The sequence below is a fragment of the Micrococcus sp. GPGPB33 genome (assembly GCF_037853785.1).
In the GTDB taxonomy this organism is placed as follows: Bacteria; Actinomycetota; Actinomycetes; order Actinomycetales; family Micrococcaceae; genus Micrococcus; species Micrococcus luteus.
On record NZ_JAQMWO010000002.1, the window covers coordinates 739,573 to 793,198 of the forward strand.

The 53,626-nt window shown below is 74.8% G+C and carries 60 protein-coding genes (2 of these 60 running past the window's edge); 32 read left to right on the forward strand and 28 right to left on the reverse strand.

Annotation, left to right across the window (positions count from 1 at the left end):
- Window positions 1-229: the beginning of a 2-oxo-tetronate isomerase gene (otnI, locus tag POD19_RS03530; RefSeq protein WP_002855527.1), read on the reverse strand. 569 nt of this gene lie to the left of the window's left edge; only the first 229 of its 798 coding nucleotides appear in the window; it begins with the start codon at window positions 227-229; the stop codon falls past the left edge of the window.
- Window positions 230-271: 42 nt separating this feature from the next.
- Window positions 272-1,549 carry a 3-oxo-tetronate kinase gene (gene otnK / locus POD19_RS03535; RefSeq protein WP_082836641.1) on the reverse strand — a complete coding sequence of 426 codons (1,278 nt, stop codon included), beginning with the start codon at window positions 1,547-1,549 and terminating at the stop codon, window positions 272-274.
- A gap of 124 nt (window positions 1,550-1,673) precedes the next feature.
- On the opposite strand from otnK, the gene POD19_RS03540 reads away from it, so the two are divergent.
- Complete coding sequence (locus tag POD19_RS03540; protein WP_340309321.1) at window positions 1,674-2,549, forward strand: NAD(P)-dependent oxidoreductase; 876 nt, start codon at window positions 1,674-1,676, stop codon at window positions 2,547-2,549.
- Between the two features lie 95 nt (window positions 2,550-2,644).
- Complete coding sequence (locus tag POD19_RS03545; RefSeq protein ID WP_157557099.1) at window positions 2,645-2,800, forward strand: hypothetical protein; 156 nt, start codon at window positions 2,645-2,647, stop codon at window positions 2,798-2,800.
- A gap of 43 nt (window positions 2,801-2,843) precedes the next feature.
- Here the strand turns inward: POD19_RS03545 and POD19_RS03550 are convergent, their stop codons facing one another.
- Both POD19_RS03550 and POD19_RS03555 read right to left on the reverse strand, forming a co-directional pair.
- Entirely contained in the window at window positions 2,844-3,071 is a 228-nt protein-coding gene (locus tag POD19_RS03550) for a sulfurtransferase TusA family protein (protein WP_144859774.1), read from the reverse strand.
- 52 nt (window positions 3,072-3,123) lie between these two features.
- Entirely contained in the window at window positions 3,124-4,251 is a 1,128-nt protein-coding gene (locus tag POD19_RS03555; protein WP_340309322.1) for a YeeE/YedE family protein, read from the reverse strand.
- A gap of 167 nt (window positions 4,252-4,418) precedes the next feature.
- Between POD19_RS03555 and POD19_RS03560 the strand changes: the two genes are divergently transcribed.
- The 5 genes from POD19_RS03560 to POD19_RS03580 all read left to right on the forward strand — a co-directional run bounded on the left by POD19_RS03560 (window position 4,419) and on the right by POD19_RS03580 (window position 9,054).
- On the forward strand, window positions 4,419-5,123 hold the full coding sequence (locus POD19_RS03560; protein ID WP_340309323.1) for a transcriptional regulator: 705 nt from the start codon (window positions 4,419-4,421) through the stop codon (window positions 5,121-5,123).
- A gap of 139 nt (window positions 5,124-5,262) precedes the next feature.
- Window positions 5,263-6,807: an alanine/glycine:cation symporter family protein gene (locus POD19_RS03565; protein WP_340309324.1), complete on the forward strand. Its 1,545-nt coding sequence runs from the start codon at window positions 5,263-5,265 to the stop codon at window positions 6,805-6,807.
- Window positions 6,808-6,905: 98 nt separating this feature from the next.
- A complete protein-coding gene (locus tag POD19_RS03570) occupies window positions 6,906-7,496 on the forward strand; it encodes a DinB family protein (RefSeq protein ID WP_044659356.1) in 591 nt (196 codons plus the stop codon).
- 11 nt (window positions 7,497-7,507) lie between these two features.
- Window positions 7,508-8,035, forward strand: coding sequence for a hypothetical protein (locus tag POD19_RS03575; RefSeq protein ID WP_340309325.1), 528 nt, complete (start codon window positions 7,508-7,510; stop codon window positions 8,033-8,035).
- A 188-nt stretch (window positions 8,036-8,223) separates the two neighbouring features.
- Window positions 8,224-9,054, forward strand: a complete 831-nt coding sequence (locus POD19_RS03580; RefSeq protein WP_020627045.1) for an alpha/beta fold hydrolase — start codon at window positions 8,224-8,226, stop codon at window positions 9,052-9,054.
- A 7-nt stretch (window positions 9,055-9,061) separates the two neighbouring features.
- On the opposite strand, the gene POD19_RS03585 is transcribed toward POD19_RS03580, so the two are convergent.
- A complete protein-coding gene (locus tag POD19_RS03585) occupies window positions 9,062-9,799 on the reverse strand; it encodes a Pr6Pr family membrane protein (protein WP_020627044.1) in 738 nt (245 codons plus the stop codon).
- 104 nt (window positions 9,800-9,903) lie between these two features.
- On the opposite strand from POD19_RS03585, the gene POD19_RS03590 reads away from it, so the two are divergent.
- A complete protein-coding gene (locus POD19_RS03590; RefSeq protein WP_340309326.1) occupies window positions 9,904-10,266 on the forward strand; it encodes an SRPBCC family protein in 363 nt (120 codons plus the stop codon).
- 131 nt (window positions 10,267-10,397) lie between these two features.
- Here POD19_RS03590 and POD19_RS03595 read toward each other — a convergent pair whose 3' ends face one another.
- Window positions 10,398-12,146 (reverse strand): ABC-F family ATP-binding cassette domain-containing protein, encoded by a 1,749-nt coding sequence (locus POD19_RS03595; RefSeq protein ID WP_020627042.1) that lies wholly within the window; start codon window positions 12,144-12,146, stop codon window positions 10,398-10,400.
- 61 nt (window positions 12,147-12,207) lie between these two features.
- On the opposite strand from POD19_RS03595, the gene POD19_RS03600 reads away from it, so the two are divergent.
- The 3 genes from POD19_RS03600 (at window position 12,208) to POD19_RS03610 (ending at window position 16,248) form a co-directional block, all read left to right on the forward strand.
- The gene (locus POD19_RS03600) at window positions 12,208-13,380 is read left to right on the forward strand and encodes a cystathionine gamma-lyase (protein WP_144818869.1); all 1,173 of its coding nucleotides are present in this window, start codon (window positions 12,208-12,210) and stop codon (window positions 13,378-13,380) included.
- An 80-nt stretch (window positions 13,381-13,460) separates the two neighbouring features.
- Window positions 13,461-15,092 carry an amidohydrolase gene (locus POD19_RS03605; protein ID WP_144818871.1) on the forward strand — a complete coding sequence of 544 codons (1,632 nt, stop codon included), beginning with the start codon at window positions 13,461-13,463 and terminating at the stop codon, window positions 15,090-15,092.
- 235 nt (window positions 15,093-15,327) lie between these two features.
- A complete protein-coding gene (locus POD19_RS03610; RefSeq protein WP_144818873.1) occupies window positions 15,328-16,248 on the forward strand; it encodes an SDR family oxidoreductase in 921 nt (306 codons plus the stop codon).
- Window positions 16,249-16,278: 30 nt separating this feature from the next.
- Here the strand turns inward: POD19_RS03610 and POD19_RS03615 are convergent, their stop codons facing one another.
- Genes POD19_RS03615 through POD19_RS03625 form a run of 3 tightly spaced genes read right to left on the reverse strand, consistent with a single transcriptional unit; the run spans window position 16,279 to window position 18,335 of the window.
- A complete protein-coding gene (locus POD19_RS03615) occupies window positions 16,279-16,980 on the reverse strand; it encodes a ZIP family metal transporter (protein WP_166437806.1) in 702 nt (233 codons plus the stop codon).
- 54 nt (window positions 16,981-17,034) lie between these two features.
- The gene (gene trpB / locus POD19_RS03620; RefSeq protein WP_340309327.1) at window positions 17,035-18,021 is read right to left on the reverse strand and encodes a tryptophan synthase subunit beta; all 987 of its coding nucleotides are present in this window, start codon (window positions 18,019-18,021) and stop codon (window positions 17,035-17,037) included.
- 44 nt (window positions 18,022-18,065) lie between these two features.
- Window positions 18,066-18,335: a hypothetical protein gene (locus tag POD19_RS03625; protein WP_340309328.1), complete on the reverse strand. Its 270-nt coding sequence runs from the start codon at window positions 18,333-18,335 to the stop codon at window positions 18,066-18,068.
- A 247-nt stretch (window positions 18,336-18,582) separates the two neighbouring features.
- Here POD19_RS03625 and POD19_RS03630 point away from each other — a divergent pair, with 247 nt between their 5' ends.
- The 3 genes from POD19_RS03630 to POD19_RS03640 all read left to right on the forward strand — a co-directional run bounded on the left by POD19_RS03630 (window position 18,583) and on the right by POD19_RS03640 (window position 20,862).
- Entirely contained in the window at window positions 18,583-19,158 is a 576-nt protein-coding gene (locus tag POD19_RS03630; protein WP_144818877.1) for a hypothetical protein, read from the forward strand.
- A 91-nt stretch (window positions 19,159-19,249) separates the two neighbouring features.
- Entirely contained in the window at window positions 19,250-19,813 is a 564-nt protein-coding gene (locus tag POD19_RS03635; protein WP_049144899.1) for a GNAT family N-acetyltransferase, read from the forward strand.
- Between the two features lie 17 nt (window positions 19,814-19,830).
- Complete coding sequence (locus POD19_RS03640; protein ID WP_340309329.1) at window positions 19,831-20,862, forward strand: DMT family transporter; 1,032 nt, start codon at window positions 19,831-19,833, stop codon at window positions 20,860-20,862.
- A gap of 39 nt (window positions 20,863-20,901) precedes the next feature.
- Here POD19_RS03640 and POD19_RS03645 read toward each other — a convergent pair whose 3' ends face one another.
- Entirely contained in the window at window positions 20,902-22,137 is a 1,236-nt protein-coding gene (locus tag POD19_RS03645) for an MFS transporter (protein ID WP_340309330.1), read from the reverse strand.
- Between the two features lie 24 nt (window positions 22,138-22,161).
- On the opposite strand from POD19_RS03645, the gene POD19_RS03650 reads away from it, so the two are divergent.
- Window positions 22,162-22,671 (forward strand): MarR family winged helix-turn-helix transcriptional regulator, encoded by a 510-nt coding sequence (locus POD19_RS03650; protein WP_095695108.1) that lies wholly within the window; start codon window positions 22,162-22,164, stop codon window positions 22,669-22,671.
- A 15-nt stretch (window positions 22,672-22,686) separates the two neighbouring features.
- Here the strand turns inward: POD19_RS03650 and POD19_RS03655 are convergent, their stop codons facing one another.
- Complete coding sequence (locus POD19_RS03655) at window positions 22,687-23,505, reverse strand: spermidine synthase (protein WP_340309331.1); 819 nt, start codon at window positions 23,503-23,505, stop codon at window positions 22,687-22,689.
- Window positions 23,506-23,540: 35 nt separating this feature from the next.
- Between POD19_RS03655 and POD19_RS03660 the strand changes: the two genes are divergently transcribed.
- A complete protein-coding gene (locus tag POD19_RS03660; RefSeq protein ID WP_340309332.1) occupies window positions 23,541-23,795 on the forward strand; it encodes a glutaredoxin family protein in 255 nt (84 codons plus the stop codon).
- A gap of 73 nt (window positions 23,796-23,868) precedes the next feature.
- On the forward strand, window positions 23,869-24,348 hold the full coding sequence (locus tag POD19_RS03665; RefSeq protein ID WP_340309333.1) for an SRPBCC family protein: 480 nt from the start codon (window positions 23,869-23,871) through the stop codon (window positions 24,346-24,348).
- 161 nt (window positions 24,349-24,509) lie between these two features.
- Here the strand turns inward: POD19_RS03665 and POD19_RS03670 are convergent, their stop codons facing one another.
- Together POD19_RS03670 and POD19_RS03675 are read right to left on the reverse strand one after the other, a co-directional pair.
- A complete protein-coding gene (locus POD19_RS03670) occupies window positions 24,510-25,808 on the reverse strand; it encodes a fatty acid desaturase family protein (RefSeq protein ID WP_144818884.1) in 1,299 nt (432 codons plus the stop codon).
- A gap of 67 nt (window positions 25,809-25,875) precedes the next feature.
- Complete coding sequence (locus tag POD19_RS03675) at window positions 25,876-26,928, reverse strand: ferredoxin reductase (RefSeq protein ID WP_340309334.1); 1,053 nt, start codon at window positions 26,926-26,928, stop codon at window positions 25,876-25,878.
- Between the two features lie 90 nt (window positions 26,929-27,018).
- On the opposite strand from POD19_RS03675, the gene POD19_RS03680 reads away from it, so the two are divergent.
- From POD19_RS03680 to POD19_RS03695, 4 genes are all read left to right on the forward strand, one after another.
- Window positions 27,019-28,248, forward strand: a complete 1,230-nt coding sequence (locus POD19_RS03680) for a PucR family transcriptional regulator (protein WP_020624876.1) — start codon at window positions 27,019-27,021, stop codon at window positions 28,246-28,248.
- A 99-nt stretch (window positions 28,249-28,347) separates the two neighbouring features.
- Window positions 28,348-28,692, forward strand: coding sequence for a hypothetical protein (locus tag POD19_RS03685; protein ID WP_010079880.1), 345 nt, complete (start codon window positions 28,348-28,350; stop codon window positions 28,690-28,692).
- Between the two features lie 267 nt (window positions 28,693-28,959).
- Window positions 28,960-30,075 carry a type I restriction endonuclease gene (locus POD19_RS03690; protein WP_036314529.1) on the forward strand — a complete coding sequence of 372 codons (1,116 nt, stop codon included), beginning with the start codon at window positions 28,960-28,962 and terminating at the stop codon, window positions 30,073-30,075.
- 135 nt (window positions 30,076-30,210) lie between these two features.
- Window positions 30,211-30,423 carry a hypothetical protein gene (locus POD19_RS03695; protein WP_010079881.1) on the forward strand — a complete coding sequence of 71 codons (213 nt, stop codon included), beginning with the start codon at window positions 30,211-30,213 and terminating at the stop codon, window positions 30,421-30,423.
- 35 nt (window positions 30,424-30,458) lie between these two features.
- On the opposite strand, the gene POD19_RS03700 is transcribed toward POD19_RS03695, so the two are convergent.
- Entirely contained in the window at window positions 30,459-31,004 is a 546-nt protein-coding gene (locus tag POD19_RS03700; protein ID WP_020624710.1) for a GNAT family N-acetyltransferase, read from the reverse strand.
- A 72-nt stretch (window positions 31,005-31,076) separates the two neighbouring features.
- Here POD19_RS03700 and POD19_RS03705 point away from each other — a divergent pair, with 72 nt between their 5' ends.
- Window positions 31,077-31,586 carry a GNAT family N-acetyltransferase gene (locus tag POD19_RS03705; RefSeq protein ID WP_044659331.1) on the forward strand — a complete coding sequence of 170 codons (510 nt, stop codon included), beginning with the start codon at window positions 31,077-31,079 and terminating at the stop codon, window positions 31,584-31,586.
- On the opposite strand, the gene POD19_RS03710 is transcribed toward POD19_RS03705, so the two are convergent.
- Window positions 31,576-32,265, reverse strand: a complete 690-nt coding sequence (locus tag POD19_RS03710) for a M23 family metallopeptidase (RefSeq protein ID WP_020624712.1) — start codon at window positions 32,263-32,265, stop codon at window positions 31,576-31,578. The genes POD19_RS03705 and POD19_RS03710 overlap by 11 nt on opposite strands.
- 12 nt (window positions 32,266-32,277) lie before the next feature.
- Window positions 32,278-33,540 (reverse strand): NAD(P)/FAD-dependent oxidoreductase, encoded by a 1,263-nt coding sequence (locus tag POD19_RS03715; protein ID WP_020624713.1) that lies wholly within the window; start codon window positions 33,538-33,540, stop codon window positions 32,278-32,280.
- 74 nt (window positions 33,541-33,614) lie between these two features.
- On the opposite strand from POD19_RS03715, the gene POD19_RS03720 reads away from it, so the two are divergent.
- Complete coding sequence (locus POD19_RS03720) at window positions 33,615-34,382, forward strand: sulfite exporter TauE/SafE family protein (RefSeq protein ID WP_020624714.1); 768 nt, start codon at window positions 33,615-33,617, stop codon at window positions 34,380-34,382.
- A gap of 21 nt (window positions 34,383-34,403) precedes the next feature.
- On the opposite strand, the gene POD19_RS03725 is transcribed toward POD19_RS03720, so the two are convergent.
- The gene (locus POD19_RS03725) at window positions 34,404-35,012 is read right to left on the reverse strand and encodes a TetR/AcrR family transcriptional regulator (protein WP_020624715.1); all 609 of its coding nucleotides are present in this window, start codon (window positions 35,010-35,012) and stop codon (window positions 34,404-34,406) included.
- 72 nt (window positions 35,013-35,084) lie between these two features.
- On the opposite strand from POD19_RS03725, the gene POD19_RS03730 reads away from it, so the two are divergent.
- From POD19_RS03730 to POD19_RS03740, 3 genes are read left to right on the forward strand one after another with little or no spacing between them, the layout of a single operon-like run.
- Entirely contained in the window at window positions 35,085-35,870 is a 786-nt protein-coding gene (locus POD19_RS03730; protein ID WP_043279211.1) for an ATP-binding cassette domain-containing protein, read from the forward strand.
- Window positions 35,870-38,329, forward strand: coding sequence for a YhgE/Pip family protein (locus POD19_RS03735; protein WP_020624717.1), 2,460 nt, complete (start codon window positions 35,870-35,872; stop codon window positions 38,327-38,329). Before POD19_RS03730 ends, POD19_RS03735 begins: the two co-directional genes overlap by 1 nt.
- A 6-nt stretch (window positions 38,330-38,335) precedes the next feature.
- Complete coding sequence (locus POD19_RS03740) at window positions 38,336-38,896, forward strand: GNAT family N-acetyltransferase (RefSeq protein ID WP_020624718.1); 561 nt, start codon at window positions 38,336-38,338, stop codon at window positions 38,894-38,896.
- Window positions 38,897-38,908: 12 nt separating this feature from the next.
- Here the strand turns inward: POD19_RS03740 and POD19_RS03745 are convergent, their stop codons facing one another.
- Window positions 38,909-39,439 carry an SgcJ/EcaC family oxidoreductase gene (locus POD19_RS03745; protein WP_020624719.1) on the reverse strand — a complete coding sequence of 177 codons (531 nt, stop codon included), beginning with the start codon at window positions 39,437-39,439 and terminating at the stop codon, window positions 38,909-38,911.
- A gap of 29 nt (window positions 39,440-39,468) precedes the next feature.
- Window positions 39,469-39,609 carry a hypothetical protein gene (locus POD19_RS03750; RefSeq protein ID WP_017488522.1) on the reverse strand — a complete coding sequence of 47 codons (141 nt, stop codon included), beginning with the start codon at window positions 39,607-39,609 and terminating at the stop codon, window positions 39,469-39,471.
- 311 nt (window positions 39,610-39,920) lie between these two features.
- On the opposite strand from POD19_RS03750, the gene POD19_RS03755 reads away from it, so the two are divergent.
- The 3 genes from POD19_RS03755 to POD19_RS03765 are packed head-to-tail and all read left to right on the forward strand — an operon-like array spanning window position 39,921 to window position 42,084.
- Complete coding sequence (locus POD19_RS03755) at window positions 39,921-41,171, forward strand: polysaccharide deacetylase family protein (protein WP_020624720.1); 1,251 nt, start codon at window positions 39,921-39,923, stop codon at window positions 41,169-41,171.
- Window positions 41,172-41,181: 10 nt separating this feature from the next.
- Window positions 41,182-41,736, forward strand: a complete 555-nt coding sequence (locus tag POD19_RS03760) for a TIGR03086 family metal-binding protein (protein WP_020624721.1) — start codon at window positions 41,182-41,184, stop codon at window positions 41,734-41,736.
- 39 nt (window positions 41,737-41,775) lie between these two features.
- Window positions 41,776-42,084 (forward strand): hypothetical protein, encoded by a 309-nt coding sequence (locus POD19_RS03765; RefSeq protein ID WP_036314546.1) that lies wholly within the window; start codon window positions 41,776-41,778, stop codon window positions 42,082-42,084.
- A 17-nt stretch (window positions 42,085-42,101) separates the two neighbouring features.
- Here POD19_RS03765 and POD19_RS03770 read toward each other — a convergent pair whose 3' ends face one another.
- The 4 genes from POD19_RS03770 to POD19_RS03785 all read right to left on the reverse strand — a co-directional run bounded on the left by POD19_RS03770 (window position 42,102) and on the right by POD19_RS03785 (window position 45,885).
- The gene (locus POD19_RS03770; protein WP_020624722.1) at window positions 42,102-42,899 is read right to left on the reverse strand and encodes a TVP38/TMEM64 family protein; all 798 of its coding nucleotides are present in this window, start codon (window positions 42,897-42,899) and stop codon (window positions 42,102-42,104) included.
- A 162-nt stretch (window positions 42,900-43,061) separates the two neighbouring features.
- Window positions 43,062-43,904, reverse strand: a complete 843-nt coding sequence (locus tag POD19_RS03775; protein ID WP_036314511.1) for a GTP pyrophosphokinase — start codon at window positions 43,902-43,904, stop codon at window positions 43,062-43,064.
- Between the two features lie 65 nt (window positions 43,905-43,969).
- The gene (locus POD19_RS03780; RefSeq protein ID WP_060974353.1) at window positions 43,970-44,425 is read right to left on the reverse strand and encodes an acyl-CoA thioesterase; all 456 of its coding nucleotides are present in this window, start codon (window positions 44,423-44,425) and stop codon (window positions 43,970-43,972) included.
- A complete protein-coding gene (locus POD19_RS03785) occupies window positions 44,422-45,885 on the reverse strand; it encodes an FAD-binding oxidoreductase (protein WP_239074307.1) in 1,464 nt (487 codons plus the stop codon). Before POD19_RS03785 ends, POD19_RS03780 begins: the two co-directional genes overlap by 4 nt.
- Window positions 45,886-45,971: 86 nt before the next feature.
- Between POD19_RS03785 and POD19_RS03790 the strand changes: the two genes are divergently transcribed.
- From POD19_RS03790 to POD19_RS03800, 3 genes are all read left to right on the forward strand, one after another.
- A complete protein-coding gene (locus POD19_RS03790) occupies window positions 45,972-46,634 on the forward strand; it encodes a GNAT family N-acetyltransferase (RefSeq protein ID WP_020622112.1) in 663 nt (220 codons plus the stop codon).
- A 1-nt stretch (window position 46,635) separates the two neighbouring features.
- Window positions 46,636-48,006: a glutaminase A gene (gene glsA / locus POD19_RS03795; RefSeq protein WP_020622111.1), complete on the forward strand. Its 1,371-nt coding sequence runs from the start codon at window positions 46,636-46,638 to the stop codon at window positions 48,004-48,006.
- Between the two features lie 251 nt (window positions 48,007-48,257).
- Complete coding sequence (locus POD19_RS03800; RefSeq protein WP_340309335.1) at window positions 48,258-48,911, forward strand: Pr6Pr family membrane protein; 654 nt, start codon at window positions 48,258-48,260, stop codon at window positions 48,909-48,911.
- A 123-nt stretch (window positions 48,912-49,034) separates the two neighbouring features.
- Here the strand turns inward: POD19_RS03800 and POD19_RS03805 are convergent, their stop codons facing one another.
- The 5 genes from POD19_RS03805 to POD19_RS03825 all read right to left on the reverse strand — a co-directional run.
- Window positions 49,035-49,700, reverse strand: a complete 666-nt coding sequence (locus POD19_RS03805) for an SDR family oxidoreductase (protein ID WP_041104097.1) — start codon at window positions 49,698-49,700, stop codon at window positions 49,035-49,037.
- Window positions 49,701-49,798: 98 nt separating this feature from the next.
- On the reverse strand, window positions 49,799-50,854 hold the full coding sequence (locus POD19_RS03810) for a siderophore-interacting protein (protein ID WP_041104096.1): 1,056 nt from the start codon (window positions 50,852-50,854) through the stop codon (window positions 49,799-49,801).
- A complete protein-coding gene (locus POD19_RS03815; RefSeq protein ID WP_101965884.1) occupies window positions 50,851-51,720 on the reverse strand; it encodes an ABC transporter ATP-binding protein in 870 nt (289 codons plus the stop codon). The genes POD19_RS03810 and POD19_RS03815 overlap by 4 nt, the downstream gene beginning before the upstream one ends.
- The gene (locus POD19_RS03820) at window positions 51,717-52,787 is read right to left on the reverse strand and encodes a FecCD family ABC transporter permease (RefSeq protein WP_078025656.1); all 1,071 of its coding nucleotides are present in this window, start codon (window positions 52,785-52,787) and stop codon (window positions 51,717-51,719) included. The genes POD19_RS03815 and POD19_RS03820 overlap by 4 nt, the downstream gene beginning before the upstream one ends.
- Window positions 52,784-53,626, reverse strand: the 3' portion of a protein-coding gene (locus tag POD19_RS03825) for a FecCD family ABC transporter permease (protein ID WP_078025657.1). 213 nt of this gene lie beyond the right edge of the window; the window shows 843 of its 1,056 coding nt (coding positions 214-1,056); the start codon falls outside the window, past its right edge — the gene reads right to left on this strand; its stop codon occupies window positions 52,784-52,786. The genes POD19_RS03820 and POD19_RS03825 overlap by 4 nt, the downstream gene beginning before the upstream one ends.

Consider the following 53,626-nt stretch of genomic DNA (forward strand, 5'->3'; position numbering starts at 1 on the left):
GCAGGGACGCGAGCCCCCGCTCCCCCGCGTCCCAGTCACCGGCTGGGGCGTTGAACAGCGCCTGGGTCAGCCCGGCCGAGCGCAGGGCCGCCGCGACCTCTGCGGCGGGGTACTCGTACGGGAAGAGGTACTCGACACCGGTGAAGCCCGCCTCCGCGGCGGCGGCGAAGCGCTCCAGGAAGGGACGCTCGGTGAACATCATGCTGAGATTCGCGGCGAACTGCGGCATCGGTGGATCCTCGGTGTCGGGCGGGCGATGGTCGGTGGAGGGTCAGGCCCGGGGGTCGGTGAGGCGCTGAGCGGCGGAGAAGAAGTCCTCGTCCCCGAAGTTCCCGGACTTCAGCGCGAGGTCCACCGCACCGTCCAGGCTCGCCGTCCACGGGACGCCGGGGGCGATCTGGGGACCAACGCGCAGCCCGGTGACGCCGAGCGCCTGCGTCACCGCACCGGAGGTCTCGCCCCCGGCAACGACGAACCGGCTCACCCCGCGTTCGCGCAGCGCGGCCGCCAGGGTGCCGAAGAGGCGCTCGATGGCCGTGGACACGCGCTGCCTTCCGTGGACCTCCTGCAGGCGACGGACCTCGTCGGGTCCGGCCGTCGCGTACACGAGGGGGGCGGGGCCGCCGTCCTGGGCGAGGACGAAGGCGAGGATCTCGTCTCGGAGGGCCGTGGCGTCCTCCAGCGTGCGGACGACGTCGACGGCCAGGGACGGGGCGATCTTGCGATAGCGATCGACCTGTCGATTCGTCATCTCGGACGCCGAGCCGGACAGCACCACGGTGCGCCCCGGGGTGAACCGCCAGGCGTCGGCCGCGGTCGTGGCGGCGCCGGTGATCGCGCGGCCGGTGAGCGAACGGGCCAGTCCGGAGCCGAGGCCGGAGCCGCCCGTGGTCAGGCGTAGGCCGGACACTGCCGCGCCGATGGTGTCGAGGTGGGTGTCGTCCAGGGTGTCCAGCACGGCATACCGGACCCCTTCGGAGCGGAGGCGGTCTAGCTCGCCGCGCAGCACCTCGGACCCACCGCCCACCACCGTCGAGGGGACGGACGCGGCCCGTCCGCTGCTCTGCCGTTCCATGAGCCGGACCAGGTCCGAGTCCCGCATGGGCGTCACGGGATGGTCCTTCATGCCCGACTCCTGGAGGAGCCGGTCGTGCACGAACAGGTGTCCCTGGTAGACGGTGCGGCCGTTGACCGGGAGGGCCGGGGCCACGACGGTGAAGTCCTCGCCGAGGTGCTCCAGGAGAGCGTCCGTCACGGGGCCGATGTTGCCCTCGGCGGTGGAGTCGAAGGTGGAGCAGTACTTGAAGACGATCCGCTCCGCACCGAGGCGTTCGAGGGCGCGGCAGGCCTCGAGGCTCTGGGCGGCGGCGTCCCCGGGCGGGATCGAGCGGGTCTTGAGGCTGATGACCACCGCGTCCGCGTCCACGTGATCGGGGACGTGTGCGGCACCCGAGAACTGCACGGTGCGGAGCCCACCGTCCACAAGGGCCCCGGCGATGTCCGTGGCTCCGGTGAAGTCGTCGGCGATCACTCCTGCTCGCAACGGCATGGTGCACCTTTCTGATCGGGCGGGGTCGCCCGATTTGTTCGACTCTGTGAACATGGGACGGAATTTCACATAAGCTAACATCGAAGGGCCAGATTGTGAACCGCACCACGGAAGGCGCCGCCATATGACTCCTCAGGCACAGAACGTCACCTTCGTCGGCATCGGGGCCATCGGCTTGCCGATGGCCCTCTCGGTGGCGGCGGCGGGGTTCGACGTCACGGGGGTTGACTTCTCCGAACGCCAGCGACTGGCGGCGCTGGAGAAGGGGCTGCCGGCCGCGGCCGACGCCGCATCGGCGGCCGAGGCGGACGCCGTGATCGTGATGGTGGCAACCCCTGACCAGCTGTCCTCCGCAGCCCTGGGCCAGGACGGGCTCGTCGCCCGCATGCGGCCCGGGAGCACGCTGATCGTGATGAGCACCGTGGGCCCGGAGGCGGTGCGCTCGCTCGTCGCGCCGGCCGCCGAACGGGGCATCGGACTGGTGGACGCCCCCGTCACCGGCGGCATCGCGCGTGCGGCACGCGGAGAGCTGCGCATGTTCGTCTCCGGTGACCCGGCGGCCATCGACGCGGGACGCGCCGTCCTGGACGCCATGGGCGCCGTGGTGGACTGCGGGGCGGAGCCGGGGCGCGGCCAGTCGTTCAAGGTGGTCAACCAACTGCTGTGCGCGGTGCACATCGTCGCCGGAGCCGAGGCCCTGGCCCTGGCCGAGCGTCTGGGGCTGGACCCCGCCGAGGTGCTCGACGCCGTGGCGGACGGCGCCGCCGGGTCGTTCATGCTCTCCGACCGGGGGCCCCGGATGCTCGAGGGCCTGGACGCACAGGTCGCCAGCGCGATCGGGATCTTCGTGAAGGACTCCGCCCTGGTGAGCGCCACCGCCGCCGAGGCCGGGATCGCGGTGCCCGTGCTGGAGGCCGCCAAGCAGAAGTACCTGGACGCCGCCGAGGCCGGTCTGACCCTGAAGGACGATTCGCAGGTCATCCAGACTTACCGGTCCTGACCTCGCTCTGAACCGGACCCGTGTGATGGCGGCGGCGGCACGCTCCGCCCCGCCTTCGCCCTCGTGTTGCACCACCGCACGGTGCACCCGACGTCGTGATCGCCGAGCGTGGCGAGGAGGGTGCCGCCCAGGTGCGTGAGCTCGCCGGCGGCCACGGTGCGCACGGGGTGTGCGAGGCCGTCGGCACGCAGGGCTCCATGGACCGGGCCATGGACGAGCGCCGCGAGATCAAGGTGCTGCTGGAGGTCTGAGGCCCCTGCGGCGGGCGGAGGTGCCGAGGGGCTCCTCCGCCCCTCAGCCCTTCTTCACGGTGATCGTCCACTCCGCGGCGCCGCGCTTCACGAAGTCGGTGACCTCGTGGCCGTTCTCCGCGGCCCAGCGGGGCAGGGAGTCGGTGGCCTGGGTGCAGTCGAAGTCGATCACGAGCTCATCCCCCGTGGGGATCTGCTGCATCGCCTGGTTGGCCTCCACGAGCGGGAAGGGGCAGACCTGGCCGTCGGTCTCGAGCAGGTGCTTCGCCATGATGTTCTCTCCTTGATGTCGGTGGTCAGAGGTCGTTCGTGGGCGGGTCGGCTCAGCCGATCGGCGTGAGCTTCACGGGGCGGGCCGCCCCGGCGTCCGCCGCCGCGCCCTCGGCCGAGGTGGGGCCGGAGGCGGAGGCGGGGGACGGCGTCGTGCCCTTGCCGCGGTGGTTGAGGATGAAGAGCTTGGCCGCCAGGCCGGTGCCGAGCACCATGAACACGAGCGCGGTCCAGCCCTGGAAGCTGAAGGTCGCGGTGTTCACCATCGCGTTGCCGATGGTGCAGCCGCCGGCCCACGCCGCGCCCCAGCCCATGCCGAGGCCGCCGATGATCGAGCGGACGGTGGTCTGCGCGTCGGGAACACGGACGCGGAACTCGCCGGAGGCCTTCGCGGCGATGAACGAGCCGATCAGCAGGCCCGTCACCATCAGCACGCCCCAGTCCACGAGCTCGAGCTCGCCCGTGCCGAGGAACGCGCCGATGTTCGCGGACGGGCCGGTGATGCCCAGGCCGGACTCACGGCCGGTCGCCCAGGAGAGCGGCCACGCGAGGATCGCCAGCACGCCGATGATCGCCGCGGTGACGAACGGGTGCCACGCCTTCTCGGTGAGCACGTGCGCGAGCCCGGTCTTGGCAGCGGGCAGGCGGAAGCGGGTCATGGCCGCCTCGCGGCGCAGGTGATGCCGCACGGCCAGGCCGACGCCGGCCACGAGCAGCGCCACGAACACCCACGGGGACAGCCCCGTGAGCTGCTGGAACGAGCCCGTCTGCGTCTCCACGGAGCGGACGGCCTCGGTGGTGCCGGCCAGCGGACCCTTGCGGAACGCGGTCGCGCCCACGATGTAGAAGATCAGCGCGAACCACGAGCCCACGAGGCCCTCGCCCGCGCGGTAGTACGTGCCGGTGGCGCAACCGCCCGCAAGCACGATCGAGAAGCCGAAGATCAGGCCGCCGATGATCGTGCCGAGCCACGGGAACGTCTCCGCCTCCAGGGTGATCACGCCGAGCGCGTCAAGGGCGAACACGCCCACCGACTGGACGGCCACGATCACCATGAACGCGGTGAGCCATCGGGTGGACCGGATGGTGAACAGGTCACGGAAGGCGCCCGTGACGCAGAAGCGTCCGCGCTGGAACACGAAGCCCAGGACGAGGCCGAGGAGGAGTCCGGTGATGATCATGCCTGCCATGAGACAGGGTGCGGCCGGTCCCGCGCGCCGGGCAGGACGTGCGGGGTAACAGTCGCAGGGCTGTGCCGGAGACGACGCGCGGGGGCGCCGTGGGCGACGCTTGACCCTCCCCTTGGGGGAACGCCCACGCTGGGATCACCTGAGAGAAAGGTCGCCCCATGAGCCCCCCGATGACCGTCGGCGAGTTCGCCCTCGCCACCGGACTGAGCGCGAAGGCGCACGCGGCCGAGCTGCGACGCCGCCGCGACCTCGAGGACCGCGCGCTCGCGCTCGCGGCCGCCGGTGTCTACGCGGCCCCGGATCCCGACGACGACGGCGGCCCCGCCCGTCCCGGCCCCGTGGCGGAGCGCACGGTCGGGCCGACGCCGTGGGCCGGCGTCGTGCAGCGGGTGCCCCTGGATGAGGCCGGTGATGAGGCGACCACCGAGCGCGCGAACGACGCCTTCGCGACGCTGTTCCAGGCGCTCGCGGAGGCGGGGTCGGCACCCGCCGGGCCGCTGTGGACGGCGCTGCGTCCCGTGCCGGGCACCGCCGACGTCGTGGATACCGTCCTGGCGGTCCCGCTGAGCGGTCCGGCTCCCGCGGGCCTCAGGGTCGACGGGCACGAGGTGGTAACCGGGACGCTGCCGCGCCGCGTGGAGCGGTACGTGGACGTGCGGGCCGATGCGGGCGACGTCGACCTCCTCGACGACGCCCCCGGCGGCGCGCTGCCCCATCCGGATCTGCTGGGGCTCATGGACGCGTTCGACGTGGAGGACGCCGGCGCCGCGCCGGAGATCCGCCAGATCCTCGCGGACCCGGAGGCCGGACACATCGAGCTGGCGGTGACGGTGCGGGAGGAGGCGGGAGCGGGGCAGGGGTGAGCCGGTGCGGGGGCGGCACGGCGTGTCTGGCCGGCCGACCCTGCCGGTCTCACACAGACCCCCCGGGGGCTCAGGGGTGCCCGAGGTGGCCCGAATGTGATGGAGTGCACGGATCCTGTCCACGACCTGGGAAGTGACCATGGAGCAGTTCGTCACCGCCGCCAACTCGATCATGTGGAGCCTGCCCATGGTCGTCGGGCTCCTCGCCCTGGGCCTGTACTTCACGATCCGCATGGCGGCTCCCCAGGTGCGGCTGCTCAGGGACATGGTGGGCCAGCTGGTCAGGGGAGGATCGTCGTCGGCGGGGATCAGCTCGTTCCAGTCGTTCGCCATGGCCCTGGGCGGACGCATCGGCGTCGGCAACATCGCGGGCGTCGCGGCCGCGATCTACCTGGGCGGCCCGGGCGCGCTGTTCTGGATGTGGGTGACGGCGATCCTCGGCGCCCCCGTGGCGCTCGTGGAGAGCTCGCTGGCGCAGCTCTACAAGCACAAGGTCCGCGGCGAGTACCGCGGCGGGCCCGCGTACTACATCCTTGAGGGGCTCGGCCGGAACTGGCGGTGGCTGGCGGTCGCCTACGCCGCGGCCACCGTGTTCGCCACGGTCTTCACCGGCCCGCAGATCCAGGCCAACGCCGTCACCGCCGCCACGACCGAGGCGTGGGGCTGGGACCCGCTGTGGGTGGGTCTCGGGATGGCCGTGCTGTTCTGCGTGATCGTGTTCGGCGGCATGCACCGCCTGGGCCGCACGGTGGGCCTCGTGGTCCCGTTCATGGCCGGCGCGTACATCCTGGTGGGGCTGCTCGTCGTCGGGCTGATGTGGCAGCAGGTCCCCGCGATATTCGGGCTGATCATCTCCAGCGCGCTGGGCCTGGACTCGGTCTACGGCGGCATCCTCGGCGCCGCCGTCGCGTGGGGCGTGCGCCGTGCCGTGTACTCCACCGAGATCGGCACCGGTTCGGGCGCCCAGGCCTCGGCAGCCGCCCACGTCTCCCACCCCGTGAAGCAGGGCCTGGCCCAGGCGTTCTCCGCCTACGTGGACACCCTGTTCGTCTGCACCATGACCGGCCTGATGATCCTCGCCACGAACAGCTTCAACGTGCTGGGCCCGGACGGGGAGAGTCTGCTCGCGGAGCACGTGCCCGGCGTCGAGGAGGGCCCGGCGTGGGTCCAGATCGCCATCGACGAGGCACTGCCCGCCTTCGGCCCGTCCTTCGTGGCGATTGCCGTCTTCCTCTTCTCCTTCACCACCCTGCTCTCCTTCGCGTTCTACGCGGAGACGAATGTCGCCTACCTCATCCCGAACAAGACGGCGCAGCGCGCGGTCATCGCGATCGCCCGGCTGATGCTGGCCGGCTCCATGGTGTTCGGGTCCGTGCAGAGCTCGGCCCTCGTGTGGGCGTTCGCCGACTTCGGCGTCGGCCTCTACACGTGGGTGAACATCGTGGCACTCATCCTGCTGAGCCCCGTGGCCATCCGGCTGTTCAAGGACTACGACCGCCAGCGCCGTGCCGGCCAGGACCCCGTGCTGGATCCGGCGGCGATCGGCGTCCGGAACGCCCGCCTGTGGGAGCAGATCCACGCCGCCTACGAGCGCACCGGGGACGTGGACGAGGCCATGGACCACGTCGCGGACACCGCCCCGGACACCCGGGCCATCACCGTGGTCCCGCGCCGGGAGGGCTGAGGACCGACGACGGCGGCCCGGGGCGCCGGACGTCCGCGACGACGTCGGGCCACGGGCCAGGGCCGTCCGCGCGGCCTGAATCCCGGCAGGCTCACCCCATGGACCACAAGGAGATCCTCCATCAGGGGCTGCGCCGGCAGCGCGACGCCCTCTTCGCGAAGCTGGACGGCCTGCCCGAGCGGGAGGTCCGCCTGCCCCGCACCCCCACCGGCACCAACCTGCTGGGCCTGCTCAAGCACGCGGCCACGTGCGAGCTCGAGTACTTCGGCGAGGTCTTCGGCCGCCCCGCCGGCATCCCCCTGCCCTGGGACGCGCCGGGGGTGGGCGAGGAGAACGGCGCGGACCTGTTCGCCGCCGAGGACGAGACCCTCGAGGACGTCCTCGACTACGCGCGGCGATGCTTCGCGCACGCGGACGCGACCATCGAGGCCCTCGTCCTCGACGCGCGGGGGCGGGTCCCCTGGTGGCCCGCGCACCTGGCCGAGGTGACTCTGGCGCAGATCCTCTCCCACGTGGCCCTCGACGCGGCCCGCCATGCCGGCCACGCCGACATCCTGCGCGAGGGGATCGACGGGCAGGCCGGCCTGCGCGGCCCCGGGGACAACCTGCCCGGCTGGGACGCCGAGCGGTGGGCCGCGCACGTGCGGCGGCTCGAGGGGATCGCCCGGGGTGCGGGCCCGGTGCGCTAGCGTCCGCGGTGATGACTCCCCGCTCGCTCGCCGGTCTGGCCCTCACCGTCGCCGCCCTGATGTCCGCCTTCGTGCTGATGGCGCCGACGGCGCCGGGGCTGTTCGTCGGCGTGCTCACGGTGGGGACCTTCGGGTTCGGCCCGTTCTACGGGGAGCCCTCGCGGCAGCTCGTGGACCGGCCGTGGAGGCGGGACACGCGCTGGCGCGATCTCGCCCGCCGGGTCCGCACCGACTGGCTCTCCCGGCAGCTGGGCGCCGTCGGCTGGAACGCGGCCATCAGCCGCCGCATCACCGGCCGGGCCGACCTGCGGCGCATCCGCACCGCCGCCGTGGGCTCCCTCGTCAGCCACGCCGCCTCCGCGGGTCTGCACGCGGTGGCGGGCGTGGCGCTGGCGGCCGTCGGGCATCCGGTCTGGGGCGTGGTCGCGGTGGCCCTGGGGCTCGTGGTGCACACCTGGCCAGCCCTGCTGCAGGTCTCCGTGCTCGGGCGCATCGACGGACTCCAGACGCAGATCCGCGGGGACCAGCTGCTCTGGTGACCGGCCGGCACCGGGCGGCCCGGCCGAGCACTTTGTGGGCCGAATCCGACGGATGAGCCCCTGAATCGGGCACGGGAGCGTCGCATTCGGCCCGCAAAGCGGTGGGGAGGGGGCAGCGGGGAGAGGGTGGCGAGGAGAGGGCGGCGGGGAGAGGGCGGCACCGCGCGCTCAGCCCTACGCTCGGACCCATGACCGAGCACACATCCGAGCACACCCCCGAGAACCCCCACGTCGTCCGCCGCGGCTCCGGCGTCCCGCTGATCGCGGTGCACGGCAACAGCGTGGACCACCGGCTGCTGCTGCCGCTCGACGACGCCCTCGCCGAGGCCGGGGAGGTCGAGCGGATCTACGTGGACCTGCCGGGCTTCGGCCGGACCTCGGCCCTCCAGGACGACGGCGGCCTCCCCGAGCTCGCCGCCTGGCTCGTGGACTGGATCCGCGCGGAGGTCGGCGAGCGGCCGTTCGCGGTGCTCGGCAACTCCCTCGGCGGCCTGCTCGCCCGGCACGTGGCGGCCGAGTTCGGCGCGCAGGTGTTGGGGCTGGGGCTGCTCGCGCCCGTCGTCGACCCGGACGAGGACCGGCGCACCCGCACCGACCTGGTGGTGCGCGAGCGCGACGACGCCTTCATGTCTACCCTCGACCCCGACGACGCCGCCCCGTTCCTCGAGATGTCCCCGCGGCTGACGCGGGACACGTGGGAGCGGTTCCGCGAGCACGCGCTGCCGGGCGTCCGCGCCGTGGACGAGGAGGCGCTGAAGCGCCTGTCCGCGCGCTACGTCCTGGACGCCGTGCCGGAGGAGGCCGCGCCGCCGTTCGAGGGGCCCGCCCTGATCCTCACCGGCCGGGAGGACCACCTCGTCGGCTACCGGGACCAGGCCGCGCTCCTGGAGCATTACCCGCGCGCCACCTACGCGGCGCTCGACGCCGCCGGCCACAACGTGCACCTGGACCAGCCGGAGGTCGCCGAGGCGCTCGTCCGCGCGTGGGCGGTGCAGGTGGGCCGCGCGGCGTCGGACTGAGGCGGGGTCAGGGGGAGGGACGGGCCTCCACCCGGGCCTCCGCCTCGGCGCCCGCCCCCACCCCGACGCCGGCCCGCGCCAGCAGGCCGTCGGCCACCCGCAGCAGGGCGGCGACCGCCACGAAGAACACGAGGATCGCCACCACGTAGACGGCGACGCCGTCGTAGCCCAGCCGCGGGACGTCCAGGATCGTGTACGGGTACCAGTCCAGCCACGGCCCGCGCAGCAGCGTGAACGCCAGCCAGGCGAGCGGGATGAGCGTGGACAACCACACCACCCGCCACGTGATCTGCCGCCGCGGCCCGAAGACCGCCCACAGCACCGGGGTGAGGATCGGCGTGACGATGTGCTGCAGGGTGTCGTTGAACCGCTCGACGGCGGTCATCGGGTCGGCGTCCCGCAGCAGCACGTTGAACACCACGCCCGTGATCACGATGCACACCACCCCCGTCACCCGCAGCACCCGGAACAGCGTGCCCGGCCGGTGCAGGCGCAGCGCCAGCAGCAGGGACGTCAGCCCCACCAGGAAGTTCGAGAGGAACGTGAAGTACGTGGGCTGGTTGAGCATGTGCTCCCAGCCGCCCTCGAGCACGCCCGCGTAGCCCGCGTCGGCCGGCAGGTCCGAGGACTTCCACGAGCCGATCCACAGTGAGAGCAGGTTGCCGCCCAGGGACAGGGCCGCGGCGACGGCGAAGGCAGGCCGCGCCGTCGTCGTCCAGCGGCCGGAGGGGGTGGGGAGGGTCATGCGCCCATCCTGCCGGAGCGCGACGCCGCCCCCGGTGCACTGGCCGAGCCGCTCGGGCCGGCGGGCGTGTCCCGGCCGGCGGTCCGGACCCTACGCTCGGCACCATGATCCGGACCCCCTGGACCCGCACCCCCGCCGGCGCGAGGCGCGCGCGCCGCCCCCGACAGTTCCGCCGCGTGACGACGACCGGGCCCGCCGCCGTGGACGTGGCCTGGGCCCGCTACGCCGACCTGCGCCTGTGGCCGCGGTGGGCTCCGCAGATCCGCGCCGTGGAGGCGCCACGGCGCCGGCTGCGGGCCGGGCTTCGCGGCGTGGTCCACGCGCCCCTGGGGCTGCGCGTCCCGTTCGTGGTCGAGGAGGTCGACGACGACGCCCGCACCTGGCGGTGGACGGTGCGGGTGGCCGGGACGGCGGTCTCCATGACGCACGACCTCACCGCCACCCCCGCGGCACCCGGGCGGGGCTGACGGTCCACGGGCCCGCCGTCGTCGCCCTGGCCTACCGACTGCCGGCCCGCGTGGCGCTGCGGCGGCTGTGCCGGGCGCACCTCTGAGGGCGGACCGCCGGGCCGGGCCTGTGGCCAGGGGCCCCGCCCGCCTCACACCGCCGCGGCGTCGGTCCGCAGCTCGACGCGCGGCCAGTCGGCGAGGTCGGCGAGCATCTGCCGGTCGTGGGTCACCACGACGACGGCCTGCTCCGTGACCTGCAGGGCCTCGGTCATCTCGTCCACGAGCGCGGGGGAGAGGTGGTTCGTCGGCTCGTCCAGCAGCAGCACGTGGGGGCGCTCGATGAGCACCATCGCCAGGTGCAGACGGGCCTGCTGCCCCTGGGACAGGCGTCCGACCGGGGTGTCCGCGGCCTCGGCGGTGAGCAGCCCGAGCGAGGGCAGCGTGGGGGCCGGCAGGGGACGGCCCAGGTCGTCGACGCCGGCCTCGTCCGCGCCGACGCGGCGCACGTGCTCCTCGAACACGGCGGCGGCGGTGCGCTCCTCGTCCCACGCGGGGGTCTCCTGCGCCACGAGGCGCACGCGCACGTCGGCGCCCACGGTCACCAAGCCGCTCGTGGGCTCCAGGTCCCCGGCGAGCACGCGCAGCAGCGTGGACTTCCCGGCCCCGTTCGGGCCCGTCACCAGCACGCGGCCGCCCGGCACGAGGGCCGCGCCCATCGGCTGCTCGAGCCGCCCGGCCACGCGCACGGCGTCCGCGGTGAGCAGGACGTCGTCGCCCGCCGTGCCCGGCCCGCCCGCCGTGCCCGCCGCCGCGTCCGCGCCGTCCCGCGGGTCGCCGTCGGGCATGTCCGCGAACGGCCAGTCCAGGCGCAGGGGCGGCTCGGGCACGGTGATCCGGTGCGCCTCCAGCTCGTCGAAGCGCCGGTTGAACATCTGCACGATCCCCGCCGACCGGCTCGAGCGCTGGTGCTTGCCGGTGCCCTTCGGGGGCCGCCACGAGCCCTGCATCTGCTCCCGCGCGTCCTCCACGGCCAGCTCCAGCCGCTCGCGCTCGGCGTTCTGCTCGGCGTACTCCTGCTCCCAGGCGGCCCGGGCGCGGCGGCGCCCCTTCGCCCAGCCGGCGTACCCGCCGGAGTACCGCCGCGGCCGCCCGTCCTGGCTGGGATCCAGGTCCACGATGTCGGTGCACACGGCGCGCAGCAGGGCGCGGTCGTGGCTGACGACGGCGACCCCGCCCGGGTGCTCCACCAGCCGGCGGGTGAGGAAGTCCAGGGCGACGTCGTCCAGGTGGTTGGTCGGCTCGTCCAGCAGCAGCAGGTCCGGCCGGGAGCCGAGGGTGACGGCCAGGCGCACCCGGTGGCGCTGGCCGACCGAGAGCGATGTGAGGGGGTGCTCGCGGTCCGTGCACGCGTGCAGCCCCTCGAGGTCCATGTCCACGCGCCGGCCGGCGTCCCAGGCGTCGTAGAGGTGGGCCCGCTCCAGCGCGGTGGAGTACCGGTGTCCGGCGCCGGCGTCGTCGGGGGCCTCGGCCAGGGCGGCCGCGGCGGCGTCCAGGGCCTCGAGTGCGGCGTGCGGGCCCGTGAGGGCGTCGCGGACCAGGTCGCCCACCGTGCGGGAGCGCCCGTCGGCCCGCGCCCGCAGCGCCTGCGGGACGAACGCGAGCGTGCCCGCCCGCGTCACGCGGCCGACGTCGGGCGTGATCCGGCCCGTGAGCACGTGGAGCAGCGTGGTCTTGCCGCGCCCGTTCTCACCCACGATCCCGAGCCGCGAGCCGGCGTTGATCCGCACCGTGGCGTCCGTGAGCACGCGGTGCCCGCCGAGCGAGACGGTCAGGTGCTCGCCGCGCAGGTGGGCGGCGGGCCCGGCGGGCAGGGCGGGGGAGGGAGGGCCGGAGGTCATGTCCGCCAGTCTAGGGAGGGGGCGCGCTGCCGCGTCCGGGGTCGGGACTACGCTCGGGGCCATGTCCGCCGCCCCGCCGCCGCCCGCCTTCGGCACCGTCCTGCACCACCGCGCCCACGGGATGGCCCCGGGGGAGTCCATCTCCCCGCCGCTGGTCCACGCGAGCGCGTTCCACCTGCCCGGCGCGGACCCGGACGGCGCCCCCACCGCCCCCGGCGCGGACGTGCCTTTCCAGTACGCGCGCTGGGCCACGCCCACCTGGTCCGCGCTCGAGGCCGCCCTGGGCGCGCTGGAGGACGCCGACGTCGCCGTGGTCCCCTCCGGCATGGCCGCGATCGCCGCCGTCCTGCTGCCCCTGCTGCACCCGGGGGACCGCGCCCTCCTGCCCGCGGACGGCTACGGGCCCACCCGCGCCCTCGCCGCCGAGCACCTCACGCCCCGAGGCGTGCACGTGGACCTGGTCGCCACCCAGGGGCTCGCCCATGCGGACCTGAGCGGCTACGACCTGGTGCTCGTGGAGACCCCCTCCAACCCGGGGCTGCGCGTCGCGGACCTGGCGGACGTCGCCGCCCGCGCCCACGCGAACGGCCGCCGGGACGGCGCGGGGGCCCTCGTGGTGGTGGACAACACGCTGCTGACCCCCCTGGGGCAGCGCCCGCTGGAGCTGGGGGCGGACGTGGTCGTGGCCTCGGACACGAAGGCCGTCAACGGGCACACGGACGCCCTCGGCGGGCACGTGGCCAGCCGGGACCCGCAGGTGATGGCGCGGGTGCGCGGCTGGCGGACCCTGGCCGGCGGGATCCTGGGCACCCACGAGGCCTGGCTCATCCACCGCGGTCTCGAGACCCTCGAGGTCCGCTTCGCCCGGATGTGCGCCTCGGCGCAGGCGGTCGCGGAGCTGGCCGCGGGCCACCCGGCGGTGCGCGCCGTGGTCTACCCGGGGCTGGCGGACCACCCGGACGCGGAGGTCGTGGCGCGTCAGATGACGGCGGCGGGCGGCCTCGTCGGGCTGCGGTTCGCGGACGCGGCGGCGGCGGAGCGGTTCATCGGGGCGGCCGCGTACGTGGTGGCGCAGACGAGCTTCGGCGGCACCCACACCGCGGCGGAGCGTCGCGCCCGCTGGGGCGACGACGTCCCGGCCGGCTTCGTGCGCCTGTCCGTGGGCGTCGAGCCGACGGCGGAGCTGCTCGCCGACCTGGCCCGGGCGCTGGACGCGGCGGCCGGACCCGCCTGAGCCCGACCCTGCCCGCCTGAGCCGGGCCCGGCTACGCTCGCGAACCAGTCCCCGCCGCCCCGCCCCAGGAGACCCGCCCCATGCAGCTCGACCTGATCGTGGAGAACGCCCGCCTCATCACCGGTGACCCCGCCCGCCCGTCGGCCTCGCGGCTGGGGGTGTGGCGGGGCGTCGTCGTCGGGGTGGACGAGGAGATGGACGGCCTCGCGACGCGCGAACGTCTCGACGCGCGGGGGCGCACCGTCCTCGCCGGGTTCAACGACGCCCACGCGCACAGCGTCTGGTTCGGCCAGTCCCGGCTGGACGTGGACCTCGAGGGCGCGCGCACCGCGGAGGAGGTCCACCGCCGGGTCCGCGCCCGCGCCGCCGAGCTCGGCCCCGGCGCCTGGGTGACGTGCGCCGGCTTCGACCCCGGCCACCTCACCGGCCCCCAGCCGGACCGGGACAGCCTCGACGCCGCCGCCTCCGGGCGCCCCGTGCTCATCCGCCACAACACGGGCCACGCCGTCACGGTGTCCGGGGCGGTGCTGGTCCTGGCCGGCGTGGGGGAGCAGGTGCTGCAGCAGCCCGAGGGCGGGCGGATCCTCACGGACGCCGCCGGCCGGCCCACCGGTCTGTTGGAGGAGACCGCCATGAGCCTGGTGACCCGGCTGCTGCACCCGGAGTCCCACGAGCACATCGGCGCGTGCCTGGCGCGGGCGTCGCAGGAGTACGCGGCCGAGGGCATCACCTCGGTGACCGATGCGGGGGTGGCCGGCGGGTGGATCGGGCACAGCCCGCTCGAGTTTGGCGCGTATCAGCGCGCCCGGGACGCGGGGCTGCTGCGCACCCGCTTCCAGACGATGGTCACCCTGGACGCGCTGCACTCGGTGGACGGCCATCCCGACGACGGCACGCACCTCACCCTCGACGCCGGCGTGCGCACGGGCGTGGGCGACGAGTGGCTGCAGATCGGGCCGGCGAAGGTGTTCACGGACGGGTCGATGCTCGGGCAGACCGCCGCGATGACCGAGGACTACTGCGGCCACGGTCATGGCCGCGGTTACCTGCAGCAGGACGCGGGGGAGATGCGCCGGGCGTGCCTCGGTGCGGCGGCCGCCGGCTGGGCGCTGGCCCTGCACGCGATCGGCGACGCCGCCCTCGACTTCGCCCTCGACGTGATCGCCGAGGCGCGGGGCCGGTTCGGGCGGCCCGTGATGCCGCACCGCGTGGAGCACGGCGGGGTGGTCCGCGACGATCAGGTGGCCCGTATGGCCGAGCTGGAGGTCGTGATGGCCACCCAGCCGAACTTCATCAGCGCGTTCGGCGGGTCGGTGCGGGAGCGGATCGGGCCGGAGCGGGCCGCGCTGTCGTACCCGGCCGGGCGGCTGCTGCGCGCGGGCCTGGTGCTGCCGGGCAGCTCGGACCGTCCCGTGGCCGGCGGCCGCCCGCTGGAGGTCATCCAGGACTTCGTGCTGCGCCGCACCGAGACCGGCGAGCAGTACGGCCCGGACGCGGAGCGGCTCACGGTGGCCGAGGCCCTCCACGCCTACACGGTCGGCTCCGCGGAGGCGACCGGCTGGGGCGGCCGCAAGGGACGGCTCGTCGCAGGCCAGCTCGCGGACTTCACGGTGCTCAGCGAGGACCCTCGGGCGGTGCCGAGCGAGCAGATCGCGGCGATCGACGTCGTCGCCACCGCCGTGGGAGGGGAGTTCGTGCACGGCGGACTGTGACGCCCGGCCCCGGCACCGGCACCCCGCGACACCCGGCACCCCGCGACGAGCCCTGCGATATGGCCCCTAAACCCGCCGGTTAGGGGCCAAATCGCAGGGGCTCGTCGTCCAGGGGAGCGGGTGGGGCATGTCCGGTGGCCCGGCGGTCAGCCGTGGCTCTGCCGGGGGGCTGCTCCCTACGCTCGGAGGACGGCGCGCAGACCGCGCGCCGCCCCGAGACCATGAGGAGCACCCCGTGGCGCACGACGACGCGAACACCACCACCACCGACCAGCTCACCCTGCAGGACCCCACGAAGCGCTACCCCGTGATCAGCCCGCCGGAGCAGTCGTTGCCCGGCACCGGCCTGGACGCGGAGATGATGCCGAAGGCCGACCTGGGTGAGAAGTCCTACCGCGGCACCGGCCGTCTCGAGGGCCGCAAGGCGCTCATCACCGGCGGCGACTCCGGCATCGGCGCGGCCACGGCGATCGCGTTCGCGCGCGAGGGCGCCGACGTCGTGATTACCTACCTGCCCGAGGAGGAGAAGGACGCCCAGCACGTCCTCGAGGTCCTGCAGGCGGAGGGGCGCACCGCCGTCGGGATCCCCGGTGACCTCCGCGACAAGACGTTCTGCGCCGACCTCGTGGCCCAGGCGGTCGAGAAGCTCGGCGGGCTGGACGTGCTGGTGAACAACGCCGGCAAGCAGGTGGCGCAGGACTCGATCGAGGACATCGACGACGAGCAGCTCGAGGCCACCTTCGACGTCAACATCCTGGCCCAGTTCCGCCTGGTCAAGGCCGCCCTGCCGCACCTGAAGCCGGGCTCCACGATCATCAACACCACGTCCGTGGTGACCTACATGGCCCCGCCGCAGCTCGTGGACTACGCCTCCACCAAGGCCGCCATCAACACCTTCACGAAGGCCCTGGGCCAGCAGCTGGCCCCGAAGGGCATCCGCGTGAACGCCGTGGCGCCCGGGCCGATCTGGACCCCGCTGCAGCCCTCCGGCGGCCAGAAGTCGGAGGACCTGCCGGAGTTCGGCCAGTCCACTCCGCTGGGCCGCGCCGGGCAGCCCACCGAGCTGGCCCCGGCCTACGTGTTCCTGGCCTCGCCGGAGTCCTCCTATGTGGTGGGCGCGACCATCCCGGTGACCGGCGGCATGCCCACCCCGTGACCGGAGTCGGGCGTTCCTGTCCCTGGGCGGTCACACCACCAGGGACAGGAACGCGCCGAGCGCGAAGCCGACCACGGTGAGCAGCCCGGCCTTCTCCCCGCCCTTCTCTCGGGCCTCGGGGATCATCGTGTCGATCAGCATGACCAGCAGGGCGCCGGCCGCGAAGCCCTGGATGCCGCCGGTCAGGGCAGGGGAGGCGACGTCGGCGATCAGCCCGCCGCCCCACGTCGCCAGGGCGCAGACCACCGCCACGAGCGACCACTGGATCAGCAGGTGGCGACGCGTCTTGCCGCCGTCGAGGGAGTCGGCCGTGGCGGCGATGGACTCAGGCAGGTTGGACATGAAGATCGCCACGAGCAGCGCGAGGGAGACGCCTTCGCCCGCGGCCAGCCCGATGCCCAGCACGAGCTGCTCCGGGATGCCGTCCAGCAGCGCGCCCACGGTCAGCGCCGCGCCCGAGGACGAGCCGCCGGACCTCGCGGCGGAGCGCTCCACCGCACGGTCGCCGAGGAAGTAGGCGGCCGCGCCGAGCGTCAGCCCGATGCCGACGGCGGCAGGTCCGGCCGCCTGCACGCCCGCCTCCGCGAGCTCGAAGGACACGGACGCGATCAGGGCGCCGGCGCCGAAGGCGAGCACGAGCCCGATCGTGCCCATGTGCCAGCGGCGCAGGGTCGCCAGGACGGCGCCCACGAGCAGGGAGGACGCGGCGACTGCGCCCCACATCAGGGTCATCACGGCAGCCAGGCTACGCGCTGACCGGGCACGACGCCGTGACGCCGCCTCAGCTCAGCGCACGACCTCGTCCGCCTCGCCCGTGAGACCGAGCTTCTCGGCCACGTAGTCCACGTCCTTGTCCCCGCGGCCGGAGAGGTTGACGAGGATCCGCTCGTCCCGGCCCATCTGCGGGGCGAGGCGGATCGCGTGCGCCACGGCGTGCGCGGACTCGAGCGCGGGGATGACGCCTTCGAGCTTCGTGAGCCGCTGGAACGCGTCGAGCACGGCCGCGTCGTCCTCGGCCACGTACCGGACACGGCCGACGCTCGCGAAGTGGGCGTGCTGCGGGCCGACGCCCGGGTAGTCCAGGCCCGAGGCGATCGAGTGCACCGGGTCCGGGGTGCCGTCGTCGTCGGCGAGGACGAGGGTGGCCATGCCGTGGAGGACGCCGTCGCGGCCCTGGGTCATGGTCATCGCGTGCTCGCCCTTGGTCGCGGAGCGGCCGCCGGGCTCGACGCCCACGAGCGCGACATCGGCGTCGTCGAGGAACGCGGTGAACGCGCCCATCGCGTTGGAGCCGCCGCCCACCGCGGCGACGACGGCGCTCGGCAGCGCCCCGAACCGCTCCTGGAACTGGGCGCGGGCCTCGCGGCCGACCACGGACTGGAAGTCGCGGATCATCGTGGGGAACGGGTGCGGTCCCACCACGGAGCCGATCGCGAACAGGTACTTCTCCGGGTCCGCCGCGTACACCTCGAACGCCGAGTCCACGGCCTCCTTCAGGGAGCGGCCCTCGCGCTCCACCGAGACCACCTTCGTGCCGAGCAGCCGCATGCGCACGACGTTGGGGTGCTGCTTGGCCACGTCGATCGCGCCCATGTGGATCTCGCAGTCGAGGCCGACCATCGCGGCCGCCGTCGCCAGGGCCACGCCGTGCTGGCCGGCGCCGGTCTCCGCGATCAGGCTGCGCTTGCCCATGCGCTTGGCGAGCAGCGCCTCACCGATCGTGTGGTTGATCTTGTGGGCGCCCGTGTGGTTCAGGTCCTCGCGCTTGAGCACGATCCGTGCGCCGCCGAGCTCGTCGGAGAGGCGGTCCAGCGGGGTCAGGGGGAGGGACGCCCGACGGCGTCGCGCAGCAGGCGTCGGTATTCGGCGTAGAACTCGGGATCCTGGCGCGCCTCCGCGTACGCGCGGGCGACCTCGGCCATGGGGCCGGCCAGCTGCGGGGGCAGGTGGGCGCCGCCGTACTGGCCGAACATGCCGTCCGCGGAGACGTCCAGGTCCGGGGTGGTGACGAGGTCGCAGGCCTCGGCGAGGGTGCGGGGCTCGGCGGCGCCTCTCAGGGCGTTGTCCTCGGGGTTGTGGTGGGTCATCGGGGGTCCTCCTGGGATGGGGCCGCCGGAGCCGCTCATGACGGAGCCGCCCGGCAGGCGAGCGGCTCGTCGTGTCAGATGCGCATGACCGGGGCCGCCCTCAGGCGGTCGACCACTGCTGCGCGCGCATCTGCATGGGGCCAGCGTACTGCACGTCGGGGAAGGCGTGAGTCTCACCATGTGATTGCAAATCTCATAATGTGGACGCGGCTCCCCGTCTCAGTGAATCGCGATTCACGCTGGGGCCATGACCATCGCCGCCGTCGACACCCCGTCCCTGACCGCCGAGGCCACCGCTGTGCTCGCCGCCACTCCGGGCATGCGGTACGCCGAGTTCCTCACCGCCGCCCCCGCAGTGCCCGGCATCGTGGCCGTGGTGGCCGATGAGTCAGCCCGTGCCGCCCTGGGCCTCACCCCCGCTGCCGGTGACGTCCTCGCCGTCGACGTGGCCGACGAGAGCCTGCAGTGCCGCGAGGTGCGCGCCGCCTTCCAGTCCGGTCGTACCGGCGTCTCACCGCTGCGCCAGGCGTTCGCCGCCCTGCTGGCGGGCGAGCTCGCCCTGGACGTGGAGCGCACCAGCCCGGGTGCGGCGGGGGCGGGCTTCGCCCTCACCCCGGAGTCCGAGGAGACGCTCACGGCGTGGATGCGGGAGCACCTGACGCTGCGCGCCTGGGTCGCCCAGGACGCCTCCGCCCTCGAGGGGGTCGCCCGAGAGGTGGCCGCCGACCTCGCCCCGGCCCTGCAGCCGGGCGCCCTGGAGGCCCCCGTGGCGCAGCGGGTCGCGGCCATGAGGGCCTCCGCCCGCCGTTCCGCCACGCTCTGAGCCGGCCGGTCGCCCGGGCGACGCCCTCGTCCGTGGCGCTCGGTCTCGTCGTGCCGGGAGATCACCCCGAGGCCGCTGACAGGATGGGTGCATGAAGCACGAGATCGTCCTCACCCGCGGGGACCTCACCCTGCGCCCCCTCACCCCCGACGACGGCCCCGCCCTGCGCGAGCTCGTCGACGCGGCCATGTGGGCGGGGAACAGCGCGCCCCTGCCGGTGGACGGCGCGGCCATGTCGGCGCACCTCGCCGAGCTGAGCGAGCGGGAGGGCACCTTCGCGTTCGCCGTCGAGCAGGGCGGGGAGCTGGTGGGGCGCACGAGCCTCTATGACCTGGTGCCGGGGCTGCGGGTGGAGGTGGGGCACACGGTCTACGCCCGTCGGGTGTGGGGCACCTCCGTGAACCCCGGCTGCAAGCTGCTGCTGTTCGGGCACGCGTTCGAGGAATGGGCGCTGGAGCGGGTGGCCCTGCGCTGCGACCACCGCAACGCCCGTTCACACGCCGCCATCGCCCGCCTGGGGGCGACGTTCGAGGGCACTCTGCGCCGCTTCCGCCCGGCGGCGGACGGCACGATCGCCGACGTCGACTACTTCAGCGTGGTGCGCGAGGAGTGGCCCGCGGTGCGCGGCGGGCTCGAGGCGCGCCTGGCCGCCTAGAGGTGTACAACGGGGGGATGCCACCCGAACCCTCTGCCCCGTCTGGCGAGCGCGGACCCGCCCGCCCCCACCCGGCCGACGTCGCCGCCCGCCCGGACGCCCCTTCCCCGCGGGCGACCGCCCTGCTGTTCGCGCTCGCGGTGGCCGCCGGCTCGGTGATGCCGCTGCAGGGCCGCATCAACTCCCGCCTCGCCCACCTGACGGGCGACCCCGTCCTCGCCGCCCTGTGCTCCTTCGCGGTGGGCCTGGTCGTCATGGTGCTCGTGAGCGTGCTGACGCCGCGGGGCCGCCGGGGCCTGGCCCGCATCCGCCCGGCCCTGGCCGCGGGGTCCGTGCGCCCGTGGTACGCGGTGGCGGGCGTGATCGGCGGGCTCCTCGTGCTCACCCAGTCCGCGACGATCGGTCCCCTCGGCGTGGCCGTGTTCACGGTCGCCGTGGTCACCGGGCAGGTGGTCGGCGGGATGGTCGTGGACCGGCTCGGGCTCAGCCCCGCCGGGGTGCAGCGCCTGACGCCGCGGCGCCTCACGGGGGCGGCGCTCGCCCTGGCCGCGGTCGCCCTCGTGGTGTGGCCCTCGCTCGGCGAGGCCGGCGGCGGGCCCGGCTGGGCGCTGCTGGCCCTGCTGCCCCTGCTGGCCGGCCTGGCCACCGCCGGGCAGCAGGTGTTCAACGCCCGTCAGACCACGGCCTACGGCACCGCCATCCCGGCGACCCTGGTCAACTTCACCGCCGGCGTCCTCTTCCTCGGGGTCGTGTGGGGCGGGATCGCCCTGGCCTCCGGCCACGGCCTGCCCGCGCTGCCGCACGATTGGCGGCTCTACCTCGGCGGCCCGCTGGGGTGCGTGTTCATCGGGGTGGGCGCCATGGTCGTCCCGCGCCTGGGCGTCTTCGCCGCCACCCTCGGTCTGGTCTCGGGCAACCTCCTGGGCTCCCTCGTGGTGGACCTGGTGGCCCCCACCGACGGATCCACGGTCACCACGACGACGGTGCTGGGCACCCTGGGCGCCCTCGCCGCCGTCGCGCTCGCGTCCTGGCCTGCGCGGCGCCGATAGCGCCGCCCGCGGCGGCAAGCCGCCGTCACCGCGCGGGACTCAGGCGCGGGCCACGGTCCCTCGCCGCCCATGCCGGCGTCCGTGCATCACGAAGTAGTACCCGGCGGCGATCACCAGCACGCCCGCTAGGGCCGCGTACATGGCGCCGTAGCCGGCCGAGGCCACGAGCCCGCCGAGGAGCACGGGGCCCAGGCCCAGCCCCACGTCCGCGAACAGCATGAGGGTGGAGATGCCGGCGCCGAGCTGGTGGGAGGGCACCGCGTTCACGGCGATCGCCTGAGCCGCGGGCATGAGCGTGCCGTAGCCGAGGCCGCTCAGCGCCCCGGCCAGCACCACCTGCCAGTCGCGCGTGGCGAAGGCCAGCACCAGGAGCGCGGCTGTGAAGCAGAGGAGCGCGGGGTAGACGACGGCGTCGTCCCCCCGGCGGTCCTGCAGGGTGCCCAGGGTGAGGCGCATGACGAGCATCGCCGCGGCGTACGCCAGGAAGAAGAGGCCGGCGCCGGCCGTGAGCCCGCGCTCCACCGAGTAGGCGTTCAGGTAGGTGAGGATCCCGGCGTAGCTCAGGCCCACCAGCAGCATGAAGCCGCTGATCGGCAGCACCGCCGGGTGCAGCACGGAGCGCAGGCGGAAGCCCACCGCGGGGGCGGGGTGCTCCAGGGGGACCTCGCCGGCGGCGCGTTCGCCGTCGACGCCCGCCGCGGCGGGCGCCTCGCGCACCAGCAGGCCCAGCACGAGGCTGATCACCGTGATCCCCAGAGTCGCCCGGAACAGCCACGCGTAGCCGATGGAGCCGGCGAGGAAGAGCCCCAGGGCGGGGCCGATCGCGGTGGCCAGGGTGGTGCCCAGCGCGAGGTGGCCGGTGGCCTCCGCGCGTCGCCCGTCGGGGATGGCCGCCTGGGCCAGGGCCATGACGGCGGTGCTGGCGAAGGCGTAGCTGGCGCCGTGGAGCATGCGCACCGCCACGAGGGCCGGCAGTGAGGAGGCAACGAGGTAGAGCGTGCAGGACAGTGCGACGGCGACCAGGGCCGCCACCAGGACGCGGCGCTTGCCGAAGCGGTCCACCACGTGGCCGGTGACCACGCGGCTGAGGGTGGCGCCGATGACGAAGGCGCTCGAGGCCAGCCCCGCCCCGGCGTCCGAGGCGGCGAACTGCCGGACCGCGTACACGGCCATGGTGGTGACGAGGGCGTAGAACGCGAGGAACTGGAGGAAGGAGACCACCCAGGCGAGGACGAAGGTGGGGGAGGCGATGCGTTCCTGCTCGGCGATTTGCATGATGCAAAAGGTAGCATCGTTTGCATGATGCAATCATCTGAGGGGGCGTGGGTCGACCCGGTCCGCGGGATCATGTACGAGCACATGCTCCTGCTGCGGGTGGCCACGCAGGGGGTGGCCCCCTATGGCCGGTCGAGCGCGCTGGAGCGCAGCGCCACCGTGCTGCTCGCCCGCCTGGAGGCGGGCGGGGCCATGAGCGTCGCCGAGCTGGCCGAGGCCTTCGACCTCGACGTCTCCACCGTCCACCGGCAGGTGGCCGCCGCCATGAAGGCCGGCCTCGTCGAGCGGGTGGCGGACCCCGACGGCGGCTCCGCCCGGCTGCACCGTCCCACGGAGGAGGGACGCGCCCGCCTTGCCGCGGAGCTGAGCTCCCGGGCGGACAACGTGGCGCAGATCGTCGCCTCCTGGCCCGCCGAGGACGTCGTCGAGTTCAGCAGGCTCCTGCGGCGTTTCAACGAGGGGGCGGAGGAGCGCCGGGGCCACCCGTGGCCCCGGCCGCAGACGGGCCCCGGTGCGGAGGACCCCCGGCCCTGAGCACCGCTCCCGCCCTCAGGCGCGACGGATGCGGGAGGCCAGCGCGGCCGACTCCGCCGGGTCCAGCACGGCCGCCGGATGCGGCCCCGCCGCGGCGAGGCGTTCCGGGCAGCCGGCCTCTCCCAGCGGCGCCCCCGCGGCCAGCACGACGTTGCCCCAGTCCAGGCGCTCCAGCATCCCCTGGTCCGCGAGCGTCCACGGGCCGGGCACCCCGGCCTCGGCGGCCGCCTCCTCGAGGGCGCCCAGCTCGGCGCCCAGGAAACGCAGGCCGGCGTCGTCGCCGATGTTCACCAGCAGCACCCCGCCCGCCGTCAGCAGCTCGAGCAGCTCCTCGTAGAATGCGGCGCCGCGCAGGTGCTCGGCGCCCTCCTCGCCGGTGCCGATGTCCAGCACGACGGCGTCGAACCGCTCCCCGTCCATCGCGAGGTCGACGGCGGCCAGGCGCGCGTCCGCGACCACGGAGACGAGGTCCGTGCCCGCCGGCAGGGGCAGCTCGGCGAGCACGAAGGACACGAGCTCCCGGTCCAGGTCGACCACCGTCTGCTCCGAGCCGGGTCGGGTCGTCTGGAGGTAGCGCGGCAGGGTCAGCGCGCCCGCGCCGAGGTGCAGGACCCGCACCGGCGCGCCCGCCGGAGTGACGCCGTCGAGCACGTGGGCCATGCGGCGCAGGTACTCGTAGCGGATGCGAGCGGGGTCGGCCAGGTCCACGTGGGACTGGACGGCCCCGCCGATCTCCAGGACGAACCCGCCGAACTCGTCGGGGGCGATGCGGGCGTCCACGCCCGACGTGGACAGGTGGACGGTGCGGCCGGAGGGGGAGGGCTGGGCGGGCATGCCCCCAGCATCCCACCCCTCAGTACGCTGGACGGATGAGTCAGAACGTCCTCACCGTCTACGGCGCCGACTGGTGCCGAGACTGCCTGCGCACCAAGCGCCAGCTCGATGAGCTCGGCGTCGCCTACGACTATGTGGACCTCGTCGCCGACCCGGCCCAGGCCGATGCCGCCGAGCGGATCTCCGGCCGGAAGAACATCCCCGTGGTCGTGTTCCCCGACGGCGACCACCAGGTGGAGCCGACCAACGAGCAGACCGCGGCCAAGCTCACCGCGCTGGGCCTGATCTGAGATCGGGGACCGCTCCCGGAGCGAGCCCCGCCGACCCTCTCGGTGGGTGCGCATGGGGGTCTACGCTCTCCCCATGGAGCACATCGACGAGACCGCCCTGCCCGCCCCCGAGGACCGCGTCGTGTCCGCGACCCGTCACGTCGACGCGCCGGCCGGCGTCGTCTTCGAGCTGATCGCGGACCCGGCCCGCCAGCCCGAGTGGGACGGCAACGACAACCTGGCCGAGGCCGCCCCCGGGCAGCGGGTGACCGCCGTCGGGAACGTGTTCGTCATGACCCTGCAGAAGGGCGTGGACCGCGCGAACCACGTGGTCGAGTTCGAGGAGGGCCGCCGCATCGCCTGGAAGCCCTCCGAGGTCGGCGGGGAGCCGTTCGGTCAGCTCTGGCGGTGGGAGGTCGAGGGCGACGACGACGGCGGCTGCCGCGTCACCCACACCTATGACTGGACGCGGCTCGCCGACCCGAAGCGCATCCAGAAGGCGCTGCGGACCGGCGAAGAGCAGCTCCGCGCGTCGATCGACCGGCTCGCGGAGCTGGCCGAGCGCCAGAACTGACCGGCCTGCCTCGGCTCATACGGAATCCGTTGCGGTTCTGACCCTTCTGACGGCCGAACCGGCGGCCAGAAGGGTCAGATCCGCAGAAGATCCGGCCCCGGCCCCGGCCCCGGCCCGGGCGCGGGACGGTGCCGACGTGGTCTGCCCCGTCGTGCGCCGCCTCACGGCAGCGCCAGCCGGAACACCTTCTTCCACGCGGAGCCCACCTGCCGCAGCAGCGGGCCGGTCGTGTACGGCAGGCCGTAGCGGGCGCAGATCTCGCGGACCTTGGGCGCCACCTCGGCGTACCGGCTGGACGGCAGGTCCGGGAACAGGTGGTGCTCCACCTGGTGGGAGAGGTTGCCGGTCATGAAGTGCATCAGCTTCGAGCCGGAGATGTTCGCGGAGCCGATCATCTGCCGCACGTACCAGTCGCCGCGGGTCTCGCCGTCCACCATCTCCTCGGAGAACGTCTCCGCACCCTCCGGGAAGTGCCCGCAGAAGATGACCGCGTGCGCCCAGATGTTGCGCAGGCCGTTGGCCAGCAGCGTGCCCACGAGCGCAGCCTTGCCCGAGCCCGTCAGCACCTCGGCGACCGCCGGCGTGGCCACGTAGTCCTTCGCGAACTGCCGTGCGGCCTTGACGCCCACGGAGCGCAGATCCGTCATCAGCTCCTCGCGGGACTTCTCGCCGGTGTGCACCCGGTCCAGCTCGAGGTCGTAGAGCGCGATGCCCCACTCGAAGATCGGCGCCAGCCCCGCATTGATCACGGGGTTGAGCAGGTGGCGGGGCCGCCACGGCTCGGATTCGTCCATGCGCAGGACGTTGTAGCCCACGTCGCGGTCCTTGCCCACCACGTTGGTCCAGCGGTGGTGCAGGTCGTTGTGGGTGTTCTGCCAGGCCCGCGACGGCGTCACGAAGTCCCACTCCCACGTGGTGGAGTGGATGTCCGGGTCGCGCATCCAGTCCCACTGGCCGTGGAGCACGTTGTGCCCGATCTCCATGTTCTCCACGATCTTCGCGACCGTGAGCATGGCTGTTCCCGCCACGAACGCGGCGGGGTGGCGTGCGTTGAGCAGGAGGGCGCGGCCGCCGAGCTCGAGCCGGCGCTGCCAGCGGATGACGCGGCGGATGTAGGCCGCATCGGAGGCGCCGCGGCGGGAGAGCACGTCGTCGCGGATCGCGTCCAGCTCCCGGCCCAGCTCGGCCACCTGCGCGTCCGTCAGGTGGGCGGCGCCGGGCGGGCGCACAGCCGGGCTCCCGACGACGCCCGGCAGTCCCGGCGTCGTGGCGGCGGCGGTGGAGCGGGACGTGGCGGCACGGGACTCGGCGGTGTGGGGAGCCCAGCTCGTGGTGTCGGGGCGGTCCTGCGGCAGGACCCGGGCGGCGCGGCCGCGCACGGTGGTGCCGGGGATGGCCAGGGCCAGATCGTCCGGGGCGGTGGCGCCGGTGCGGCTGGGGGTGGTGGGTGTCTGGGTCATGCGGTGCTCCTGGGGACGGGAGGCGGGGGATGGTCGGGGAGGCCCGGGTCTCGGCCGGGTGTCAGGTTCAGAGGTCGAGGCTCAGCGGGCCGGCGGCGGCGCTCACGCAGGTCTGGATCAGCTCGCCGGGCTCGCCGTGGACTTCGCCGGAGCGCAGGTCGGTGACCTGGCCGGAGCGCAGGGGGGTCAGGCAGGCGTGGCAGATGCCCATGCGGCAGCCGGACGGGGCGGCGACGCCGGCCTCCTCGGCCACGATCAGCAGCGGCACGTCACCGGGAGCGTCGGCCTCGGCGTCGGCGTGCTCGAACACCACGCGGCCGCCCGCGCCGGCCACGCCCGCCGCGAAGTCCGCACGGAAGCGCTCGATGCGCAGGTCCTCGCCGGCCTCGCGCCGCCAGAGGTCCTCGGCGTCGTCGAGGAACTCGGCGGGGCCGCACGCGTAGGCGGCCCGGTCGCGCCAGTCGGGGCACAGGTCCTCGAGCTCGGCGGGGGAGGACAGGTCCAGGCGGCCCTCGTCCGCGGTGTGGCGGTGCACCACGCGCAGGCCCGGGAACTGGTCGGCCAGCTCGGCGAGCTCCTCGCGGAACAGGGCGTCCTCGGGGGTGCGGGAGGAGTGGATGAGCACGACGTCGGCGTCCGCGCGGGCCGGCACGAGCGCGCGGATCATGGACATCACCGGGGTCAGGCCCGAGCCGGCCGTGAGCATCAGCAGGGCGCGCGGCTCGTCCGGGAGGGTGAAGTCGCCCTCGGGGACGTCGAGGAACAGGACGTCGCCGGGCTTCGTGCGGCGCACGAGCGTGCCGGAGACGAGGCCGATGTCGGACACCGTGATCTCGGGGTCGGCGCCCGCGGGAGCGGAGAGCGAGTAGGAGCGCCACTGGCGCACGCCGTCCACGTCCACCCCGATGCGGGCCCACTGGCCGGCGTCGTGGGCCCGCCAGCCCGGGCCCGGGCGGAAGGCGATGGTGGCGGTGCCGGGCGTCTCGCGCGTCACGGAGGTGACCACGCCGCGCAGCTGCCGCGAGGAGTGCACGGGGTCGAGCAGGCTGAGGACGTCCTGCGGGGCGAGCGGGTGCAGGAGCGTCGACGCCAGACGGGAGAACAGAGACGGGCCGACCATGGCTCCAGTCTATGGCTCGGCATGCCGCAGTTCTTCGTCTTCAGCGTACGATCTGGGCCATCACTTCATCGCGAGGAGACAAGATTGAGTGTGACGCAGACCACCCCCGCCCCCGACTGGCGCCCGCCCTGGCAGTCCCTCCCCGACGACCTCGCGGAGCGCCTGGCCCCGGCGATCCCCGGGATCATGGAGCGCATCATCGAGACGGTCCCGGACCAGATCCCCGCCTACGCGGCGGCGCGCGACGGCCACTACGGCAAGAACCTCACCGCCGGCGTGACCACCGCCCTCGAGCAGCTGATGAGCCTGCCCGGCACCACCCGCCCGGCCCTGAACAGCGAGTCCCGCGTCCTCATGGCCCGCCTGGGGGCCGGCGAGTTCCGCGAGGGGCGCTCCATGGACGCCCTGCTCGGCGCGTACCGCACCTCCGCGCGGATCGTGTTCCGCGAGCTCTCCGCCGAGTGCGCGCGCCTGGGCCTGGAGATGTCCGTGGTGATCGAGCTGGGCGAGTCCATCTGGGCGTACATCGACGAGCTCTCCTCCGTCAGCGCCCAGGCGTACGCGGAGGCGCAGTCCGCCCAGGCGGGCGTGCTCGAGCTGCACCGCGCCGCCCTCGCCACCGCCCTGGTCCGGGGCGGGACCGAGGAGAAGGAGGTGCAACGGCTGGCCGCGCTCGCGGACTGGCGGCTGCCGCGCCGGCTGGCGGTGGTGGTGCTGCCCGCGGACGCCGGCGTCGCCGTCCGGGAGAGGCTGGGCCGGGCCGGGCTCGTGGTGGAGCGGGACTCGGAGGTGGTCGCCGTGATCGACGCGACGCCCTCCCAGGGCCGCCGCGAGCGCATGCTGCGCCTGCTGGCGGGGACGGCCGCCGTCGTCGGGCCGGCCGTGGACTGGCCGCTCGTGCCCCACTCCTACCGGGTGGCCCGCACGCTGGCCGTCCAGGAGGCGGCGGGCCGGACGGCGGAGCCCGCGCAGGGGGAGGACGACGACGGCGCCCCGTCCCCGATCCTCGCCGCGGACCACCTGGCGCGCGTGGTGCTGGGGGCCGAGCCGCGCGTCGTGACGCAGCTGGCCGAACGCGTGCTGGCGCCCCTGGACGAGGTGAGCGAGGCGAAGCGGGCGGTGCTGGAGGAGACCCTGCTCGCCTGGCTCACGCACTGGGGCCAGCGGGCGCCGATCGCCGCGGAGCTCGGCGTGCACCCCCAGACCGTGGGGTACCGGGTGGGCCGGCTGCGCGAGCTGTTCGGGGAGGCCCTCGAGGACCCCGACGCGCGGTTCGACCTGGAGATCGTGCTGCGGGCGCGGCGGGACGGGGTCGGGTGAGCGGGGCGGCAGGGGGTGCCGTCTGACGGGGGCCTTCACTAGCGTGGGTGGACCACGCATCCCGACGAGGGACCCCGACGAGAGAAGAGGGACAGTGCCATGACGAACGCCCCGAACCGCGACGAGCTCCCCCTGCCGGACTACGACCACATCCCCAACGGCACGCTGCCGACCCGGATCACCGGCCTCGACGAGTCGCAGGTGGAGCAGCTGCTCGCCTACGAGCGCGCCCACGGCGACCGCCTGCCCGTGGTGCAGGTCCTCGAGACGCGGCTCGAGGCGCTGCGCTCCGGCGCCCAGCCCTCCGGCGATCAGGTGCCGGACACCCCGGAGGTCGGCGGCTCCCGCACCGGCTCGCCCGTGACCCCGGAGACGAGCGGCCCGCCCGTGGAGCCCCTGAGCCGCGGCATCCCGGCCGACCCGCAGCACCCCGGCAACCGCTGAGCCGGCCGGGCGTCGCCTGACAGGGCGGCCCCCCGCGGAACGCGGCCACGACGCCCCGTCTCCTTCCTGTGAGAGGCGACGCGTCGTGGCCGCCTCGCGTTCCGGGCGATCCCGCGGTCCGGCCACGGAGCGCCTGCGAGGGTCCCCGTAGCGTGTTTGTGAGCTGGGTTATATTTCGACACAGCTGCGGCGGGCCTTCGGGCGCTGACGTGCGAGGCTGCCGGATTCCCGGCTGTCCGGCTCCTACTCACGGATGGGTGAAACGGCATGACTGAATTCGAGGACAAGCTTGCGCAAGTGGCTCGGCGAGCCCGCGACTACGCAAGCTCCCTGGACACGGAAGAGGCGACGAAGAACGCGCTCGTCATGCCATTCATCTCGCAGGTGTTGGGCTACGACGTGTTCGATCCCCAGGAGGTCGTCCCGGAGTTCGTCGCAGATCTGGGCCTGAAGAAGGGGGAGAAGATCGACTACGCCATCATGCGGGAGGGGAAGGTCAACATCCTCGTGGAGGCCAAGAAGGTCGGCTCGGAGCTGTCCCTGGCGCACGCGAGCCAGCTGGTGCGCTACTTCCACACCAGTGAAGCGCGGATCGGCGTGCTCACCAACGGGCGGGTGTGGAACTTCTACACGGACCTCGACAAGGCCAACATCCTCGACGAGCGTCCGTTCCTCGTCCTCGATCTTCTGGACATCGACCCGGTCACCGTGCCGAAGCTCGAGCAGCTGGCGAAGGGATCCTTCGATCTCGACTCGGTCATCGCCGCAGCCGAGGAGCTGAAGTACGTATCGGCCATCAAGCGCGAGATTTCTGCCGAGATGGCTGCGCCGAGCGATGAGTTGGTGAAGGTCCTCGCCAAGCGCGTGTACTCCGGGTACATGAACGCCAAGGCGGTGGAGACCTTCACCCGGCTCACCGAGGAGGCTGCGCGCCAGTACATCAACGATCGCGTCAACGCGCGGCTGAAGACTGCCCTGGGCGACCAGGTCGCTCCGGTACTGGCGGCTCCCGCTGAGCCCGTGGCCACCGGCGATCAGACGGTCCTGTCCGACGAGGAGAACGGTCAGGAGGGCCAGCTCAAGCCGGGCGTGGTGACGACCGAAGAGGAGATCGAGGGTTTCCGCATCATCAAGGCGATTCTCGCCGGAATCGTGCCGATGAACCGCGTCTACATGCGCGACGCAGCCTCGTACTGCAGCGTCATCCTGGACGACAACAATCGGAAGCCGATCGCGCGCCTTCACTTCGACGGGAAGGTGAAATATCTGGTGCTGTTCGATGCGGACAAGAACAGGACGCGGGCCGACCTCGAGAACTTGGAGGACATCTACGAATCCGCCGAGGCACTGCGGAGCGTCGTCAGCTCCTACGTCGGGGCCTGAGCGGACTCTGACCCGCCTACTGACCGGATCCGGCCCGCGGGCGGGCAGGACTGTGCCCCGCCGCCGTCGATGCGCCACCCTGGTGCGCACGCCCCGGTGGGACAGACCCGCCGGGCGCCGACCCGAGAGGACGTCATGACCCATCACGAGCGCGACGACCGCCAGGCCCTGGCCGCCGGCGAGACCTACCTGATCCACGTGCTGGAGACCTCCGACCCGCCCGGCAACCCGGACCACTACCGGATCACGGACGCGGTCGAGGCCCACCACGCGTCCACCGGCTCCTACGACGTCGAGGCCGGCGGCCTGGACGCCGCCCGCGAGCTGCTCGCCCGCCACGCCAAGTGAGCGACCGGGGCTGAGACGTCCGGCCGGGCCGCGCCTCACGCGCCCGGCCGGAGCCTCATCCCCAGCACGGTGCGCGCCTCGAGCCCCAGAGCCGCGCGGGCCTCGGGCGCGCCGGTGCGGTCCTCGCCCACCACGGTCATCCCGATCCGCTCGGCCACCCGGCGCGAGGCCGTGTTCTCCGGGTGGATGATCGCCACGAGCTCGTGGTGCCCCAGCACGTCCCGGGCGTGGTCCCGGCAGGCGGCGGCCGCTTCGGTGGCGTAGCCGCGCCCCCACAGGTCGGCCCGCACGTGGTAGCCGACCTCCAGGCGAGGCTCCCCGTTGACCTCCTGCCACGTCAGGCCGCAGTCGCCCACGAAGCCGGGCCCGCCGTCGTCGTGGGTCTCGATGATCCACAGCCCGTGCCCGTCCTGCGCGTACCGGCGCCGGTTGCCCGCGATCCACGCCGCCGCCTCCGCGCGCGTGCGCGGGGCGGGGTAGAAGCGCATCACCACGGGATCGGCGAGGAGGCCGGCCAGGTGGTCGAGGTCGGCGTCGGCCATCTCGCGGAAGCGCAGACGGGCGGTGGGGGCGGGCGGCATGCGCCCAGGCTAGCGGCGGGCGGATGCGCCCCGCCTCTTGTCTGCGCGGGGCCGGGCTGGTCGACTGTGCCCATGCCGCATTCCCTCTCCCTGCGCCCGTTGCGGGTGGATGACGCCGAGGCCATGGCCGCGGTCCTCGCCGACCCGGACCTGTACACGTACACCGGCGGGACGCCGCCGGGCGAGGAGGAGCTGCGGCAGCGGTACGCGATCCTCGCGCGCGGTCGCTCCGAGGACGGCGCGGAGGACTGGGCCAACTGGATCGTGGTGCTGGAGCCGGAGGGCCGGCCGGTCGGCTACGTCCAGGCCACCATCCCCGTGGACGGGGGACCCACGCAGATCGCCTGGCTGATCGGCACGCCGTGGCAGGGCCGCGGGCTGGCGAAGGAGGCCGCCGGCCTCCTCAAGGGCGAGCTGCGGGACCGGGGGGTGCGGCGCCTCGTGGCGGATGTCCACCCCGAGCACACGGCCTCCCAGCGGGTCGCCCAGGCGATCGGCCTGGCGCCGACGGACGAGGTCGTGGACGGGGAGGTCCGCTGGGCCGGGTCCGTGGACGACGGCGGCGGCCCGGTCACCGGCTGAGGCCGCGGCGCCGCTCCGGGTAGGAGCCGCCGAGCTCCACGCCCCGCTCGGCCAGGTAGGCCTCCGGGTCCACCGGCTCGCCGTCCACGCGCAGCTCCAGGTGCAGGTGCACGCCGGTGGCGGCGCCGGTCTGCCCGACGCCGGCCAGGTGGTCCCCGGCGGAGACGCGCTGGCCCGCGTCCACCACGGTGGAGTCCGGGGCGGCGTGCAGGTAGCGCCACACGTGGCCGTCCCCGGCGTCCACGGCGAGCAGGTTGCCGCCCGCGTCCCCGCCGGCCTCCACGAATAGGACTCGGCCGTCGGACACCGAGTGGAAGGGCGTGCCCTCCGGCACCCCGCCGAGGTCCACGCCGTCGTGGCGGGTCAGGGCCTCCTCGGACACCCCCGAGGGCACCACGCCCTCGCCGAACGGGTTGGGGCGGGGCCCGAAGCGGGAGGTCACGCGGCCCTGCACGGGCTCGGCGTACCCCTGCGTGTTCACCGTGGGCGGGGCGGGGGTGAAGCCGCCGTTCCAGCGCCGCCGCTCGGCGCCCGCGCCGGCGTCGTCCCGGCCGGCCGGACCGAACGCGAGGACCAGCGCCAGGACGGTCGCGATCAGGGCCAGCGCCCCCACTGCGGCCAGCACGCCCCCGGCCACACCGCTGCCCGGGGAGCCGGCGCCGGGGGTCGGGGTGGTCATCCCCTCAGTCTGTCATGCAGGGTCGGGACGGCCCCGGCCTTCGCCCACGGCATCCCGGCCCGCCACCAGCTCCCGCCCGCGCTCGTAGTCCTCGTCCGCGTTGTAGGTCAGCACGCCCACCACGCGGTCCTGCGCGTCCGTGTACCAGAGAGTGAACCCGCCGGTGCGCTCCACCATGCGGGCCTGCTCGTGGCCGTCGCCCCACGCGGCGTGCTTGAGCGTGTGCTCGCCGATGGTGCTCCAGAACCCGGGCACGGCCTCCCACCGCCGCAGGGACTCCGGGTCCGCCGTCGCCGCGTGGGCCAGCACGGAGGCCTGGCCGGCGCCGCCCGGCACGCCGACCTCGGTGCGGGCCGCGTTGTGCCCGGCGACCTCGCCCATGCCGAGGGCGTCGCCCCAGTGCTCCACGGGGATCGGCCGGCCGGCCACGGCGTGGTGGGCGCGGGCCACGTCCCCGGCCACCCACACGCCCGGCGCCGCCGCCAGGTGCTCGTCCGCCACGATCCGCCCCTCGTGCATGGTCAGCTCGGAGTCCTCGAGCCACCCGCCCCCCGGCTCGACCCCCACCGCGGCGAGGATCAGGTCCGGGGCGAGCGTGGCGCCGTCGTCGAGGTGGACGGTGCGCGGGGCGCGCACCTGCCCCACCCGCACGCCGGTGCGCAGCTCGACGCCGGCGCCGATCAGCCACTGCGCGATCCGATCGCCCGCCTCGCGGCCGAGCCGCTTCTGCTGCGGCACCTCGTCCGGGGTGACCAGCGTGGTGGCCACCCCGCGCAGGGCCAGGGAGGCGGCCGCCTCGCAGCCGATGAACCCCGAGCCGATCACGACGGCGGAGCGCGCGTGCCCGGCGGAGGCCACCAGGCGGCGGGCGTGGTCGAGAGAGCGCAGCAGGTGCACCTCGGCGTCGTCGTCCGCGACGGGCAGGGGCTTCGGGTGCGCGCCGAGGGCGAGGATCAGGCGCTCGAAGCGGACCGGCTCCTCGCCGACCCGCAGCGTCCGCGCGGCGAGGTCCGCGCCGGTGACGGTGGTGCCGCGGCGCAGCTCGACGCCGTCCGGCAGCTCCTCCCCGGCGATCGGCGTGCCCTCGGGGGCCGCCATGCCGCGCAGCAGCTCCTTGGACAGCGGCGGACGCTCATAGGGGTGGTCCACGTCCGAGGTGAGCATGAGGACGGGGCCGGGTCCCCCGGCGTCGAGGTAGGCGCGGGCGGCGCTGGCGCCGGCGGGGCCGCTGCCCACGATCACGAGCGGGTACGGGGTGGAGCTGTGCTGGGCCATACGGCCAGCATGCGCACCCGTCACGGGCGGGCGCCAGGGCCGACGGGCACCCCCGGCTCCGGCATACTGCCCGCATGGACCCCTCCCTGGTGTGGCTGCCGGCCGTCGTCGCGCTGGCCGCGATCACCCTGGGCGGCACGCTCCAGCGGGTGAGCGGAATGGGTGTGGGCATGATCGCCGCACCCACGCTGTCCCTGCTCCTGGGCCCGGTGGCGGGGGTGACGCTGTCCAACGTGGCCGCCTCGGTGTCCGCGGTGCTGCTGTTCGCGATGCTGCACCGGCATGTGGACTGGCCGCGCTTCGTCCGCCTCGCGCCGTTGCTCGTGACCGGCTCGTTCGCGGGGGCGTGGGCCGTGCGGGTCCTGGACGCCCACGCACTCGAGATCCTCCTGGGGTCCTCCGTGCTGGTGGCCGTGGCCGCCGTCCTGGGCCTGCAGCAGCGCTTCACCGCCCAGGGGGACGGGGCCGTGTTCGCCTCCGGCGCCGTCGCCGGGTTCATGAACACCACCGCGGGCATCGCCGGGCCGGCGCTCGCGGTCTACGCGGTGGCGAGCCGGTGGGACCAGCGCTCGTGGGCGGCCACCCTCCAGCCCGTGTTCCTGCTGGCCAATCTCACCTCGCTGGTCACCAAGTCGCTGTTCGGCGCGGCCGTGCCCGCGGGGCTGCACGTGCCGTGGCCGGTGTGGGTCGCCGTGGTGGTGGGCGGCCCGCTGGGTGTCCTGCCCGGTTCGGTGGTGGCCCGCCGGGTGGACCCCGCGAAGGCGCGCGTCCTCGCGATCTGCCTGGCCGGCGTCGGGGGCACGCTGGCGCTGGTGCGCGGTGTGGCCGGCACCCTGGGCTGAGGCGGGGCCGGCGCGCAGGCGTCAGGGCAGGAGGGAGCGCACGGCCGCGGCCAGCGTGTCCCGCACGTCGTCCACCGTCAGGTCCTCCGGGGCCAGGTGCCGCTCGACCGACAGCGTGTGCACGAGCATCAGGAGCATGGCCGCAGTGTGTGTGACCTGCTCGTCCGGGACGTCGGCCAGCACGCGGTGCTCGCGCAGCAGGCCGGCCAGGAAGTCCCGCCGCCGGACGGTCAGCGTCCGGTAGGCTCTCCCCACGGCGGGCTCGCGCAGGCCCACGGCCTGGAACTCGTGGAGGAGCAGGGGCCAGGAGCCCGTGGTCTCGAGCACGACGTCGGCCAGGGCCTCCGCCACGCGGGCCACCAGGTCCTCGCGCGGCAGGTCGGGGTCGTCCAGGGCGTCGGCGACGCCGTCCATGGCTCGGGTGGTCGCCCGCTCGAACTGGACGGTGCAGGCGGCGGCGAAGAGGTCCGGCTTCCCCGCGAAACCGGAATAGACGGCGCCCTTCGTGTAGCCGGCCTCCGCCGCGATGCGGGCGAGGGAGGAGCGCGCGTAACCCTCCCGTCCGAACACCCGAGCCGCGTGGTCGAGGATGGCCGCGCGGACATCCTCGCGGCGGGGTCGGGTCGCCATGTTGCCCTCTCGATGCCGATGGTATTGAATACCGATGGTATTGAATCCGCCTCGACTCGGCAAAGAGGGCCCATGTCTTCCACTCCCACCGACGCCGATCACCATGGCCCCGGGCCCGCCCCCGACCCGGCGCACCTCGACGACCTCCCGCCCGCCACCCTCGTGGCGCGCGGTCTGACCCTGCGCGGCAGTCGCGGGCCGGTGTTCGGCTCCCTCGACCTCGTGCTGCCCCCGCAGACCCACCTGGCCGTGCTCGGAACCCAGGGCTCGGGCCGCTCGGCCCTGCTGCTCGCCCTCACGGGGCGCCTGCAGGGCGTGCGGGGCGAGCTCGTGCTCACCGGCGGCCCCGTGGACGTCGCACTGGACGGGCCGGAGCGGCCCGCCGCCCGCGCGTACCGGCCCCCGATCGACGCCGCGCGCCACCCGCACGCCCTGCGCGCCCGCACCGCCGTCGCCCACACCACCGACGTGGTGGAGCTCGAGCCGGCGCTGACCGCGGCCGAGGTCGTGGACGAGCGCTGTCTCACCGACGGCGTGCGCCGCCGCGCCGGCCGCGCACGCTTCGCCCTCCTCGCCGACGCGGTGAGGCTGACCGTGGCGCCGGAGGCCGTCGTCGGGGAGCTGTCCGCGCCCGATCGCGCGCTGCTGGCCGCCGTCGTCGCCTGCCTGCGCCCGGCCCGCCTCGTCACCTTCGACGACGTGGACGCCACCCTGACCCTCGATCAGCTGGTCGCGCTCCACGCGGCCCTGGACGTCCTCAAGGACCACGGCCACCCGTTCGCGGTGAGCGCCGTGGCCTCCGCGCCCGTGCCGCGCGACGCCGTCGTCCTCACCCTGCCCCCCGTCCGGGAGAACTGATGCTGTTCCGCTACGAGCTGCGACGCTTCCGCCGTGGCCTGCCCCTGCTCGCCCTGCTGTTCATCTTCCTCGTCCCCGCCATCTACGGCGCCCTCTACCTGTCCGCGAACTGGGACCCCTACGGGGCCATGGACCGTCTGCCGGTGGCGATCGTCAACGAGGACGAACCCGTCCAGCGCGGCGACACCACGCTGCGCACCGGCGCGGACATGACCGAACGCCTCAAGGACGACCGCGCCTTCGACTGGCGCGAGACCACGCGCGAGGAGGCCGAGGAGGGACTGCGGGAGGGCCGGTACTACCTCGTCCTGGAGATCCCCGCCGAGCTCAGTCGTGACCTCGTCAGCCCCGAGGGCGGCGGGACACCGCGGCAGGCGCAGATCACCCTGCGCCGAGACGACGCCAACGGCTTCGTGATCGGCTCCGTCACGAACGCGAGCCAGGCCAAGGTCGAGGCCGCCGTGAACCGGTCCGCGATCGAGGCGTACTTCGAGGCCGTCTTCTCCAGCCTCGGCGAGCTGCGGTCGGGCATGGTGGACGCCGCCGACGGCGCCGCGCAGCTGGCCGACGGCACGGCCTCCGCGGAGGACGGCGCGAGCCAGCTGGAGGACGGGATCGTCCAGGCCCACGACGGCTCGGGCAAGCTGGCCGAGGGCGCGGGCCAGCTCGCCACGGGTGCGGGTGACCTCGCGGACGGCGCCGCCCAGGCCGACGACGGCGCCCAGCGACTCGCCGAGGGCGCCGCATCCGCGCAGGACGGGGCCGGCCGCCTGGCCGACGGGCTCGACCAGGCGCGCGAGGGATCCCAGGCCCTCGCCGACGGAGCCGGGCAGCTCGCCGAGAACGCCCCCGCCCTGCGTCAGGGCGCCACGGACCTCTCCGACGGGCTGGCCCAACTGCAGACCGGATCGGCCGAGCTCACCGACGGCGCCACGCAGGTGGCCGACGGCACCCAGCAGCTCTACGACACGGTGATCCCCGGCCTGGACCAGGTGATCGAGCGGCAGGACGCGGTGGCCGCCGACGTCGCCGCGGTGGACGAGGACGTCCAGCGGGTCGCCGAGGTGGCCGGCACGGCCGAGGACGGCGCGGGCGCCCGCATCGCCGACGCGCAGGCCGCCCTGGCCGAGCTCGCCGAAGAGGACCCGACGCTCGCCGAGTCCGAGCAGTACGCCGCGCTCCAGGAGGCGCTCACCGGCGCGGACGAGCGGGTGACCGCCGTCGCCGGCCGCGCCGAGGAGGCCGCCGCGACCTCCGCGGCCGCCAACGAGCGCGTCCAGGGCTTCGTCGAGGACGACGTCGCCGCCTCCGCCAAGGCGGATCTGACGGACCTCAACGACGGCGCCCACGCCGTGGCCGCGGGCGCGGAGAAGCTGCAGGGCGGGATCGGTGAGGCGAAGGACGGGGCCGACTCCCTCGCCGACGGCGCCGGGAAGTTCGCGGACGGCCTCGAGCAGCTGGGCTCCGGCGCGACCGAGCTCGACGGCGGCCTGGCCCAGCTCCAGGACGGCGCCGGGGAGCTGCAGTCCGGCCTCGGCGAGCTGACGGACGGGGCGACCACCCTCGCCGAGGGCAACGCCGCGCTCCACGACGGGGCGCTGACCCTGCAGGACGGTGCGGGGCAGCTGGAGTCCGGCGCCACCGAGCTCGACGGCGGCCTGGCCCAGCTCCAGGACGGCGCCGGGGAGCTGCGCGCCGGCCTCGGCACCCTCGACGACGGCGCCCACGAGCTCGCCTCCGGGCTCTCCGACGGCGTCGACCGCGTCCCCGCCCTGACCGAGGACGAGCGGGACGAGGCCGCCCTGGTGATGTCCCGGCCGGTGGAGGCCGTGATGCAGGTGGACAACTCCGCGGAGGTCTACGGCCGCGGCATGGCGCCGATGTTCTTCTCCATCGCGCTGTGGGTGTTCGGCATCGCCGCGTTCAACATCATGCGGCCCATCAGCGGGCGGCTGCTGGCCGGGCGCCGCAACCCGGTGGCGATCGCGCTGGCCGCGTGGCTGCCCGTGGGCATCGTGGCCGTGGGCGGCGGCCTGCTCATGCTGGCCGCCACGCTGCCGCTGGGCCTGGCCCCCGTGCACCCGGTGCGGGCCGTGGCCCTGACGGTGCTCGTGGCCGTGGTGTTCTCCCTCATCGCGCACCTGATGCAGACGGCGCTCGGCACCCCCGGTTCGGCGCTGCTGCTGGTCCTGCTGGTCCTGCAGCTGGCCTCCACCGGCGGCACCTACCCGGCCGAGGTGCTGCCCGGCTTCTTCCAGGCGCTGCACCCGTTCATGCCGATGAGCTACTCCATCGAGGCGTTCCGCAACGCGATCTCCGGCGGTCCGGACCAGCGCTTCTGGGTGCCGGTGGTCGTGCTGATGGGCATCGGGGCGGCGGCGCTCGCCCTGGACGTGCTCGTGGTGCGGCGCCGGCGTCGGTTCCGCATGAAGGACCTGCACCCCGCGCTGCAGGCCTGAGCGGGGATGACTTCCGCACCCCGCGCCGCCGTCGTCCGTCCGGCCCGCCCCGAGGACGCGCCCGCGATCGCCGCGATCGCCGCGGCCACCTTCCCGGACGCCTCCCCGGCCTCGCTGCCGCGTGCCGCGGTGGAGGCGCACATCGCGTTGCACCTGAGTGAGGCCGCCGTGGCCGCGTGGATCGCGGACCCGGAGCGGATCGTGCTCGTGGGCGCCGCGGCCGACGCCCCGGAGACCCTGCTCGGCTACGCCATGTACGAGACCGCCGCGGCCCCCGAGGCACCCGTCACGGAGCGGCTCGGCGACGTGCCGGCCGGCCACCTCTCGAAGCTGTACGTGCTCGCCGAGGGGCGCGGCACCGGGCTGGCCGAGGCCCTCGTGCACGACGGCGTCGAGCGGCTGCGGCGGCTGGGGTTCCGGCACGTGTGGCTCGGCACGAACGCGCAGAACGCACGGGCCAACCGGTTCTACGAGCGCCTCGGCTTCGAGACGGTCGGGGCGCGGCAGTTCGTGGTCGGCGGGGAGCGGGTCGAGGACGACTGGGTGCGGCTGCTGACGGTGGCGTGAGCCGGTCGCCGCTCAGCAGGCCTCCGGGCCGTCCGGGTCCTCGTCGGGGTCGAACCACGCGGACGGGTGATAGTGCACCGCGGCGAGCCCCTCGTCGTCGGCCAGGTGGGTCTGGGCCCCGGGCACGGAATCCGTGTTCTGCCCGGCCACCGCCTCCCACGCCCCGGTCTCGGTGCGGCGCACCACGAGCAACAGGACGCCGGTGCGCTCGCCGGCCTCGTCGCCGTCGGGCGCGGTCTGCCCCGTCATGGTCCACGGCGCGTGCACCACTGCCACGTCCCCGAGCTCCCGCACCCGCACGCGCCCGAGCTCGAGCCGCGAGTGCGGGAACATCCAGCGGAAGCCGAGCGCGTGGTTCACCCGGATCTGCCGACGCCGCCTCCACCACACGCCCACCACGTTCACGAAGTCCGCGTCCTCGGCGAACAGCTCGGCGAGCGCGTCGGCGTCGGCGGCGTTCCAGGCGGCCGCGAAGGCTTCGGCCACCGCGGCGGGGCCGGTCGGTCGGGCCGCGACGTCGGCGGTGGGGTCCGCGGGGGACATGGCTGCTCCTGGATCGGGGAAGGGCGGGTTCAGCGGGCGGGTCCGTAGGCCAGCGTCAGCACGACGGCGGCGAACAGCACCGCCATCACGGCCAGGACCGTGAGCACGGCGCGCAGGGCCGCACGCGTGCGCGGGTCGGCCGGGGGCGGTGCATCCGGACGTCGGGTCACGCTCGCCAGTGTGGCACGCGGCACGGCGCGAGGGGCGCGTGCGTCGGCGCGCGTCGAAGGCGCCTCCCAGCCGGGGCTCAGTCGACGCTGAAGCTGCGGATGTGGTTGCTGAACACGAAGCGGTCGAACACGGTCCGCGCCGAGCTCGGGTCGTCCGCGTGACCACTCTGGGCCGTCTACGGCGGATCGAGCCCCGCCGCCGGCCGGCCTCCCATGCCCGGCCGGTTCCCACCTCCGCCCGCCCGCCCGGCAGGGGTGGTCCCGGGCCGGGCGGCCTTGGGATGATGGGTGCCCCCGGAGAAAGGTGCCCGATGCCCCCGCCCGTGCCGCAGCCGACCCGCCGACAGATGCTCCTGGCCGGTTCCGCCCTGCTCGGATCGGGACTGCTGGCCGCCTGCGGGCAGGACGGGGAGGACGCGGCGTCGTCGTCCGTGCCGACCTCGTCCGCGCCCACCTCCGCCGCCCCCGCTGGTCCGCCGCCCGCCGGCGAACCGGTGGCCTGGTCGGACGTGGCCCGGGTTCCGCACCTGTTCTTCCACTCCCTCGTGGTGGACCCGGCCCGCGCCTTCGACGGCGACGACAAGGCCGGCGGCTATCTGGACTTCATGGTCACGGTGGACGAGTTCGACGCCGTCATCCGGCAGGTCTACGAGCGCGGTTACGTGCTGGTCTCCCCGCACGAGCTGTACGAGGTGGGGGAGGACGACGTCGTGCGCCCGAAGACCCTCATGGTCCCCGAGGGCCGGACCCCGCTGATCCTCTCCCTGGACGACTGCTCGTACTACCTCTACATGGACGGCGACGGCTTCGCGGACCGCCTGATCGTGGCCGAGGACGGCCGCGTCCGCAACGAGTACACGGACGCCGAGGGCACCACGCACGTCGGGGCGTTCGACGTCGTCCCGCGCCTGGACGACTTCCTCGCCGAGCACCCGGACTTCAGCCTCAACGGCGCCCGCGGCGTGCTGGCCATGACCGGCTACGACGGCGTGTTCGGCTACCGCACCTCGGCCCGCGAGTTCGGGGACAGCCCCACGTTCGACGCCGACGTCGCGGCCGCCACCGAGGTCGCCGACGCGCTCAAGGACAGCGGCTGGGAGTTCGCCTCCCACACGTGGGGCCACCGGACGGTGCCGAAGCTGACCATGGAGGAGCTCGAGTTCGACATGGGGCACTGGCACGAGGAGGTCGAGCCGATCCTCGGCCCCACGGACATGCTCATCTACCCGTTCGGCGCGGACGTCACCGGCCCCGGCACGTACACGGAGGACAACGAGCGGTACCGCTACTTCCGCGAGCTCGGCTACCGCTCCTTCTTCCTCGTGGACGGCACCTCCAAGGCGTGGGGCCAGCTCGAGCCCGGCTACTACCGCGGCTCGCGCATCAACGTGGACGGCATCAGCCTCGCCGCGGCCGTCTCGGGCGAGCGGCCCGTGCTGGAGGAGTTCTTCGACCCCCGGTCCGTCCTGGACCCGGCCCGCCCCGAGTCCATCCGCGGCCCGAAGAAGCCGAGCCCGGCGCCGTCGTCGCCCGCCGCGGCCCCGAGAACCCCGCGACCCTGAGGAGAGCACCATGTCCATCCCCGCCACCGAGGTCGAGGCCCGCTGGAACGCGGCCGCCGAGCCGTTCACCGCCGTCGTCCGGGAGGTGCGGGACTGGGACGCCGCCACCCCGTGCGAGGGCTGGGACGCGCTGGACCTGCTGGACCACGTGATCGCCGGCCAGCGCGACTTCGCCGCCCGCCAGGGCCGTGAGGTGCCCCTCTTCGACGGCTCCCGCCAGCAGATGGCCACCCAGTGGGCCAAGCACGCCGCCGCCATGTCCGCCCTCGCCGGTGACGAGGAGTTCATCCTGCGGCCCATGAAGACCGCGCTCGGGGAGATGCCCGTGGGTGAGGCGTTGATCCGCTTCCACGCGTTCGACGTGATCGTGCACCGTTGGGACCTGGCCCGCTCGCAGGGCGTGGACGCGCGGTTCACGGACGCGGAGATCGACTGCGTGGAGGAGTCGCTGGAACTGTTCGGCGACGCCGCCTACACGCCCGGCATCCTGGGCGAGCCCGTCCCCGTGGCCGACGACGCCGACCGGCAGACCCGCCTGCTCGGTCGCCTGGGCCGTCGGGGCTGAGACCAGGGCAGGACCCGTCCCCGCACCCCAGGAGGCACCGTGAGCGAGTCCACCGGTTTCAGCGCCGCGGAGCAGGCCGCGATCGCCGAGCGCGCGCAGGAGCTGCGCGCCCAGCGCGGCGGCAGGAAGAAGGCCGACGCCCTGCAGGACCTGCTGGTGAAGATCGAGGAGATGCCCGAGCAGGACCGCGCCATGGCGGTGGGGGTGCACCGGATCGTCACGGAGGCGGCCCCGGAGCTCGAACCCCGCACCTGGTACGGCATGCCCGCCTACGCGCGCGGCACGGACGTGCTCGTGTTCCTGCAGGTCAGCAGCAAGTTCGGCGTGCGGTACACAACCCTCGGCTGACGTCCGGCGCAGAGTGGTCACGACACGCCGCGTCGCGCACGCGGAGACGGCGTGTCCTGACCACTCCGCGGGCTTTCCGGCCCCTCCGAGCCCGCCGGCCCCTCCGCGGCCCGGGCTGCCCGTCGCCAGCGCCGCACCGCCCACAGGGTCAGACCGCCCACGGCGAGCCAGCCCACCCCGAGCAGCACGCCGTTCACGACGCCCGGGCGCACCGCGAACGCCCCCATCGCCACGAGGGAGAGCTGCCCGGGGATCACGCCGACCGCGGTGGAGCCGGCGAAGATCCCCAGCGGCACGGCGAGCGCGCCCGCCCCGTAGTTCACGGGCCAGTACGGCAGCCCCGGGGCGACGCGCAGGGCCAGCAGGGCGAGGAACCCGGTGTCCTCGAGCCGCCGCTCCACGGTCTCGGCGTGGCGGCCGAGCCCGCGCAGGACCACCTCGCGTCCGACCGCGCGCGCGATGCCGTACGCCCCGAGCGAGCCCAGCAGGGCTCCGACGACGGACAGCACCGTCCCCTCGATCGCGCCGAAGAGCACACCGGCGGTGACCGCCATGATCGTCACGGGGATGGGGGTGAGCGCCACGGCCGCGTACAGCACGGTGAACGCCAGCCAGCTCCACCAGCCGAAGCCGTCCAGCTGGGCGCGCAGCTCGTCCACGCCGGGCAGGCGCACGGTGAGTGCCAGCCACACGAACGCCGCCACCACGAGGACGAGGGCGGCGGTGCGCAGGATCGACACCCCGCGGTGCCCTGTGCGGGCGGGCAGGGTGGAGGCGGCGCCGGAGTCGCGCGGCGGCACGGCGGTGGAGGGCATCGGCTCAGGCTACCGGCAGCCGCTCCCTCCGCATGTCCTCCCTGGCCTGCGGTCACGCCCTGCTCTGCTTTGCTGGATCACACGCGTGTGACTCATCCACACCTGTGGACAACTCTGTGGAGAACCCTGTGCACGCGGCCCGCCGGGTGTGGACGGAGGGGCTCAGACGGTGGACGCGCCGGGCGCGTCGTCACCCGGCCGCGCCTCGCCCGGCCCCGCCGCCGGCTCGTCCTCGAAGACGGGACCGCCGTCGTCCTCCCAGGCCGCGGCGGCGTCGTCGTCCCTGTCGGTCTCCTGCACCTGGTCGTGCAGGCGCTCCATGCGGGTGTCCAGGTCCGCAGCCACGCGGGCGGCGGCCACGAGCTCGGTCGCGATGTCCGGGGGCACGCCGCCGTCGAACTTGTAGTTGATCTTGTGCTCGAGCGTGGCCCAGAAGTCCATGGCGCTCGTGCGGAACTGCATCTCCACGGTCACCGGGATCGTGCCGGTGGACAGGTGGATCGGCACCTGCACGAGGCAGTGCAGGCTGCGGTAGCCCGAGGGCTTGGGCCGGGAGATGTAGTCCTCCACCTCGAGCACCCGGATGTCCGGCTGCTGCGTGAACTGGCGGAACACGCGGTACACGTCCCGGGCGAAGCTGACGATCACGCGCGCCCCGGCGATGTCCGTGACGTTGGTGCGCAGCGCGTCCAGGTCCAGGGACAGCCCGCGGGCGGAGGCCTTGCGCAGGATCGACTCCGGCGACTTCACCCGCGTGACGATGTGCTCGATGGGGTTGTAGTCGTGCAGGTGCGTGAACTCGTCCCGCAGCACCTCGAGCCGCGCCTCCACCTGGAGCAGGGCCGAGCGGTACTCGAGGTCGAAGCGCTCGACGTCTCGGCGCAGCCGCTCCAGCGCCCCTGACGCCGCGGGGGTGAGCTGCGTCAACTCGGACACGGGGGTGCCGCGCAGCGCCTCGACGTCCGCCGAGGGCGCGGGCGCGTCCGGGGAAGGGTCCTGCTCCATGGCCTCAGAGCCTACGGCGGGATCCTGCGAGACGGCAGGCCGTCCACAGGCCCGACGGCGGCCCGTCAGTCCTCGGCGGGGATCAGCACGCGCTCGAAGGCGGCGCGCTCCTCGTCGGAGACGGCCACGGGCCGCCCGGCCGCCGGGTCCACCTGCACGAACACGGCGTCGCACAGCACGCAGCGCCGCCCGTCCTGCCACAGCTCGTGGCGCAGCGTGAAGGACGTCCGGCCGATCCGCAGGATCCACACCCGCGCCGTCACCTCGGGCCCGGCGTAGACCACGGGCGCCTCGTACTGGACCTCCATGGACCGCACGACGCGCTGGACGTCCGGGGACGCCGTCGTCGTGGCCCACGCGGCCAGGGCGCGCACGCGCGCCTCCTCGGCGAGGGTGAGCAGGCGGGCGTTGTTGACGTGGCCGTAGCGGTCTTCGTCGGACCAGCGCAGCTGCAGCCCGACCTCGAACGGGGTCGGCGTGCCGGCGTCGGCGGGGGTCTCGGGGGTGGTCGGCTGCGTCACGGGGTGAACACCTTTCCTGGGTTGAGGATGCCGTGCGGGTCGAACACGGCCTTGATGCGCTGCTGGAGGTCGTGCTGGGCGTCGCCGAGCTCGTCTCGCAGGAACGCGCGCTTGAGCAGGCCCACGCCGTGTTCGCCGGTGAGCGTGCCGCCGAGTTCCAGGCCCGCGCGGAACAGCTCGCCGGCGGCCTCCCACACGTCCGCCGGGATCGACGCGGCGTCCTCGGCCGCGCCGCCCACCTGCGCCGCCGCGCCGAACAGCAGGATCGGGTGCAGGTTGCCGTCCCCGGCGTGGGCCGTGGTGGGGATGGCGACGCCGGTGCGTGCCTCGATCTCACGGATCCGCGCGAACATCTCGGCCATGCGGCTGCGCGGGACGGCCACGTCCTCCACGAGCGGGGTGCCGAGGCGCTCGAGCGCGGGGAACGCGGTGCGGCGCAGGGCCATGAGGGCCTCCCCCTCGGCGGGGTCCACGGTCACGGTGACGTCCCCGCCGTGGGCGCGCATGAGGGCGGCCATGGCCTCCCCGTCCGCCTCGGCGCCGGCGCCGTCGGCCTGCACCAGCAGGAACGCGCCGGATTCGGGCAGGGCGGCCCCGCGCTCGGGCCCCGCGTGCGCGCGCACCGCGGCGAGCGTCGCCTCGTCCATCAGCTCCATCAGGGCGGGCACGTGACCGGCCCCGGTGATCGCCTCGGCCGCGGCGGCGCCCGCGACGACGTCCGGGAAGAACCCGCCGAGCGTCACGGGCACGCCGCGCACGGCCGGCCGCAGCGCCAGCGTCGCGCCCACGATCACGCCGAGCGTGCCCTCCGAGCCGATCATCAGCGCGACCAGGTCGTAGCCGGTCACCCCCTTGACGGTGCGGTGGCCCAGCCGCAGCAGGGTGCCGTCCGCGAGCACCACGTCCAGGCCCAGCACCGCCTCGCGCGTGACGCCGTACTTGGCGCACAGCAGCCCGCCGGCGTTCATCGCGATGTTGCCGCCCACCGTGGAGATGTCCTTCGACGCGGGATCCGGGGCCCACCACAGCCCGTGCTCGGCGAGCGCGGCGTTCAGCGCCCCGTTGAGGATCCCCGGCTCGACGACGGCCACGCGGTCCGCGGGGGAGACCTCCAGGATCCGGTCCATCGCGGTCATGTCCAGGACGATCTCGCCCGCCCCCGCGACGGCGCCGCCGGCCAACCCCGTGCCCGCTCCGCGGGTGACCAGCGGGGTGCGGGTCCCGTGCGCGATCCGGCACGCGGCCTGCACGTCCTCCACCGTCCGCGCGCGGACCACGGCCAGCGGCGCGGCGGGGGAGCGATGCCCCGAGCGGTCCGCCCGGGCGGCCTCGAGTGCGGCGGCGGAGACGTCCACGCGGCCGGGCAGCTCCGCCTGCAGGCGGGCGACGACGTCGGCGGGCGGGGCGTCCGCGGCAGGCGGGGCGGCGCGGGTCGGGTCGAGGGGTGCGGAGGAGTCCATGTCCACCAGTGTCGCCGATCACACGGGGTGGAACGTGCGTCGGCCGGTCCGATGACGCGCCCGGCCCCGTCCCTAGACTGGCGACCATGACCTCCCCGGACCCCGCTGCGCCGCGCCCCCGCGTCCACGTGCTCACCCTGCGCCCGGGTGGAGCCCGCGAGGACACCGCCCGCCGCGTGGGCGCCGTCCTCGCCGAGGCCTTCGCCACGGACCCGTACACGCTCGGGCTCGTGCCCGAGGACCGGCGCGAGGCCCGCCTCGAGCGCAAGTTCACCGCCGCCGTGCGCCACGGGCTGCGCGCGGGGGCCGACGGCGCCCCGCTCGGCGCCGTGGACGTCGCCGTGGACGCCGACGATGGCACGCTGCTCGGCGCCGCCGTGTGGACCTCCCCCGCCGCCCCCCGCGGGGTCGACGTGCCGGGCCTGCTGGCGGGGCTGCCCACCGCGGTCGCCGTCCACGGCCGCCACACCCTCGCCCTGAAGCGGATCCAGGCCGCCTGCGAGCGTGCCCGCCCGGCAGGCCGGCACTGGTACCTTGAGGAGGTCGGCACCGTCCCGTCCGCCCGCGGGCGCGGGGCGGCGAGTGCGCTGGTGCGCCACGGCCAGCGCCGCGCGTCGGGTCTGCCCGTGCACCTCGAGGCGTCCGTGCCCGCCACCGTCCCGTTCTATGAGCGGCTCGGCTTCCGTGCGACCGGCCACGTGCCCGTGCCCGGGGGCGAGCCCCTGACCTGCCTGCGCTGGGAGGCCTGAGATGAGACACCCGATCCCCGACTACCTGGCGAGCCTGATCACCGAGCTCGGCGCCGTGAACCCGGGAGAGACGGCCCAGTACATCCCCGTGCTCGCGGAGGCGGACCCGGACCGCCTCGGCATCGCGCTGGCCACCCCCACCGGGCGGCTGCACTCCGCGGGGGACGCGGACGTGGAGTTCACCATCCAGTCCGCGTCCAAGCCGTTCACGTACGCGGCCGCGCTCGTGGACCGGGGCTTCGCCGCCGTGGACCGACAGGTGGGGCTGAACCCCTCGGGCGAGGCCTTCAACGAGCTCTCCCTCGAGGCGGAGTCGCACCGCCCGGACAACGCCATGATCAACGCGGGCGCGCTCGCGGTGCACCAGCTGCTGGTGGGGCCGGAGGCGAGCCGGAAGGAGCGGCTGGACCGGGCCGTGGAGATCATGTCCCTGCTCGCCGGGCGTCGGCTCGCGGTGGACCGGGAGACGTACGAGTCCGAGATGGCGGTCTCGGACCGCAACCTCTCCCTGGGGCACATGCTCCGCAGCTACGGGGTGCTGCAGGACTCGGCCGAGGAGATCGTGGCCGGGTACGTGGCGCAGTGCGCCGTGCTCGTCACCGCCAAGGACCTCGCCGTGATGGGCGCGTGTCTGGCCACCGGGGGCATCCATCCGATGACGGGTGAGCGCGTGCTGCCGTCCATCGTGGCGCGGCGCGTGGTGTCCGTGATGACCTCCTCCGGCATGTACGACGCCGCCGGGCAGTGGCTCGCCGACGTCGGGATCCCGGCCAAGTCCGGGGTGGCCGGCGGTGTGCTCGGCGCGCTGCCGGGCCGCGTGGGGATCGGCGTGTTCTCGCCGCGCCTGGACGAGGTGGGCAACTCGGCGCGCGGCGTGCTGGCGTGCCGCCGCCTCTCCGAGGACTTCCGGCTGCACCTCATGGACGGCGACAGCCTGGGCGGAACCGCCGTGCGCTTCGTGGAACGCGAGGGTGACCGCGTGTTCCTGCACCTGCAGGGCGTGATCCGGTTCGGCGGCGCCGAGGCGGTGCTGGACGCGCTCACGGACCTGCGCACCGGTGCGGAGAAGCCCGGCACCGGCTGGGACGCCGCCGTCTACCCGCGGTGGCAGGAGGCCGCGGCGGACAGCGCGGCGCTCGCGGCCGCGACCGGCGGCGGGGCGGTGTACGAGGCCGCCGCCGTGGCCGCCCGAGATGAGAACGACGGGCCCATCCGCACCGTGGTGCTCAACCTCACGCGGGTGGACCGGATCGACGACGTCGGCCGGCGGCTGATCGCCGAGGGCGTGCGCCGGCTGCAGGCGGACGGCGTGCGCGTGGAGGTCGAGGATCCGGAGCGCATCCTGCCGCTGGAGGAGGCCGGCGCCCACTGAGGCGGCGGGGCGGGCAGGAGGGGGGCGTGGCGGTGCTCTCCGTCTCGCTCCCTTTCGTTCAACTGCTGTTCATGTGACAATGGGCGGTCTCATCCCTTGACCCCGCTGTTCGAGGACGACCCCCATGCCCCTTTCCACCCTCCGCGTCAGCCTGCCCTCCCTCCGCCGCACCCGCCCCGCCCCGCAGGGGGGTCCGTGGGCGGATCGCGCACGCCGTCGTGTCCCGGCTGCAGCCGCGTCCCGTGCCGCCGGTGGACCGTCGGACCCGCCTGGCGTGGCAGGTCTCGGGGGCACTGCCGCTGATCGGGTGCCTGACCTCGTTCCCCATCGGGATGTCCAAGGACTCCATGGTGATCCCGGGCGTCGGCTATCAGGGCGGGTTCCCCGCGGGCTGGTCCCACGCCCTCAACCAGCCGGCGTACTTCACGTGGCTGTCCAACGCGCTGGTCGCGGGCACGTCGCTGACGCTGGCCGCGCGTCGTGAGGCGCCCACGTCGGACGCGTTCTGGGCCGTGCGCACCGCCGGACTCGGCTCGGTGATGGTCACGGGGATCGTCTACAACGCGGTGCTGCGCGGCCGCGAGCAGGACACCTTCCTCTACCGGTTCAACGACGCGCTGCAGCACATCGTCAACCCCGTGCTCGCCCCGGCGGTGTGGGCGCTGTGCGACCCCCGCGGGCAGATCACGCCGCGGCGCGCCGGGCTGGCCTCGGTCATCCCGCTGATGTGGGCGGCGGCGACCATGGCGCGCGGGCCCCGCATCGACTGGTACCCGTACCCGTTCCTGGACGTGCCGCGGCTCGGCCGACGCAGCGTGGGCGTCGTGCTCGCCGGGATCCTGGCCGGCTTCACCGGGCTCATGGGCGTGCTCGGCACCGTGGACCGCCGCCTCGGCCCGGCCTGAGCGAGGGCGGTCCCCGGCGCTTTCGAACGTGAGAGAGGGCCTATCTCACGTTCGAAAGCCCCCATTCGCCCCCTTTCACGTTCGAAAGCGCGGGTGGGAGGGGCCGACGACGGCGGCGGCGCGTCAGTCGCCGCGGACGGCCTCGGCCACGGGCACGTCGCCGTCCACGAAGTCGATCTTCCGGCCCACCGTGCCCGGCTCGCTGAGCACGGCCACGATCGCCCGGGCGACGTTGCCGCGGCTGGCCCCACGCTGCGGGGCATCGGAGTCGGAGAGGTCCGGGTCCACGGTGATGCGGCCGGACGGCTCCTCGTCGGTCAGGGCGCCGGGACCGAGGATGGTCCAGGCCAGCCCGGAGTCCCGCAGCGCCTCGTCCGCCTCGGCCTTGGCCTGCGCGTAGGTGTAGAAGGGGTCGTCCTCGGGCACGTCGTGGTGCAGGGACGCGCCGAGGTAGGACACCATCACGTAGCGCCGCACGCCCGCGGCCTCGGCGGCGCGCATGCTGGCGACGGCGGCGTCGTGGTCCACGGCCCGGGTGCGCTGGGCGTCCCCGCCGCCCGCGCCCGCGGAGAACACGACGTTGTCCGCGTCGCGCAGCGCGTGGAGCAGCTCCTCCTGGTCCGCCTTCTCGATGTCCAGGACGAGCGGTTCGGCGCCGGCGGCGCGGACGTCCTCGGCGTGATCGGGGTTGCGGATGATCGAGACGACGTCGTGGCCGGCCTCCGCCAGCAGAGGTGCGGCGAGCAGGGCCACCTTGCCGTGGCCGCCGATGATCACGGTGCGGGTCATGGGAATCTCTCCTTCGGTTCGATCGGGTGCTGAACTCCCACAGTAGGGAGAGCCCGACGCCGGTGCGAGGGCGGAGCGGCGCTCCACCACCCCACTCCTCAGCTCTCCGCCTGGCCCTCCCGCCAGTAGCCCATGAAGGAGACGTGCTTCTTCGGCACGCCGCCGGGGCCCACGCTGAGCCGGCGCAGGGCGCGCACCATCGCGGACTCCCCGGCGAGGAACACGTAGGCCTCGGGCCGTTCGTCGGCCTCGAGGGCGGCGACGGTCCACTCGCGCTCGACGGAGGCCGCGGGCGGCGCGACCGGCCCGCCGGCGTCGTCGGGGTCCACGCCCAGCAGGGCGGCGAGGCGGGCGTGCGCCCAGGACCCCGACGGCGCCCCCGGCGCCCGGCGGCCCACGTGCAGGCGCACGCGGCCCCGGTCCGTCAGCTCCGTCACGGCCCGCCAGTCCCACGGCTCGGGGACGGCCAGGCGCTCGGCGATGAGGTCGGCGGCCTGCCCGTCGTGGGGCAGCTCGAGCACGAGGTCCGCCTCGCCGTCGAACCCGCCGAACGGGTCCGCGAGCTCCTCCGCCACGGACACCAGGGCGGGGACGGCGGTCTCGTCGCCCACGGCCAGCACACGGTGCGCCCCCGTCTGCCGCCAGCCGGACCACGCCGGCGCCTCCGCCGAGGGCACCAGCACGTTCACCGCGTCCCCCGCCTGGACGGCGCGCGCCCAGCGCAGGCCCGGCCCCTGATGCGGGTCGGCGGGGTCGTCCGGGTCGCCGTGCAGCACCACGTCCACGGTCAGCGAGGGCACCTGCCGCCCGTCGAGCCGCACGAGCCCGGCCGAGCGCACCGTGTACGTGCGCATCCAGCCGCGCTCCTCCTCGGGGATGGCCAGGAACCCGGCGCGGAACCCGGCGGACAGGTCCGGGTCCGCCGACGTCCCGCCCGGCGGGGGGATCAGCAGCTTCACATAGGCGTCCCGGCGCGGCCGCGCGCCCCGGTACAGGGCGTGCAGGTCGGCGACGCCGGGCGGCAGCAGTCCCAGCAGGTCCCCGCTGGCGGCCTCCAGGTCCGGGCCCGCCAGCACGATCCGCCGGAACCCGCGGCACGGCTGCTCCACGGACACCACGCGCGTGTGCGCCACGATCATGCCGTCGGCGCTCATCGGCGGTCCCCGTCCCCCCGCGGCAGCACCACGGGGTGGCCCAGCAGCGGGTCGGCCACCACGTCCGCGTCCAGGCCGAACACCTCGGCCAGCACCTCCGGCACGATCACCTCGCCCGGCGTGCCCTGCGCCACCACCCGGCCCGCGGCCATCGCCACGATGTGGTCCGCACTGCGCGCCGCCAGGTTCAGCTCGTGCAGCACCGCGACGACGGTCGCCCGGCCCTCGCCACGCGGGTCCGGGAGCGTGCGCACCAGGTCGAGCACCTCCACCTGATGGCTGAGGTCGAGGTAGCTCGTGGGCTCGTCGAGGAGCACCACCGGGGTCTGCTGGGCGAGCACGAGGGCGAGCCACGCCCGCTGCCGCTGCCCGCCGGAGAGCGTGCCGGCCTCGCGCTCGGCGAGCTCCACGAGGTCGGTGCTCTCGAGCGCCGCGGCGACCGCGGCGTCGTCGCCGGCGGCCCGGCCGCCCAGGAGCCCGCGGTGCGGGTGACGGCCGCGCGCCACGAGCTGCGCCACCGTCATGCCCTCGGGCGCCACGGGATGCTGGGGCAGCAGCGCCACGGTGCGGGCGTAGTCGCGCGCGGACACGCGGGCGGCGTCCCGACCGAGCACCTCGATGCTCCCGGCGCGCGGGGCGAGCTGGCGGGTCAGGCCGCGCAGCAGCGTGGACTTGCCGCAGCCGTTGGCGCCGATGATCGCGGTGACGCGCCCGGCGGGCACGTCCAGGTCGAGGTCCGCGACGATCGGCGGCGCCGAGGCCGGGCCGTAGCCGAGCGTCAGGCCGCGCAGGCGGATCGCGACGTCGTCGGCGGCCCCGGCGCGCGGTGCGGCGGGGGACGGGACGGTGAGCGGGGGAGCGGTCATGCGGAGCGCACGCCTCCTGGGGTCCGGCCCTGGCACAGCAGCAGCCAGAGCATGAGCGGGGCGCCGGCGGCGCCGGTGAGCACACCGGTGGGCAGGGCGGCGCCGGTGAGCAGGGGGACGGCCTCACCGGCCACGAGGTCCGCGAGCAGCACGAGCGCGGCGCCCGTGAGCGCCGCCGCGGGCAGGGAGGGCAGGCCACGGGTGAGCCCGCGCGCCACCGGGGTGGCCAGCAGCGCCACGAACGCCAGCGGCCCCACGACGGCGGTCGCCACGGCGGCCAGCACCGCGCCGAGCCCCAGCGCCGCGGCCGAGGTGGGACGCGGCCGGGCGCCGAGGGCGTGCGCGAGGTCCGGGCCGACGTCGGCGGGGGCCAGCCGCGCGTGGAGCACCCCCGCCAGCGGCAGGGCGACCACGAGCACGCCCGCGAGCAGCGCGATGCGGCCCCACGTGACCCCGTTGAGCGAGCCGGCGATCCAGACGGTGGCCGACTGCAGGTCGTGCTGGGCCAGCGAGAGCATGGCCCCGGCCACCACGGCCTGGCCCGCCGCCGCCACCGCGATGCCGGCCACGACGAACCGCTCGCCCCCCACCGAGCGGGCCGTGGCGAACACGGCGACCACCGCCGCGAGGCCACCGATCAGTGCCGTGGCGGCGCGCATCAGGTCCGATCCTCCGCCGGTCTGCCCGGCGGTCGCCAGCATCCCCAGCACGACCGCCGCCGCGGCGCCCTGGGTGACGCCCAGGATGTCCGGCGAGGCCAGGGGGTTGCGCAGCGTGCGCCGGTAGAGCGCGCCGGCCGCGCCCAGGGCGGCGCCGGTGAGCACTGCGGCCACGGCGCGGGGCAGCTTCTCCTCCAGCACGATGAAGCTCGCTCCCGGGATCGTCTCCCCGCCCAGGATCCGCACGAGGTCCGGGACGGTCACCTGGTACGTGCCCCACACCACGCGCAGCAGGGCGAGGACCAGCACGGCCACGGCGAGGCCCGCGCAGGCCCCTCCGAGGCGGCGCCGGTCGGCGCGGCGCAGGCGGGCGACGACGTCGTCCGGGGCGGTGCACTGGAGGCTCATGCGGCCACCCCCGGGCGGCGCAGCAGCGCCAGCAGCACGGGCACGCCGAGCAGGACGGTGGTCACCCCGAGGTGGATCTCCCCGGGCGCCACGACGAGCCGCCCGGCGAGGTCCGCGAGGATCACGAGGACGGCGCCCCACAGGGCGCAGCCGACCATCAGGGCCCGCGTGCTCGGCGGCCGCAGACGGCGCAGCGCGTGGGGCACGAGCAGTCCCACGAACCCGACCGGCCCGGCCAGCGCCACCGCCGCGGCCGTGAGCAGCACGACCGCGCCCAGCAGCACCGCGCGCACCCGCTCCGGGCGCCCGCCCAGGCCGTGCGCGAGGTCGTCGCCGAGGGCGAGGGCGTCGAGCCCGGGGGCCACGGCGACGGCGGCGAGCAGCCCGACGGCGATGACGGGTGCCAGGGCGAGCGCCTCGCCGAGGTCGGCGCGGGCCACCGTGCCCACGGCCCAGAACCGCAGTCGGTCCTGGACCGTGGGGGAGAGCACGAGCAGGGCCGTGGTGCCGGCGGTGGCGCCGGCGGTGAGCGCCGCGCCGGCCAGCACGAGCGCCATGGGGGAGGGGGCGCCGGGCGTCCGGCCACTCCGTGTGGCGGCCGCCGCCACCGCGTAGCCGAGCGCGGCCGCGACCAGCGTCCCGACGGCGGCCAGCGCCAGCACTCCGAACGTGGACCCGGCGACGCCGAGCGCCATGCCCGCCGCCACGGCCAGCCCCGCGCCGGCGGAGAGCCCGAGCAGCCCCGGGTCGCCGAGCGGGTTGCGGGTGGCCCCCTGCAGGGCGGCGCCGGCCACGGCCAGCGCCGCCCCCACGAGCGCCCCCGTCACCACGCGGGGCAC

Coding starts and splice junctions, on each gene's coding strand:
- POD19_RS03810 (WP_041104096.1), bottom strand. CDS start 50,854: ATGAGCGCCGACGGCATGATCGTGGCGCACACGCGCGTGGTGTCCGTG.
- POD19_RS03660 (WP_340309332.1), top strand. CDS start 23,541: ATGAGTCAGAACGTCCTCACCGTCTACGGCGCCGACTGGTGCCGAGAC.
- glsA (WP_020622111.1), top strand. CDS start 46,636: ATGAGACACCCGATCCCCGACTACCTGGCGAGCCTGATCACCGAGCTC.
- POD19_RS03635 (WP_049144899.1), top strand. CDS start 19,250: ATGAAGCACGAGATCGTCCTCACCCGCGGGGACCTCACCCTGCGCCCC.
- otnK (WP_082836641.1), bottom strand. CDS start 1,549: ATGCCGTTGCGAGCAGGAGTGATCGCCGACGACTTCACCGGAGCCACG.
- POD19_RS03790 (WP_020622112.1), top strand. CDS start 45,972: ATGACCTCCCCGGACCCCGCTGCGCCGCGCCCCCGCGTCCACGTGCTC.
- POD19_RS03570 (WP_044659356.1), top strand. CDS start 6,906: ATGGACCACAAGGAGATCCTCCATCAGGGGCTGCGCCGGCAGCGCGAC.
- POD19_RS03585 (WP_020627044.1), bottom strand. CDS start 9,799: ATGACCCTCCCCACCCCCTCCGGCCGCTGGACGACGACGGCGCGGCCT.
- POD19_RS03725 (WP_020624715.1), bottom strand. CDS start 35,012: ATGGCGACCCGACCCCGCCGCGAGGATGTCCGCGCGGCCATCCTCGAC.
- POD19_RS03770 (WP_020624722.1), bottom strand. CDS start 42,899: ATGCCCTCCACCGCCGTGCCGCCGCGCGACTCCGGCGCCGCCTCCACC.
- POD19_RS03740 (WP_020624718.1), top strand. CDS start 38,336: ATGACTTCCGCACCCCGCGCCGCCGTCGTCCGTCCGGCCCGCCCCGAG.
- POD19_RS03580 (WP_020627045.1), top strand. CDS start 8,224: ATGACCGAGCACACATCCGAGCACACCCCCGAGAACCCCCACGTCGTC.
- POD19_RS03700 (WP_020624710.1), bottom strand. CDS start 31,004: ATGCCGCCCGCCCCCACCGCCCGTCTGCGCTTCCGCGAGATGGCCGAC.
- POD19_RS03590 (WP_340309326.1), top strand. CDS start 9,904: ATGATCCGGACCCCCTGGACCCGCACCCCCGCCGGCGCGAGGCGCGCG.
- POD19_RS03650 (WP_095695108.1), top strand. CDS start 22,162: ATGATGCAATCATCTGAGGGGGCGTGGGTCGACCCGGTCCGCGGGATC.
- POD19_RS03755 (WP_020624720.1), top strand. CDS start 39,921: ATGCCCCCGCCCGTGCCGCAGCCGACCCGCCGACAGATGCTCCTGGCC.
- POD19_RS03675 (WP_340309334.1), bottom strand. CDS start 26,928: ATGGTCGGCCCGTCTCTGTTCTCCCGTCTGGCGTCGACGCTCCTGCAC.
- POD19_RS03605 (WP_144818871.1), top strand. CDS start 13,461: ATGCAGCTCGACCTGATCGTGGAGAACGCCCGCCTCATCACCGGTGAC.
- POD19_RS03555 (WP_340309322.1), bottom strand. CDS start 4,251: ATGATCATCACCGGACTCCTCCTCGGCCTCGTCCTGGGCTTCGTGTTC.
- POD19_RS03645 (WP_340309330.1), bottom strand. CDS start 22,137: ATGCAAATCGCCGAGCAGGAACGCATCGCCTCCCCCACCTTCGTCCTC.
- POD19_RS03560 (WP_340309323.1), top strand. CDS start 4,419: ATGAGCCCCCCGATGACCGTCGGCGAGTTCGCCCTCGCCACCGGACTG.
- POD19_RS03760 (WP_020624721.1), top strand. CDS start 41,182: ATGTCCATCCCCGCCACCGAGGTCGAGGCCCGCTGGAACGCGGCCGCC.
- POD19_RS03600 (WP_144818869.1), top strand. CDS start 12,208: ATGTCCGCCGCCCCGCCGCCGCCCGCCTTCGGCACCGTCCTGCACCAC.
- POD19_RS03690 (WP_036314529.1), top strand. CDS start 28,960: ATGACTGAATTCGAGGACAAGCTTGCGCAAGTGGCTCGGCGAGCCCGC.
- POD19_RS03550 (WP_144859774.1), bottom strand. CDS start 3,071: ATGGCGAAGCACCTGCTCGAGACCGACGGCCAGGTCTGCCCCTTCCCG.
- POD19_RS03715 (WP_020624713.1), bottom strand. CDS start 33,540: ATGGCCCAGCACAGCTCCACCCCGTACCCGCTCGTGATCGTGGGCAGC.
- POD19_RS03820 (WP_078025656.1), bottom strand. CDS start 52,787: ATGAGCCTCCAGTGCACCGCCCCGGACGACGTCGTCGCCCGCCTGCGC.
- POD19_RS03640 (WP_340309329.1), top strand. CDS start 19,831: ATGCCACCCGAACCCTCTGCCCCGTCTGGCGAGCGCGGACCCGCCCGC.
- POD19_RS03670 (WP_144818884.1), bottom strand. CDS start 25,808: ATGACCCAGACACCCACCACCCCCAGCCGCACCGGCGCCACCGCCCCG.
- POD19_RS03705 (WP_044659331.1), top strand. CDS start 31,077: ATGCCGCATTCCCTCTCCCTGCGCCCGTTGCGGGTGGATGACGCCGAG.
- POD19_RS03695 (WP_010079881.1), top strand. CDS start 30,211: ATGACCCATCACGAGCGCGACGACCGCCAGGCCCTGGCCGCCGGCGAG.
- POD19_RS03685 (WP_010079880.1), top strand. CDS start 28,348: ATGACGAACGCCCCGAACCGCGACGAGCTCCCCCTGCCGGACTACGAC.
- POD19_RS03665 (WP_340309333.1), top strand. CDS start 23,869: ATGGAGCACATCGACGAGACCGCCCTGCCCGCCCCCGAGGACCGCGTC.
- POD19_RS03565 (WP_340309324.1), top strand. CDS start 5,263: ATGGAGCAGTTCGTCACCGCCGCCAACTCGATCATGTGGAGCCTGCCC.
- POD19_RS03540 (WP_340309321.1), top strand. CDS start 1,674: ATGACTCCTCAGGCACAGAACGTCACCTTCGTCGGCATCGGGGCCATC.
- POD19_RS03575 (WP_340309325.1), top strand. CDS start 7,508: ATGACTCCCCGCTCGCTCGCCGGTCTGGCCCTCACCGTCGCCGCCCTG.
- POD19_RS03745 (WP_020624719.1), bottom strand. CDS start 39,439: ATGTCCCCCGCGGACCCCACCGCCGACGTCGCGGCCCGACCGACCGGC.
- POD19_RS03615 (WP_166437806.1), bottom strand. CDS start 16,980: ATGACCCTGATGTGGGGCGCAGTCGCCGCGTCCTCCCTGCTCGTGGGC.
- POD19_RS03805 (WP_041104097.1), bottom strand. CDS start 49,700: ATGACCCGCACCGTGATCATCGGCGGCCACGGCAAGGTGGCCCTGCTC.
- POD19_RS03785 (WP_239074307.1), bottom strand. CDS start 45,885: ATGGACTCCTCCGCACCCCTCGACCCGACCCGCGCCGCCCCGCCTGCC.
- POD19_RS03730 (WP_043279211.1), top strand. CDS start 35,085: ATGTCTTCCACTCCCACCGACGCCGATCACCATGGCCCCGGGCCCGCC.
- POD19_RS03595 (WP_020627042.1), bottom strand. CDS start 12,146: ATGACCTCCGGCCCTCCCTCCCCCGCCCTGCCCGCCGGGCCCGCCGCC.
- POD19_RS03720 (WP_020624714.1), top strand. CDS start 33,615: ATGGACCCCTCCCTGGTGTGGCTGCCGGCCGTCGTCGCGCTGGCCGCG.
- POD19_RS03775 (WP_036314511.1), bottom strand. CDS start 43,904: ATGGAGCAGGACCCTTCCCCGGACGCGCCCGCGCCCTCGGCGGACGTC.
- POD19_RS03630 (WP_144818877.1), top strand. CDS start 18,583: ATGACCATCGCCGCCGTCGACACCCCGTCCCTGACCGCCGAGGCCACC.
- POD19_RS03655 (WP_340309331.1), bottom strand. CDS start 23,505: ATGCCCGCCCAGCCCTCCCCCTCCGGCCGCACCGTCCACCTGTCCACG.
- POD19_RS03735 (WP_020624717.1), top strand. CDS start 35,870: ATGCTGTTCCGCTACGAGCTGCGACGCTTCCGCCGTGGCCTGCCCCTG.
- POD19_RS03815 (WP_101965884.1), bottom strand. CDS start 51,720: ATGACCGCTCCCCCGCTCACCGTCCCGTCCCCCGCCGCACCGCGCGCC.
- POD19_RS03710 (WP_020624712.1), bottom strand. CDS start 32,265: ATGACCACCCCGACCCCCGGCGCCGGCTCCCCGGGCAGCGGTGTGGCC.
- POD19_RS03625 (WP_340309328.1), bottom strand. CDS start 18,335: ATGACCCACCACAACCCCGAGGACAACGCCCTGAGAGGCGCCGCCGAG.